Source organism: Streptomyces longwoodensis (assembly GCF_001514125.1).
GTDB lineage: Bacteria > Actinomycetota > Actinomycetes > Streptomycetales > Streptomycetaceae > Streptomyces > Streptomyces longwoodensis.
In genome coordinates this window covers 223,882-280,392 of sequence record NZ_KQ948552.1, presented here as the reverse complement: position 1 = coordinate 280,392, position 56,511 = coordinate 223,882, and the positions used below count along the sequence as shown (strand labels likewise).

51 protein-coding genes and 1 pseudogene (1 of these 52 only partly in view) are annotated in these 56,511 nt (G+C 74.3%); 29 read left to right on the top strand and 23 right to left on the bottom strand.

The genetic code is table 11. The annotated features are described in order from the left end of the window. Positions 1-71: 71 nt before the first annotated feature. From panD to AQJ30_RS13755, 3 genes are all read left to right on the top strand, one after another. Positions 72-491, top strand: a complete 420-nt coding sequence (panD, locus tag AQJ30_RS13765; RefSeq protein ID WP_067233189.1) for an aspartate 1-decarboxylase — start codon at positions 72-74, stop codon at positions 489-491. A 21-nt stretch (positions 492-512) separates the two neighbouring features. Beyond that, positions 513-851 (top strand): GNAT family N-acetyltransferase, encoded by a 339-nt coding sequence (locus tag AQJ30_RS13760; protein WP_067233187.1) that lies wholly within the window; start codon positions 513-515, stop codon positions 849-851. Between the two features lie 186 nt (positions 852-1,037). Then, positions 1,038-1,511 (top strand): Hsp20/alpha crystallin family protein, encoded by a 474-nt coding sequence (locus AQJ30_RS13755; RefSeq protein WP_067233186.1) that lies wholly within the window; start codon positions 1,038-1,040, stop codon positions 1,509-1,511. A gap of 442 nt (positions 1,512-1,953) precedes the next feature. Here AQJ30_RS13755 and gndA read toward each other — a convergent pair whose 3' ends face one another. Continuing rightward, entirely contained in the window at positions 1,954-3,393 is a 1,440-nt protein-coding gene (gene gndA / locus AQJ30_RS13745; RefSeq protein ID WP_067233183.1) for an NADP-dependent phosphogluconate dehydrogenase, read from the bottom strand. Positions 3,394-3,728: 335 nt separating this feature from the next. Between gndA and AQJ30_RS13740 the strand changes: the two genes are divergently transcribed. Further along, positions 3,729-4,946 (top strand): transglycosylase family protein, encoded by a 1,218-nt coding sequence (locus AQJ30_RS13740; protein ID WP_067233181.1) that lies wholly within the window; start codon positions 3,729-3,731, stop codon positions 4,944-4,946. Here the strand turns inward: AQJ30_RS13740 and AQJ30_RS13735 are convergent. Further along, complete coding sequence (locus AQJ30_RS13735; protein ID WP_067233179.1) at positions 4,936-6,093, bottom strand: DMT family transporter; 1,158 nt, start codon at positions 6,091-6,093, stop codon at positions 4,936-4,938. The genes AQJ30_RS13740 and AQJ30_RS13735 overlap by 11 nt on opposite strands. A 251-nt stretch (positions 6,094-6,344) precedes the next feature. Here AQJ30_RS13735 and AQJ30_RS13730 point away from each other — a divergent pair, with 251 nt between their 5' ends. From AQJ30_RS13730 to AQJ30_RS13710, 5 genes are all read left to right on the top strand, one after another. Then, positions 6,345-7,133 (top strand): (2Fe-2S)-binding protein, encoded by a 789-nt coding sequence (locus AQJ30_RS13730; protein ID WP_079084015.1) that lies wholly within the window; start codon positions 6,345-6,347, stop codon positions 7,131-7,133. A 46-nt stretch (positions 7,134-7,179) separates the two neighbouring features. Further along, positions 7,180-8,352: a glycogen synthase gene (glgA, locus tag AQJ30_RS13725; protein WP_067233178.1), complete on the top strand. Its 1,173-nt coding sequence runs from the start codon at positions 7,180-7,182 to the stop codon at positions 8,350-8,352. A 90-nt stretch (positions 8,353-8,442) separates the two neighbouring features. Next, complete coding sequence (gene glgC / locus AQJ30_RS13720; RefSeq protein ID WP_079084014.1) at positions 8,443-9,663, top strand: glucose-1-phosphate adenylyltransferase; 1,221 nt, start codon at positions 8,443-8,445, stop codon at positions 9,661-9,663. 81 nt (positions 9,664-9,744) lie between these two features. Further along, positions 9,745-11,103 (top strand): wax ester/triacylglycerol synthase family O-acyltransferase, encoded by a 1,359-nt coding sequence (locus AQJ30_RS13715; RefSeq protein WP_067233174.1) that lies wholly within the window; start codon positions 9,745-9,747, stop codon positions 11,101-11,103. Positions 11,104-11,220: 117 nt separating this feature from the next. Further along, entirely contained in the window at positions 11,221-12,789 is a 1,569-nt protein-coding gene (locus AQJ30_RS13710; RefSeq protein WP_245726914.1) for an SDR family NAD(P)-dependent oxidoreductase, read from the top strand. A 73-nt stretch (positions 12,790-12,862) separates the two neighbouring features. Here the strand turns inward: AQJ30_RS13710 and AQJ30_RS13705 are convergent, their stop codons facing one another. Further along, on the bottom strand, positions 12,863-13,306 hold the full coding sequence (locus AQJ30_RS13705; RefSeq protein ID WP_067233172.1) for a hypothetical protein: 444 nt from the start codon (positions 13,304-13,306) through the stop codon (positions 12,863-12,865). A gap of 459 nt (positions 13,307-13,765) precedes the next feature. Here AQJ30_RS13705 and AQJ30_RS37860 point away from each other — a divergent pair, with 459 nt between their 5' ends. Beyond that, a complete protein-coding gene (locus tag AQJ30_RS37860; protein ID WP_107119577.1) occupies positions 13,766-13,939 on the top strand; it encodes a hypothetical protein in 174 nt (57 codons plus the stop codon). A 193-nt stretch (positions 13,940-14,132) separates the two neighbouring features. On the opposite strand, the gene AQJ30_RS13700 is transcribed toward AQJ30_RS37860, so the two are convergent. Beyond that, entirely contained in the window at positions 14,133-14,768 is a 636-nt protein-coding gene (locus AQJ30_RS13700) for a helix-turn-helix domain-containing protein (RefSeq protein WP_079084013.1), read from the bottom strand. 96 nt (positions 14,769-14,864) lie between these two features. Here AQJ30_RS13700 and AQJ30_RS13695 point away from each other — a divergent pair, with 96 nt between their 5' ends. Further along, complete coding sequence (locus AQJ30_RS13695; protein WP_067233169.1) at positions 14,865-16,292, top strand: MFS transporter; 1,428 nt, start codon at positions 14,865-14,867, stop codon at positions 16,290-16,292. A gap of 84 nt (positions 16,293-16,376) precedes the next feature. Here the strand turns inward: AQJ30_RS13695 and AQJ30_RS13690 are convergent, their stop codons facing one another. Continuing rightward, a complete protein-coding gene (locus AQJ30_RS13690; protein WP_067233167.1) occupies positions 16,377-17,720 on the bottom strand; it encodes an amidase in 1,344 nt (447 codons plus the stop codon). 215 nt (positions 17,721-17,935) lie between these two features. Between AQJ30_RS13690 and AQJ30_RS13685 the strand changes: the two genes are divergently transcribed. Next, the gene (locus tag AQJ30_RS13685; protein ID WP_067233165.1) at positions 17,936-18,925 is read left to right on the top strand and encodes an aldo/keto reductase; all 990 of its coding nucleotides are present in this window, start codon (positions 17,936-17,938) and stop codon (positions 18,923-18,925) included. 2 nt (positions 18,926-18,927) lie between these two features. Here AQJ30_RS13685 and AQJ30_RS13680 read toward each other — a convergent pair whose 3' ends face one another. Continuing rightward, positions 18,928-20,349, bottom strand: coding sequence for a lipase maturation factor family protein (locus AQJ30_RS13680; RefSeq protein WP_067233164.1), 1,422 nt, complete (start codon positions 20,347-20,349; stop codon positions 18,928-18,930). Between the two features lie 159 nt (positions 20,350-20,508). Here AQJ30_RS13680 and AQJ30_RS13675 point away from each other — a divergent pair, with 159 nt between their 5' ends. The 3 genes from AQJ30_RS13675 to AQJ30_RS13665 are packed head-to-tail and all read left to right on the top strand — an operon-like array spanning position 20,509 to position 24,680. After that, a complete protein-coding gene (locus AQJ30_RS13675; RefSeq protein WP_067233162.1) occupies positions 20,509-21,603 on the top strand; it encodes a DUF6777 domain-containing protein in 1,095 nt (364 codons plus the stop codon). A 60-nt stretch (positions 21,604-21,663) separates the two neighbouring features. Then, entirely contained in the window at positions 21,664-23,763 is a 2,100-nt protein-coding gene (locus AQJ30_RS13670) for a SpoIIE family protein phosphatase (protein ID WP_067233161.1), read from the top strand. Between the two features lie 53 nt (positions 23,764-23,816). Then, complete coding sequence (locus AQJ30_RS13665; protein WP_067233159.1) at positions 23,817-24,680, top strand: Fpg/Nei family DNA glycosylase; 864 nt, start codon at positions 23,817-23,819, stop codon at positions 24,678-24,680. A gap of 15 nt (positions 24,681-24,695) precedes the next feature. Here AQJ30_RS13665 and AQJ30_RS13660 read toward each other — a convergent pair whose 3' ends face one another. The 6 genes and pseudogenes from AQJ30_RS13660 to AQJ30_RS13635 form a co-directional block, all read right to left on the bottom strand. Further along, complete coding sequence (locus tag AQJ30_RS13660; RefSeq protein WP_067233158.1) at positions 24,696-26,249, bottom strand: hypothetical protein; 1,554 nt, start codon at positions 26,247-26,249, stop codon at positions 24,696-24,698. A gap of 22 nt (positions 26,250-26,271) precedes the next feature. Continuing rightward, positions 26,272-26,676: pseudogene (locus AQJ30_RS40105) on the bottom strand (caspase family protein); the annotation flags it as partial. Next, entirely contained in the window at positions 26,673-27,065 is a 393-nt protein-coding gene (locus AQJ30_RS13650) for a hypothetical protein (RefSeq protein ID WP_079084012.1), read from the bottom strand. The gene AQJ30_RS13650 and the pseudogene AQJ30_RS40105, both read right to left, overlap by 4 nt. A gap of 92 nt (positions 27,066-27,157) precedes the next feature. After that, the gene (locus AQJ30_RS13645; protein WP_067233155.1) at positions 27,158-27,808 is read right to left on the bottom strand and encodes a zf-HC2 domain-containing protein; all 651 of its coding nucleotides are present in this window, start codon (positions 27,806-27,808) and stop codon (positions 27,158-27,160) included. A gap of 149 nt (positions 27,809-27,957) precedes the next feature. Continuing rightward, complete coding sequence (locus tag AQJ30_RS13640) at positions 27,958-28,473, bottom strand: hypothetical protein (protein ID WP_067233153.1); 516 nt, start codon at positions 28,471-28,473, stop codon at positions 27,958-27,960. 136 nt (positions 28,474-28,609) lie between these two features. Further along, entirely contained in the window at positions 28,610-29,161 is a 552-nt protein-coding gene (locus AQJ30_RS13635; protein ID WP_067233152.1) for a sigma-70 family RNA polymerase sigma factor, read from the bottom strand. Between the two features lie 269 nt (positions 29,162-29,430). Here AQJ30_RS13635 and AQJ30_RS13630 point away from each other — a divergent pair, with 269 nt between their 5' ends. Then, positions 29,431-30,567: a CapA family protein gene (locus AQJ30_RS13630; protein WP_067233579.1), complete on the top strand. Its 1,137-nt coding sequence runs from the start codon at positions 29,431-29,433 to the stop codon at positions 30,565-30,567. Positions 30,568-30,763: 196 nt separating this feature from the next. Here the strand turns inward: AQJ30_RS13630 and AQJ30_RS13625 are convergent, their stop codons facing one another. Further along, complete coding sequence (locus tag AQJ30_RS13625; RefSeq protein ID WP_067233150.1) at positions 30,764-31,237, bottom strand: universal stress protein; 474 nt, start codon at positions 31,235-31,237, stop codon at positions 30,764-30,766. 63 nt (positions 31,238-31,300) lie between these two features. On the opposite strand from AQJ30_RS13625, the gene lysX reads away from it, so the two are divergent. Both lysX and AQJ30_RS13615 read left to right on the top strand, forming a co-directional pair. Next, positions 31,301-34,597: a bifunctional lysylphosphatidylglycerol synthetase/lysine--tRNA ligase LysX gene (lysX, locus tag AQJ30_RS13620; RefSeq protein ID WP_079084011.1), complete on the top strand. Its 3,297-nt coding sequence runs from the start codon at positions 31,301-31,303 to the stop codon at positions 34,595-34,597. Between the two features lie 144 nt (positions 34,598-34,741). After that, complete coding sequence (locus AQJ30_RS13615) at positions 34,742-35,584, top strand: polysaccharide deacetylase family protein (RefSeq protein ID WP_211278976.1); 843 nt, start codon at positions 34,742-34,744, stop codon at positions 35,582-35,584. A 29-nt stretch (positions 35,585-35,613) separates the two neighbouring features. Here the strand turns inward: AQJ30_RS13615 and AQJ30_RS13610 are convergent, their stop codons facing one another. Then, the gene (locus AQJ30_RS13610; protein ID WP_067233148.1) at positions 35,614-36,288 is read right to left on the bottom strand and encodes a class F sortase; all 675 of its coding nucleotides are present in this window, start codon (positions 36,286-36,288) and stop codon (positions 35,614-35,616) included. A 333-nt stretch (positions 36,289-36,621) separates the two neighbouring features. Here AQJ30_RS13610 and AQJ30_RS37855 point away from each other — a divergent pair, with 333 nt between their 5' ends. Then, positions 36,622-37,254, top strand: a complete 633-nt coding sequence (locus AQJ30_RS37855) for a hypothetical protein (RefSeq protein WP_169808474.1) — start codon at positions 36,622-36,624, stop codon at positions 37,252-37,254. A gap of 138 nt (positions 37,255-37,392) precedes the next feature. Here the strand turns inward: AQJ30_RS37855 and AQJ30_RS13600 are convergent, their stop codons facing one another. Then, entirely contained in the window at positions 37,393-38,157 is a 765-nt protein-coding gene (locus AQJ30_RS13600; protein ID WP_079084010.1) for a bestrophin-like domain, read from the bottom strand. Between the two features lie 20 nt (positions 38,158-38,177). Beyond that, a complete protein-coding gene (locus AQJ30_RS39785; protein WP_277754752.1) occupies positions 38,178-38,306 on the bottom strand; it encodes a hypothetical protein in 129 nt (42 codons plus the stop codon). 818 nt (positions 38,307-39,124) lie between these two features. Here AQJ30_RS39785 and AQJ30_RS13590 point away from each other — a divergent pair. The 3 genes from AQJ30_RS13590 (at position 39,125) to AQJ30_RS13580 (ending at position 43,384) form a co-directional block, all read left to right on the top strand. Then, positions 39,125-40,087, top strand: coding sequence for an SCO0930 family lipoprotein (locus AQJ30_RS13590; protein ID WP_067233142.1), 963 nt, complete (start codon positions 39,125-39,127; stop codon positions 40,085-40,087). Positions 40,088-40,439: 352 nt separating this feature from the next. Then, positions 40,440-41,252 carry an SAM-dependent methyltransferase gene (locus AQJ30_RS13585; RefSeq protein WP_067233140.1) on the top strand — a complete coding sequence of 271 codons (813 nt, stop codon included), beginning with the start codon at positions 40,440-40,442 and terminating at the stop codon, positions 41,250-41,252. Next, positions 41,249-43,384 carry a putative bifunctional diguanylate cyclase/phosphodiesterase gene (locus AQJ30_RS13580; RefSeq protein WP_067233139.1) on the top strand — a complete coding sequence of 712 codons (2,136 nt, stop codon included), beginning with the start codon at positions 41,249-41,251 and terminating at the stop codon, positions 43,382-43,384. Before AQJ30_RS13585 ends, AQJ30_RS13580 begins: the two co-directional genes overlap by 4 nt. Before the next feature lie 102 nt (positions 43,385-43,486). Here AQJ30_RS13580 and AQJ30_RS13575 read toward each other — a convergent pair whose 3' ends face one another. Further along, positions 43,487-44,371, bottom strand: coding sequence for a LysR family transcriptional regulator (locus AQJ30_RS13575; protein ID WP_067233137.1), 885 nt, complete (start codon positions 44,369-44,371; stop codon positions 43,487-43,489). Positions 44,372-44,502: 131 nt separating this feature from the next. Here AQJ30_RS13575 and AQJ30_RS13570 point away from each other — a divergent pair, with 131 nt between their 5' ends. The 5 genes from AQJ30_RS13570 to AQJ30_RS13550 all read left to right on the top strand — a co-directional run bounded on the left by AQJ30_RS13570 (position 44,503) and on the right by AQJ30_RS13550 (position 49,735). Next, positions 44,503-45,174 carry a succinate dehydrogenase gene (locus AQJ30_RS13570; protein WP_067233574.1) on the top strand — a complete coding sequence of 224 codons (672 nt, stop codon included), beginning with the start codon at positions 44,503-44,505 and terminating at the stop codon, positions 45,172-45,174. Position 45,175: 1 nt separating this feature from the next. Continuing rightward, the gene (locus AQJ30_RS13565; RefSeq protein WP_067233136.1) at positions 45,176-47,125 is read left to right on the top strand and encodes a fumarate reductase/succinate dehydrogenase flavoprotein subunit; all 1,950 of its coding nucleotides are present in this window, start codon (positions 45,176-45,178) and stop codon (positions 47,123-47,125) included. Then, positions 47,122-47,871: a succinate dehydrogenase/fumarate reductase iron-sulfur subunit gene (locus AQJ30_RS13560; RefSeq protein WP_067233134.1), complete on the top strand. Its 750-nt coding sequence runs from the start codon at positions 47,122-47,124 to the stop codon at positions 47,869-47,871. The genes AQJ30_RS13565 and AQJ30_RS13560 overlap by 4 nt, the downstream gene beginning before the upstream one ends. A 218-nt stretch (positions 47,872-48,089) precedes the next feature. Further along, positions 48,090-48,869, top strand: a complete 780-nt coding sequence (locus tag AQJ30_RS13555) for a GNAT family N-acetyltransferase (protein ID WP_067233133.1) — start codon at positions 48,090-48,092, stop codon at positions 48,867-48,869. Beyond that, the gene (locus tag AQJ30_RS13550) at positions 48,869-49,735 is read left to right on the top strand and encodes a lysophospholipid acyltransferase family protein (protein ID WP_067233131.1); all 867 of its coding nucleotides are present in this window, start codon (positions 48,869-48,871) and stop codon (positions 49,733-49,735) included. The genes AQJ30_RS13555 and AQJ30_RS13550 overlap by 1 nt, the downstream gene beginning before the upstream one ends. On the opposite strand, the gene AQJ30_RS13545 is transcribed toward AQJ30_RS13550, so the two are convergent. After that, positions 49,705-50,691 (bottom strand): LLM class flavin-dependent oxidoreductase, encoded by a 987-nt coding sequence (locus AQJ30_RS13545; protein ID WP_107119588.1) that lies wholly within the window; start codon positions 50,689-50,691, stop codon positions 49,705-49,707. The two genes, AQJ30_RS13550 and AQJ30_RS13545, sit on opposite strands and share 31 nt — an antisense overlap. Positions 50,692-50,809: 118 nt before the next feature. Here AQJ30_RS13545 and AQJ30_RS13540 point away from each other — a divergent pair, with 118 nt between their 5' ends. Next, positions 50,810-51,301 (top strand): phosphatase domain-containing protein, encoded by a 492-nt coding sequence (locus AQJ30_RS13540; protein WP_067233128.1) that lies wholly within the window; start codon positions 50,810-50,812, stop codon positions 51,299-51,301. Between the two features lie 95 nt (positions 51,302-51,396). Here AQJ30_RS13540 and AQJ30_RS13535 read toward each other — a convergent pair whose 3' ends face one another. Then, on the bottom strand, positions 51,397-51,624 hold the full coding sequence (locus AQJ30_RS13535) for a dodecin (protein ID WP_067233127.1): 228 nt from the start codon (positions 51,622-51,624) through the stop codon (positions 51,397-51,399). 287 nt (positions 51,625-51,911) lie between these two features. Here AQJ30_RS13535 and AQJ30_RS13530 point away from each other — a divergent pair, with 287 nt between their 5' ends. Further along, positions 51,912-53,129, top strand: coding sequence for an extracellular solute-binding protein (locus AQJ30_RS13530; RefSeq protein WP_079084009.1), 1,218 nt, complete (start codon positions 51,912-51,914; stop codon positions 53,127-53,129). 57 nt (positions 53,130-53,186) lie between these two features. Here AQJ30_RS13530 and egtD read toward each other — a convergent pair whose 3' ends face one another. The 4 genes in view from egtD to egtA are tightly spaced (each overlapping or abutting the next) and all read right to left on the bottom strand, a layout consistent with a single transcriptional unit that may run on beyond the window. Further along, the gene (egtD, locus tag AQJ30_RS13525) at positions 53,187-54,149 is read right to left on the bottom strand and encodes an L-histidine N(alpha)-methyltransferase (protein ID WP_067233123.1); all 963 of its coding nucleotides are present in this window, start codon (positions 54,147-54,149) and stop codon (positions 53,187-53,189) included. After that, positions 54,146-54,970 carry an ergothioneine biosynthesis protein EgtC gene (gene egtC, locus AQJ30_RS13520; protein ID WP_067233121.1) on the bottom strand — a complete coding sequence of 275 codons (825 nt, stop codon included), beginning with the start codon at positions 54,968-54,970 and terminating at the stop codon, positions 54,146-54,148. The genes egtD and egtC overlap by 4 nt, the downstream gene beginning before the upstream one ends. Continuing rightward, positions 54,970-56,286: an ergothioneine biosynthesis protein EgtB gene (egtB, locus tag AQJ30_RS13515; protein WP_067233120.1), complete on the bottom strand. Its 1,317-nt coding sequence runs from the start codon at positions 56,284-56,286 to the stop codon at positions 54,970-54,972. Before egtB ends, egtC begins: the two co-directional genes overlap by 1 nt. Continuing rightward, positions 56,283-56,511, bottom strand: partial view of an ergothioneine biosynthesis glutamate--cysteine ligase EgtA gene (gene egtA, locus AQJ30_RS13510; protein ID WP_067233118.1) — the 3' end only. The gene runs 1,094 nt beyond the window's last position; 229 of the gene's 1,323 nt are visible here — the last part of the coding sequence; its start codon lies beyond the right edge, outside the window — the gene reads right to left on this strand; it ends in the stop codon at positions 56,283-56,285. Before egtA ends, egtB begins: the two co-directional genes overlap by 4 nt.

Genomic DNA, 56,511 nt, shown 5'->3' with positions numbered 1-56,511 from the left:
GCCCCGGTGTACATTGATGGCCGCCCTTGACCCGCAGAAGCAGGCAGGGAGCCGTCCTCCAGGAGACCAACATGCTGCGCACCATGTTCAAGTCCAAGATCCACCGCGCCACCGTCACCCAGGCCGACCTGCACTACGTGGGATCGGTGACGATCGACGCCGATCTCCTCGACGCCGCCGACCTGTTGCCCGGCGAGCTCGTGCACATCGTCGACATCACCAACGGCGCCCGCCTCGAGACGTACGTCATCGAGGGGGAGCGCGGTTCCGGTGTGATCGGGATCAACGGGGCCGCCGCCCACCTCGTCCACCCCGGCGACCTGGTGATCATCATCAGTTACGCTCAGGTCACCGACGCCGAGGCGCGGGCGCTGACGCCCCGGGTGGTGCACGTGGACCGGGACAACCGGATCGTCGCGCTCGGCGCCGACCCCTCCGAGCCGGTGCCCGGCACCGACCAGGAGCGCAGCCCGCAGGCCGTGCCGGCCTGACCGACGCACGAGGAGCGTGCCATGAGCGACATCGAGATCCGCGACGACCGGGCCGGCGGCCGCCTCGAGGCCCTGGGCGAGGGCGGTGAAGTCGTCGGTCACATCGAGTACTTCGTGCTCGACGCGCCGCGCACGGCCCTCGTCCCGGTGCACACCATCGTCGAGCCCGCCCACGAGGGCAAGGGCATCGCCGGCTCCCTCGCCCGCGAGCTCTACGCGATCGCGGCCCGCGAGGGCGTCGCCGTCGCGCCCCTGTGCCCGTACGTCGTCAAGTGGGCCGCCCGGCACCCCGACGAGGCCCCCGCGGCCGACCCCGAGCTGCTGCGCGCCGCCAAGGACTCGCCGCTGCTCTCCCGCTGACACGGCACGGGCCCCGCGGCCGGTCGGCACACGCCGACCGGCCGTACCGGTTCCCGTAGTTGAGCCGGGTGTCGTCAACTTCATCCAGTCTCCCCTTGTCAAGATGCCGCCGCCTCCGTTATACGAAGAGGCGAAGGACTGGCAGACGACCCGTACGTGACCCGTACGTGAAGGGAGACCCGGGCCATGCTCGCGCGCAACGGCGCACCAGGCGACCTCGATCGGCTCACCCAGGACCTCGCGCAGGTCACCGACGCGGCCGGCACCGTCATCCCGGCGGACGCCTGGCGCGACGACGAGGCGCTGTACCTCCAGTTCGACCTGCCCGGCATGGACCGCGCCGGCATCGAGCTGATCACCGAGCGGGACACCCTCACCCTGACCGCCGAGCGGCCGTCCCCGATCCCGGCCGGCGCCCGGCCCGTGCTCACCGAGCGGCCCACCGGCCGCTTCACCCGCCGGCTGACCCTCTTCGACGCCCTGGACACCGCCTCCGCCGAAGCCGCCTACGACAACGGCGTCCTCACCCTGCGCATCCCGCTGGCCGCCCAGGCCAAGCCCCGCAGGATCGCCATCTCGGGCGGCACCCCCGGGATCCCCGGCGGCCCGGCCAGGCAGCTGCCTGCGCCAAGCGGACCACGCTCGGCCCCCGCAGGGTGACTGCCCGCACGTGCGCCGGGTAGGCGGGGGAGTGATCCAGAGTCACCGTCCGCCGACCGGCTGGAGGACACCATGACCGACCCGTACCCCGACCCGGTGCAGCCGCCCCCGACGCCCGGACCCGGCCCCGCGGAGCCGTTCCCGGACCCGGTGCCCACGCCGCAGCCGCCCGGCCCCGGCCCCGAGCCGACGCCGCAGCCCCCGGGTCCCGGCCCGCAGCCCACGCCGCAGCCACCGGGCCCGGGCCCGGTGCCGGATCCGGCCCCGTCGCCGATCCCGCCGGGCCCCGAACCGGTCCCCAGCCCGGAGCCGGGCCCGCCGCTCTCCTGACCCGCGGCGGACCGGCACCGGTCACACAGCACAGCCCATACAGCACAGCGGTGGGCGTCGACCGGCGACGCCCACCGCACAACTGCCAGGGCAGCAGCCCCCGTTCAGGCCGTCAGGCCGACACCTCCGAGCGGTCCCCGCCCCACAGCGTGTGGAACGCCCCGTCCTGGTCCACCCTCCGGTACGTGTGCGCCCCGAAGAAGTCCCGCTGCCCCTGGGTGAGCGCGGCGGGCAACCGCTCCGCGCGCAGCGCGTCGTAGTACGCCAGCGCCGCCGAGAAGCCCGGCGTCGGCACGCCCTGCCGGGTCGCGGCGACGATCACCTCGCGCCAGTCGTCCTGCGCCCCGGCGATCTCCTGCGCGAACGTCTCGTCCGACAACAGGCTCGGCAGGTCGGCCCGCGCGTCGTAGGCCGCGCGGATCCGGTCCAGGAACGCCGCCCGGATGATGCAGCCGCCGCGCCAGATCGAGGAGACCGCCCCGAGGGCGATGTCCCAGCCGTACTCCTCGCTCCCGGCGGCGATCTCGTGGAAGCCCTGGGTGTACGACACGATCTTCGAGGCGTACAGCGCCTGCTCCACCCGGTCGGCGAACACGGCCGCCTCCGACTCGGGCAACGGGGACGCCTTCGGCCCGGTGAGACCCCGCGAGGCCTCCCGCAGCGCCGCGTGCCCGGACAACGACCGCGCGAACACCGCCTCCGCGATGCCCGACACCGGCACCCCGAGGTCGAGGGCGATCTGGACGGTCCAGCGGCCGGTGCCCTTCTGCTCGGCCTGGTCCACGACCACGTCCACGAACGGCCCGTCCGTCGCCGCGTCCACGTGCGACAGCACCTCGGCGGTGATCTCGATCAGGTAGGAGTCCAGCCGCCCGGTGTTCCAGGTGCGGAAGATGTCCGCGATCTGCGCGGGGGAGTACCCGGCCACGTCGCGCAGCAGCTGGTACGCCTCGCCGATCAGCTGCATGTCGGCGTACTCGATGCCGTTGTGGACCATCTTCACGAAGTGCCCGGCGCCGTCCGGCCCGACGTGCGTGACGCAGGGCGCGCCGTCCGACGCCTTCGCGGAGATCTTCTCCAGCATCGGGCCCAGCGACTCGTACGACTCCGCCGAGCCGCCCGGCATGATGCTGGGTCCGTTCAGCGCGCCCTCCTCGCCGCCGGAGATGCCGGTGCCGACGAAGTGGATGCCCTGCTCGCGCAGCTCGCGCTCGCGCCGGCGGGTGTCCGCGAAGTGGGCGTTGCCCCCGTCGATGATCATGTCGCCGGGCTCCAGGAGCGGGGCGAACTCCTGGATCACCGCGTCCGTCGGCTCGCCCGCCTTGACCATGATCACCAGGCGGCGGGGGCGCTCCAGCGCCGCCACGAACTCCTTGGCGGTCTCGGCCGCGACGAAGTCGCCCTCGTGTCCGAACTCCTCCACCAGCGCGTGGGTGCGCGCCGCCGTCCGGTTGTGCAGCGCCACCGTGTAGCCGTTGCGCGCGAAGTTACGGGCGAGGTTGCGGCCCATGACCGCGAGGCCCGTGACGCCGATCTGCGCTGATGTGCTCATACCGCCTGCTCCTCGAACAATCGTCAATCGTGCGGGGGTGGTGCCGGTCGTGCTCGCCAGTATGGTCCTCCGACCATGCTGACGTGCCGGTACGCCGCCCGCACATCCGGTCCGACGCGGGTGAGTACGTACGAACGGGCGTCCCCGCCTCACCTGACCGGCCGCCGGTTCGCGCCCCCGTTCGCTACCCGGGGACCGCCCTGTCACCACCGTTCCGGCCAACCAGCGACGCTTTACGGCCACTTGGCACGTGACGCGGCCGATTGACGCCTTGTCCCCGCCTGTTCGCAGCGCTTACTTTTGCCGCTCCTGACGCCTGCCAAGGGGGCACGGACATGGCCGTACGCGGCCGGCACCGCCGGTACCAGCCGAACCGGATCAACAGAGCTTCGCTCACCGTCACCGCGGGCGGCGCCGGCATGGCGCTCCCGCTCATCGGATCCGGCGTGGCACACGCGGCCGACGTGAACACCTGGAACAAGGTGGCGGCCTGCGAGTCGAGCAACAACTGGCACACCAACACCGGCAACGGCTACTACGGCGGGCTGCAGTTCACCCAGTCGACCTGGGAGGCCTACGGCGGCCTGACGTACGCCCACCGCGCCGACCTGGCCACCAAGGACCAGCAGATCGCGATCGCGGAGAAGGTGCTGGACGGACAGGGCCCCGGCGCCTGGCCGGCGTGCTCCCCGCGGGCCGGACTCACCCGGGGCGGCGCGTCGCCCGACGTCCACCCGGCGGGCCGGACCACCACCGGCGCCCACCCGGCGAGCCGGGCCACCACCGACGTACGGGACGTCCAGCCGCAGGCCACGCCCCAGTCCCGGGCCGGCAAGACCGCCATGTACACGGTGGTCCGGGGCGACACGCTCTCCGGGATCGCCGGCGAACAGCGGGTCGACGGCGGCTGGCAGCGGCTCTACGCGGCCAACCGGACCACCATCGGCGCCGATCCGGACCTGATCCTGCCCGGGCAGCGGCTTTCCCTCTCCGGCCGGGCCGCCACCACGGCGCCCCACCGGACCGAGCGGACCCAGCCGAGGACCGCGCCGAGGAAGACCGAGCCCCACAAGAGCGCGCCGAGGAAGACCGAGCAGCGGACGGCGCCGAAGAAGTCCGAGCACCGCACCGCCGCCCGCACCTCCGGTGCCACGCTGGTCGCCCCCGTCGACGCCGCGACCGGCACCCCGTACCACGCCAGTGGCTCCTCCTGGTCGAAGGGCTACCACACCGGGGTCGACTTCCCCGTGCCCACCGGCACCTCCGTCAAGGCGGTGCGCGCGGGCCTGGTGGTGAGCGCCGGCTGGGGCGGTTCGTTCGGCTACCAGGTGGTGATCCGGCACGTCGACGGCCACTACTCGCAGTACGCGCACCTGTCCGCGATCTCGGTGCGCTCGGGCCAGTCGGTCGACACCGGCCAGCGCATAGGCCGGTCGGGCTCCACCGGCAACAGCACGGGCCCGCACCTGCACTTCGAGGTGCGGACCGGGCCCGGCTTCGGTTCGGACGTCGACCCGGTGGGCTACCTCCGGGCCGGCGGCGTCAGGATCTGACCCGCGTGCGGTGCCGGTCCACGACCGGCATCGGCACGTACGGGCCGCCGTAGAACGGCCCGAACAGCGGTGTCGGCACGTCGCGGTCCTCCTGCGGGGCGGACCGCGGGGCCGGCACCCGCACCTCCGCCGCCGCCGGCTGCTCCGGCAGCACGTCCAGCAGCTCGGCGGCGGGGATCACCGCGGCGACCGGCTCGGCGACGCCCGAGGGGTGCACCGCCCCGGCGACCGCGACCGCGCCCGTCGGCTCGCCCTCCGGGGACGGGGACGGCTCCGGCCGGACGGCCGTCGTCGCTCGCGTGCCCGCTTCCGTCTCCGTGTGGCCGATGCGCTCCGTCGTCAGCAGGATCAGACCGCCCCCCGCCACCACCGCGCAGCTCAGCGCCAGCGCCGTGCCGGTGGTGCCGTAGCGGAACGTCTCGCCGAACATCGTGATGCCCACGACCGCCGCGACCACCGGGTTGACCACGGTGAGCGTGGCCAGCGGGGCGGCCAGCCCGGCGTCCTTGTACGAGGCCTGCGACAGCAGCACGCCCGCGGTCGCGAACACGCCGATCACGGCGAGGCTCGGCAGGTCGGACGGCGTCACGCCGCCGCTCCAGTCCACGGCGACCGTCTTGGTGAACACGGACGACATGCCGAAGGCGATGCCGGAGCCGGTCGCCAGCAGCACGCTGCGCACCGCGGGGTGCCGGTGCGCGGCCCGCCCGGCCACCATCAGCGCGACGACCGCGCCACCGGTGACGAGCGCGACGAACACCCGCTGGGCGCCGCTCAGCGACTGCGCGTCGGAGGCGCCGACCAGGGACAGCAGCCCGGCCAGGCCCACGGTCGCCATGATCGCGCCCCGCCAGGCGGTCGCGCCCGCCCTGCGGCGCACGAACAGCGCCGCCATGGGCAGCGCGAACACGATGGTCAGGGCGCCCAGCGGCTGGACGAGGCTGAGGGGGCCGTAGGCGAGCGCCACCACGTGCAGCAGTCCGCCGAGACCGTTCAGCGCGAGGGCCGCCCACCAGCCCGGCCGGCGCAGCGGCGCGTACTGGCCGTCGGGCGACGACACCGCGACCTGCTCCTGGACGATCGCTCCGGCGGCGTAGGCGACCGCGGAGACGAGCGACAGGAGCACGGACAACGCGAGGGCGCTCATGAGCTGCTCCTCTGCGTGAGGCCGGGGCCCGGGGCCCGGCGCGGCGAACGGTCGTCATCCATGACCAACACGATGCCCTGCCGATCCTGTTCCCGTCGTCGTCCCTGAGCACTCAATGGGTCCTACTGCCGATGGAGTACGGCGCACCGCCCCTCATCCCCAGGGCGGGTGCCGACGTCACCCGCCCACTGATCCACACCCGGGGACCCCCTAGGTAATCGCCCCGACACCCCTTGGTAGGACTGCACGTCGTGGACCTCGACCCCGCTCCCGACCGCGACCCCGCGCCCGCCCTTGACGGCGACCCCGCGCCCGCCCTCGACGCCGACCTCGCCGCGCTCCGTCCGCTCGGCGGCTTCTTCGTGCTGCGGGTCGCCGCGCGGCCACCCCGGCCGCTCCCCACGCTCGCCGACGCCTACGCGGACCGCGCCCCGGACGGTCCCGACCCCCTGGCCGCCCGTGTCCGCAAGGTCGCGGCCGGGACCGGGGCGCCCGAGGAGCGCGTCGCGGCCTCCGTGGCCCACCTGGGACTCGCCGCCCGGCTCGCGGCGGTCGCCCTCGGCTGCGCCGCGCTGCACGGCGCCGTACCGGATCTCGCGCCCGGCCTGCTGCGGTGGGACCCCGAGGCGACGGCCCCCGACGACCTGTGGCTGACGGACGTACGCCCCCGGCCCGCCGACCTCATCGGCGAGGTGCTGCTAGAGGGACACCTCCTGCCGCTGGCGCGGGTCCTGGCGGCCCGTCACCGCTTGGCCCCGGGCCTGCTGCGGGGCAACGCGGCCTCGGCGGTCGCGGGCGCGGCCGGCCAGCTCGACCGCTGGGCGCGCGACCGCGGGCGCCCGGACGTGGCCCGGCGCACCGCCACCGCCGCCGAACGCCTGTTCGCTCACCCGTACCTCTCCGGTACCGGCACCTTCACCGGGCCGGCCTTCCGCCGGCGCAGCTGCTGCCTCTACTACCGTGTGCCCGCGGGCGGCGTCTGCGGTGACTGTTGCTTCACACGACCGCCGCGCTCTTCCCCACGGGCCCCGTCTGGGTGACCATGGAGATCCGGCCACGACGATCACGAGAAACAGGGGGTTCCGGGTGCGAGTGGGACTGCTGACCCGGGAGTACCCCCCGGACGTGTACGGCGGCGCGGGCGTCCACGTGGAGTTCCTGGCCCGCGAGTTGCGTCCCCTGGTCGACCTGGACGTGCACTGCTGGGGCGAGCTCACCGCGCGCGAGAAGGCCGAGGGCGTGCTGCGCCACCGCCCGTGGTCCGCGCTCGACGGCGCCAACGACGCCCTGCGCACCTTCTCCGTGGACCTGTCGATGGCCGCCGCCCTGGAGGGCCGCGACCTGGTGCACTCCCACACCTGGTACGCCAACCTCGGCGGCCACCTCGCCAAGATGCTGCACGGCATCCCGCACGTGATGACCGCCCACTCGCTGGAGCCGCTGCGCCCCTGGAAGGCCGAGCAGCTCGGCGGCGGCTACACGCTCTCCAGCTGGGCCGAGCGCACCGCCGTCGAGTCCGCGGACGCGGTGGTCGCCGTCTCCGGCGCGATGCGCGCCGACATCCTCGACTGCTACCCCGACCTGGACCCGGCCCGGGTCCACGTCGTGCACAACGGCATCGACACCGCCCTGTACCGGCCCGACCACGGCACCGACGCGCTCGCCCGGATCGGCGTCGACCCGAACCGGCCGTACGTGCTGTTCGTCGGGCGCATCACCCGCCAGAAGGGCGTGCCCCACCTGCTGCGGGCCGTCCGGCACCTCGACCCCGCCACCCAGGTCGTGCTGTGCGCCGGCGCACCCGACACGCCCGAGATCGACCGCGAGTTCCGTGAGCTGTTCGAGGAGCTGGGCCGGGCCCGCGACGGCGTGCACTGGATCCCCCGGATGCTGCCGCGCCCCGAGGTGATCCAGCTGCTCACGCACGCGACGGTCTTCGTGTGCCCGTCGGTGTACGAGCCCCTCGGCATCGTGAACCTGGAGGCCATGGCCTGCGGCACCCCCGTGGTGGCCTCCCGGGTCGGCGGCATCCCCGAGGTCGTCGAGGACGGCGGCACGGGACTGCTCGTCGACCTCGACGACGCGGGGGAGGCCTTCGAGGCGGCCCTCGCCCGCGCGCTGGACGAGGTGACCGGCGACCCGGAGCGCGCCCGGCGGATGGGCGAGGCGGGGCGCGAGCGCGCGGTGGACGAGTTCGGCTGGGACGCCGTGGCACGGCGCACCGTCGGGCTGTACGAGGAGGTCCTGAAGGCGTCGTAGGCGCCCTCGGACCACGTGGTCCGCGTTTCGCAGGCTTAGTTCGCCCCGCCCGGGGCAACCATGCATCAACCAGGGTGAGGAGAGCGGGCCATGCGTCGTGGTGGACCTTCCGTGCTGGGCATCGTCCTGGCGGGCGGCGAGGGCAAGCGGCTGATGCCGTTGACGGCGGACCGGGCGAAGCCGGCGGTCACGTTCGGCGGCACCTACCGCCTCGTGGACTTCGTGCTGTCCAACCTCGTCAACGCCGACATCCTGCGCATCTGCGTCCTGACGCAGTACAAGTCGCACTCGCTGGACCGGCACATCACCACCACGTGGCGCATGTCGAGCCTGCTCGGCAACTACGTCACCCCGGTCCCCGCCCAGCAGCGCCTCGGCCCGCGCTGGTACCTGGGCAGCGCCGACGCGATCCTGCAGTCGCTGAACCTGATCTACGACGAGCAGCCCGAGTACGTCGCGGTGTTCGGCGCCGACCACGTGTACCGCATGGACCCGCGCCAGATGCTCGCCCAGCACATCGACAGCGGCGCCGGCGTCACGGTGGCCGGTATCCGCGTGCCGCGCACCGAGTCGTCGTCGTTCGGGGTGATCAAGCCCGGCTCGGACGGCCAGACGGTGGAGGGCTTCCTGGAGAAGCCCGCCGACCCGCCCGGACTGCCCGACGACCCGCAGTGCGTCTTCGCCTCCATGGGCAACTACATCTTCACCACCAAGGCCCTCATCGAGGCGCTCCAGCGCGACGCCGAGGACGAGGAGTCCGTGCACGACATGGGCGGCTCGATCCTGCCCCAGCTGACCGCGCGCGGAGAGGCCCACCTGTACGACTTCAGCGAGAACCACGTGCCCGGCGAGACCAGCCGCGACCAGGGCTACTGGCGGGACGTGGGCACGCTCGACGCGTACTACGAGTCGCACATGGACCTGATCGCCGAGCGCCCCAAGTTCAACCTGTACAACCGCTCCTGGCCGATCTACACCCACTCCGGCCAGCTGTCCCCGGCCCGCTTCAACGCGGGCGGCATGGCCAGTGAGTCGATCATCAGCGCGGGCTGCCTGATCCGCGGGCAGGTCACCCGCTCGGTGCTCTCGCCGGGCGTGGTGGTGGACCCGGGCGCGGTGGTGCAGGGGTCGGTGCTCCACGACAACGTCCACATCGGGCGCGGCGCGGTGGTGCGCGGGGCGGTCCTGGACAAGAACGTCCAGGTGCCGCCGGGTGCGACCATCGGGGTGAACCCGGAGCGCGACGCCGAGCTGTACACCGTCTCCCAGGGCGGGGTCATCGCCCTCGGGAAGGGTCAGATCGTGTCGTAGCGGGCGCCGTCACCGCGTGATGGCGGATGCTGGGGGTGGACCCTTCCCCCGGCTCAACCCGCTGTCGACGCGAGGCACCCCTTGACTGCTGCTGATCTGCTCGCACCGCTGGACCTGGCGTTCTGGAACATCGAGTCGCCCGAGCACCCCATGCACCTCGGCGCGCTCGGGGTGTTCGAGGCCCATTCGCCGACCGCCGGCGCCCACGCCGCCGACCTGCTCGCCGCGCGCGCCGCCGGGGTGCCCGGACTGCGCATGCGGATCCGGGACGTGTGGCGGCCCTTCGACCGCGACCGCCCTCTCGACCTGCGCCGCCCGCTCGCCTTCGGCGGCGCGGCCCGTGAGCCCGACCCCGACTTCGACCCGCTGCGCCACGTCCGGCTGCACGCCCCGACCGCCGACTTCCAGGCCCAGGCCGGCCGCCTCATGGAACGCCCGCTGCAGCGCGGCCGGCCGCCGTGGGAGGCGCACGTGCTGCCGGGCCGGGACGGGGCGTCCTTCGCGGTGCTGTTCAAGTTCCACCACGCCCTCGCCGACGGGCTTCGCGCGCTGACCCTGGCCGCCGCCGTCCTCGACCCCATGGACCTGCCCGCGTCCCGCCCGCGCCCCGAGGAGCCGCGCCGCGGCCTGCTGCCGGACGTGCGCCGACTGCCCGACCTGGTGCGCGGCACCCTGTCCGACGTGGGCCGCGCCCTCGACATCGGCGCCTCCGTGGCCGTGTCCACCCTGGGCACCCGGTCCAGCGGGGCGCTCACCGCCGGACCCACCGGCACCCGCCGCACCGCCGGGGTGGTCATCGACCTCGACGACGTGCACCGCGTCCGCAAGACCGTCGGCGGCACCGTCAACGACGTCCTGATCGCCGTCGTCGCGGGCGCCCTGCGCCGCTGGCTGGACGAGCGCGGCGACGGCAGCGACGGCGTGGCCCCCCGCGCCCTCATCCCCGTGTCCCGGCGCCGCCCGCGCACCGCCCACCCCCAGGGCAACCGGCTCTCCGGCTACCTGATGCGGCTCCCGGTGCACGACCCCGACCCGCTGCGCCGCCTGGCCGCGGTCCGCTCGGCCATGGACCGCAACAAGGACGCCGGCCCCCACCGGGGCGCGGGCGCCGTCGCCCTGCTCGCCGACCACGTGCCCGCCCTCGGGCACCGCATCGGCGGGCCCCTGGTGAGCCAGGCCGCACGGCTCTGGTTCGACATCCTGGTCACCAGCGTGCCCCTGCCGAGCCTCGGCCTGAAGCTCGGCGGGAACCCGGTCACCGCCGTCTTCCCGTACGCCCCGCTCGCCCGCGGCCAGTCCCTGGCGGTCGCCGTCTCGACCTACCGCGGCCACGTCCACTACGGGCTCGTCGCGGACGCGGCGGCCGTACCCGACCTCGACCGGCTGGCCGACGCGCTCACCGCGGAGGTGGCGACGCTCATCGAGGCCTGCGGGGCGTGATCGTGCGGGCATGATCGTCGCCGGTTCGGAGGCGGAGCCGCCGCTGAAGTAAAATTCCGCCTTCGGAGGCGGGCGCGGTCGGAGCGCTGCGCGGGTGATCAGGGAAGCGGCAGCGCGATGACGGTGACAGAAGACGGCCTGGCGGCGGCGGACGGGGCGTTCCCGGCGTCCCCCGAAGCGGAGTCGCGCGTCCCGCAGGCGCGGGAGCCGCAGGAGGCGGCCGACGCCCCCGAGGCGTACGGCCCGGGCATCGACCCCGAGCGGCTCGCCGTGTGCCTGAGCGTGCTGGAGGAGCTGGACACGATCGACGTCGACCACCCCGACGCGATCCGGGTCCGCCGGGCCACCTCGCACATCTACCGCTCGGTCAAGCAGCGCCGCCGCCAGGAGCGCCGGGCCGCCAAGACCGCCCACGACCGCGCGGTCACCGAGGCCACCGCGACCGGCTCCGCCGAGCGCATCGACGACGAGACGGAGGGCATCCTGCCGTCCTCCAAGGTCGAGGCCGGCCGCATCGCGGGCATACTCCAGCGCCCGCGCTCCTGCTACACCTGCAAGCAGCGCTACGTCGAGGTCGACTACTTCTACCACCAGCTCTGCCAGGACTGCGCCGCGCTGAACCGCGCCAAGCGCGACGCCCGCGCCGACCTCACCGGCAAGCGCGCCCTGCTCACCGGCGGCCGCGCCAAGATCGGCATGTACATCGCCCTGCGGCTGCTGCGCGACGGCGCCCACACCACGGTCACCACGCGGTTCCCGAAGGACGCCATCCGCCGCTTCAAGGCGATGGAGGACTCGGGGGAGTGGCTGCACCGCCTGGAGGTCGTCGGCATCGACCTGCGCGACCCGGCCCAGGCCGTGGCGCTCGCCGAGCAGGTCTCCGCGGCGGGACCGCTCGACATCCTGATCAACAACGCGACGCAGACCGTACGCCGCCTGCCCTCCGCCTACGCGGCCCTGGTCGAGGGCGAGGGTGCCCCGCTGCCCGCCGGTGAGCTCCCCGCCCACCACGTCATCGGCGCCTTCAACTCCGGTGCCGTCGACGGCATCACCGCCCTGCCCGTCGGTGTGAGCGGCCTGGACGCGCAGCGGGTCGCCGACCTCGCGCTCGTCGCGGGAAACGCCAGCGTCGCCCGCCACCTGGACGGCACCGCCATCGACGCCGGCGGCCTCGTCCCGGACGTCGTCGACACCAACACCTGGGTGCAGACCATCGACCAGATCTCCCCGGTCGAGCTCCTCGAGACCCAGCTGTGCAACTACACCTCCCCGTTCATCCTCATCAGCGCGCTGCGCCCGGCGATGGCGGACGCCGCGAAGAAGGCGACGAGCGGACGGGCGTACGTCGTCAACGTCTCCGCGATGGAGGGCGTCTTCAACCGCGGCTACAAGGGCGCCGGGCACCCGAACACCAACGCGGCCAAGGCGGCCATGAACATGGTCACCCGGACCAGCGCGCAGGAGATGTTCGACGCCGACGGCATCCTCATGACGTCCGTGGACACCGGCTGGATCACCGACGAGCGCCCGCACTACGACAAGCTGCGCCTCGCCGAGGCCGGTTTCCACGCCCCGCTCGACCTGGTCGACGGCGCGGCCCGGGTCTACGACCCCATCGTGCGCGGCGAGGCCGGCGACGACGTGTACGGCGTCTTCCTGAAGGACTACGCGCCCGGCAAGTGGTGACCCCCGGGCGTCCCCCGGCCCCCGGCCCGCACCCGCGTGCCGGGGCAGCCGGCGCCGCCTGACCCCGGCCCGGTCAGTCGACGGCGCCCAGGCGGGCGTTGCGCTCGGCGACGAGCTCCAGCACCGTCCGCCAGTCCTCCAGCACCCCCGCGTCGAAGCCGGCGGCCCGGGCCTCCTCGTCGGCGTCGCGCAGGCTCAGCGCGTCCTCGTCGGCCGAGTCGGACCACGGGTGGGCGGCCACCAGCCGGGCCACGCGGGGGCCGAGCAGGGGCCGTACGGCGTCGGCGGTGAGGCCGGCGCGGCCGGTGGTCCCGGAGGGGCACAGCAGGTGACCGACGGGCCGCACCAGACCCGCGAGCTGGAGTTCCTTGTCCGCGGGGCGACTTCGGCGCAGCAGCGCCGCCGTGCGCAGGGCGTGGTCGTGCAGGTCCGTCCCGGGGCCGTCGCCCGGCCGGTCCGCCACGCCCCGGCACGCGGACAGCAGGTCCATCAGCTCCTCGACGCTGCGCAGCTCCATGCGCCAGTCCTCCCGCGGGCAGCCGTTGCGGTCCCCCAGCAGATCATCGTCAGCTTGCGCCCGGACCAACGCCACCTGAACTGCGCCGCCGACTCGCTGTCCCGTACGTCGCCATAGGCCGTTCGAGTGACGCAGAAAAGGTGAATACGCTCCGGAAACGGCACACTTCACCCAGGGGGACATCCGGGTGACTTGCCATGGTTACCCCAAATTTTCACTGCTATCGAGCGGCCCTCTGCTCATTTGGTTAACCTGGAGCGGACGGACAGCACCAAGGGGTCCCACCCGCACCCATCGTCCGTCATGGGACACGCCGGTTCACATCGGTTCGTTCTCCCTGGAGTTGCCGGCGCCACCGCGACCGAACTGCCTTCACGCAAGTCCCGAGGGTGCGTCAGTCGCCGGACCGTTCAGAGGCCGGCACGTGCCCAGGGTGACCCGACACATAAGGAGTGCGCGGTGACACCGGAGACGATGGATCGCGAAGAACGCCCCAAGGAACGCACGGAGCGCGGCCGCCGCAGGCCCGGGGACATCGGGAGCCTCGACGTGTGGGCCCGCTCCGCCCCGATCCGCCTCGCGGGCTACGAGGAAGACCTCGCCGAGCCCCACATCCTGCCCAGCGTCGACTGACCTCCCGCCGGCAGCACGAGCCGCGGCCGACGACCGGCCGCGGCTCCGGCCGTGCCGGACGATGCATCGGGTGACCGCAGCCGTCGCGCGGCGAAGTCGCCCCGATACCCGCCCCGTTCAGCGAACCCGACGGCCCCTCGGTTCCCTGAGACGGGTCTGCCCACTGTGGTCGGCCCGCGCGCCGGGGTGCGGGTCATCCTGCCGTCGTCGGCGGATTCGGGGCGTCAGGCGGGGAGGGGTCCGCGGTGGCCGGTCTGGTGCGGACGGTGGGCTGGTCCCCGCGGGGACCGAACAGGTGCAGGATCTCCACGGTCTTCGAGTCCGCGGGCCCGAACCAGTGGGGCTCCGTGGTGTCGAACTCGGCCACTTCGCCGGGTCGCAGCGTGAACTCCCGCGCCCCGAGGACGAGGCGCAGCCGGCCGGCGAGGACGTAGAGCCACTCGTAGCCCTCGTGCGTGACGAGTTCCGGCTCGCGGTGCGCCAGCACCTGTTTGAAGACCTGCACCCGGCCCGGGTACTGCGTCAGGGGCACCAAGACGCTGCCGCGCCCCTTGGACACGGGCCGCAGGTGCACCCGGGGGTCACCGCTGGCCGGTGCCGCCACCAGCTGGTCGAGCGCGACGTGGTGCGCCCGCGCCAGCGGGATGAGCAGATCGAGCGTCGGACGGCGCCTGCCCGACTCCACCCGTGACAGCGTGCTGACGGAGATCCCGGTCGCGGCGGCGAGTGCCTCGAGCGTGAGTCCCCGGTCCCGGCGCAGCTTGCGCAGCCGCGGCCCGATGCCGTTGAGAGTCTGCTCCAGTTCCGCGTCCTCGACTTCGGTACCCATGTCCCTCATTTTTGCAGGGTCCGCAAAACTGCTGGGCCGTGGCCACGGCGCGGCCCGAGCCTTGCCGGACATGGTTCCCGGACAGCAGAGGCGGACATGACCGCGACGACCCACCCCGTAGCCTCCCCGCTCAGTACGCGCAGACGCTGGACGATCCTGGCCGTCTGCTGCCTGAGCATGTTCCTGGTCGGACTGGACACCACCATCGTCAACGTGGGCCTGCCGGCCATCGGACGCGGTGTGCGGGTCGGCACCCGCGGACTGGAATGGATCGTGGACGCCTACACCCTCGTCCTGGCCAGCTGTCTGATCTCCTCCGGCGCACTGGCGGACCGCTTCGGACGCCGCCGGGTGTTCCAGTGCGGACTGGCCGTCTTCGGCACCGCCTCACTGCTCTGCGCCCTCGCCCCGTCGGCCGGCCTGCTCATCACGGCGCGTGCCCTGCAGGGCATCGGCGCCTCGATGCTCAGCCCGGTGGCGCTCGCGATCGTGGTGAACGTGATGACCGACCCGAAGGAACGGGCGCAGGCGATCGGCACCTGGGCATCGGTGTTCGGGCTGAGCATGGCCGCCGGACCTGTCACGGGCGGAGCGCTGCTCCACGGGCTCGACTGGCGGGCGCTGTTCTGGATCAACGCCCCGGTCATCGCCGCCGCCCTGCTGCTCAGCGCGGTGTTCGTACCGGAGTCCCGGGCGCCGCGGAACAGGCGGCTCGACCTGCCCGGACAGATCCTGCTGACCGTGGTCCTCACCGCCGTGGTCGGCGTCCTCATCGAAGGACCGCGCATCGGCTGGACCTCGCCCGCGGCGCTGGCGGGGTGCGCCGGGGCCGCCGCGGCGGCAGCCGCATTCGTGCGGGTGGAGTCCCGCCGCGCTGAACCGCTCATGGACCTGCGTCTCTTCAAGCGCCCGGCCTTCAGCGGCGCCGTCGTCGGCGCGGTGGCCGTGTTCGTCGCCCTCAACATGACGCTGCTGCTGAACACCCTCTACCTGCAGCACACCCGGCAGTGGACGCCCCTGGCCGCCGGCCTGGCGACCTTGCCCCTGGCCGTCGGAGCGACCGTCTGCGCCCCCTGGTCCGGCCGGATGGTCGGCAGCACGGGACCGCGACGGCCGCTGCTCCTGGGCGGCGCCTCCATCGCGGCCGGCGCCCTGTGCCTGGTCGGGCTCACCCCGCACACGAGCGTGCTCCTGCTGCTGGCCGCCTACCTGTTCATCGGCATCGGGTTCGGCTTCGCCAACGCTCCGATCACCAACACCGCGGTCAACGGACTGCCGCCCGCCCGCGCCGGCGTGGCCGGGGCGATCACCTCCACCGCGAGGCAACTCGGCGCCGCCCTCGGCATCGCCCTCGCTGGCGGCCTGGTCACGGCCGCCACCCCGGCGGGGCTCGCCCACGCCTCCCGCCCCGGCTGGGCCCTGGTCGCGGCCTGCGGCGGACTGCTCCTGCTCCTGGCCCGCACAGCGCCACCGAAGGCACCCTCGCCGAGCCCCGCCTCCCCGCCGGCGCGGCAGCCCGCCTGACCCTCCGGGCCTCATGTCTCCCTGCTCGGAGGCCGCCAGGCAGCGGGCCATGCGGACAGCAGCACGAAGAGCGAGCCGGTCGTCTCAGCGCAGGGGCGCCGTACGGCGCCACGGCCGGAGTTCCTCCAGCTGCTCCGCCAGCCGCAGCAGCCGCGCCTCCGAGCCCGGGCGGCCCACCAGCTGCACCGCCGTCGGCGCACCGGACGGCAGCGCGTCGAAGGGGACCGCCATCGCGGGCCAGCCGGTCAGGTTCCACGGCGGGGTGAGCGGCGAATACGCCGTGTTCACCAGCACGTTGGGCAGCCAGCCCCGCTCGTGCCACGGCACCGAGCGCGGGGAGCGGCGGGCCAGCGCCGGGGTGAGCAGCACGTCGTACTCGGTGAAGAACGGCTCCAGCCGCTGCCGCAGCCGCTCGCGTGCCGTGCCCTCCCGGGCCGCGCCGACGAACCGGCGCCCCACGGCCGCGTGCACCCGGGTGCGCCGGGCCAGCAGCCGGGGGTCCAGTCCCCGCGCGTCCACGGCCGTGCCCGCCGTCCAGTGCCCGAGCGCCGTGACGCCCAGCGACAGCGGATACGGCGGCTCCGCCCGCGCCACCCGGTGCCCGGCCCGCTCCAGCAGCCCGGCCGCCTCCCGCGCCGCCGACGCGAACGGCGCGCTGATCGCGACCCCGGCCAGCGGACTGCGCAGCGACAGCGCGACGCGCAGCACACCGGGTTCCTCGGGGCGGGGGACCTCCGCGTCCGCGAGCACCGACAGCATCAGCCGCGCGTCCGCCACCGTCGTCGCCAGCGGACCGTTCTCCGACATGCCGAACCAGTCGCCCTCGCCGATCCCGGCCGGCACCAGGCCGTGGCCCGGTTTGATCGTGACCAGGCCGCAGTTGGCCGCGGGGATGCGCAGCGAGCCCATCCCGTCGTTGCCGAGCGCGAGCGGGACGAACCCGGCGGCGACCGCGGCCGCGCTGCCGCCGGAGGAGCCGCCCGCCGTGCGGGAGGTGTCCCAGGGGTTGCGGGCGGTGCCGTGGACGCCTTCGGTGGTCCCGAACACGCACAGCTCGGGCACGTTCGTCAGGCCCACGACCACCGCGCCCGCGGCCCGCAGCCGGGCCACCGTCACGTGGTCCTCGGTGGCCGGCGCGTCCGGGGTCGCGGACGAGCCGACGCGCATGCTCTCGCCGCGCACCGCGAGGTTGTCCTTGACCGCCACCGGCACGCCCGCGAGCGGCAGCTCGGCCAGGTCCGCGCGGGACGCCACCTCGTCGGCCTCGGTCAGGGCCGCCTCGGCCCGCACCGTGCGGAACGCCCCGATCCGGCCGTCCAGCCGCTCGAGCCGGGCGAGGTGGTCGGCGACGACCTCCCGCGGCGTCACCCGCTTCTCGCGGACGGCGGCGGCGATCTCGACGGCGGTACGGCCGGTCCAGCTGGTCACGGGGGCTCCTCGGGTGCGTGCTGGGGTCGTGCTGGTGAGGACGTAGGGAGAACTGTGCACCGGCCGGGCCGTCACGTCGAGGGGGCGGCGGGGGGCGGCGGGGGAAGACGGCTTCCGCCGTGGGCGCGGGGACCGGGGACGCCGAAGTCCCGTAGGCGAGGTGGTCTGATAAGTATGCGGAGCACGCCCCCGCTCCCGTAGGCGAAAGGACCTCCGTGTCCCCGACTCCCGCCCGCACGACGAGGACCCTCGGCCGGAGCGGCGTCCCGGTCAGCCCGCTGGCCTTCGGCGCCGCGGCGATCGGCAACCTCTACACCCCGCTCGGCGAGGAGCAGGCCCACGAGGCGGTGGCCGCCGCCTGGCAGCACGGCATCCGCTACTTCGACACCGCCCCGCACTACGGGCTCGGCCTGTCCGAACGGCGCCTGGGCGCGGCCCTGCGCGCGCACCCGCGCGCCGACTACACGGTCTCCACCAAGGTCGGCCGCCGGCTGGAGCCCTCCGACGCGGGCGGCGACGACCTGGCCCACGGCTTCGCCGTCCCGGCGGCCTCCCGCCGGGTGTGGGACTTCAGCGCCGACGGCGTCCGCCGCACCCTGGAGGCGAGCCTGGAGCGCCTCGGCCTCGACCGGGTCGACGTGGTCTACCTGCACGACCCCGACGACCACGCCGAGGAGGCCTTCCGCGAGGGGTACCCGGCGCTGGAGCGCCTGCGCGCGGAGGGCGTCGTGGGCGCGATCGGCGCCGGGATGAACCAGGCGGAGATGCTGACCCGGTTCGTGCGCGACACGGACGTCGACGTGGTGCTGTGCGCCGGCCGCTACACCCTGCTGGACCAGCGGGCAGGCGCCGAGCTGCTGCCCGAGGCGGCGCGGCGGGGCGTGTCGGTCGTCATCGGCGGCCCCTTCAACTCGGGCCTGCTCGCCAACCCGAGGCCCGGAGCGACGTACAACTACGCGACGGCACCGCCGGAGATGCTGGACTGCGCCCTGCGGATCGAAGAGGTGGCCGAGCGGCACGGCACCGGTCTGCGCGGCGCCGCCCTGCGCTTCTGCTCCGCCCACCCCGCCGTCGCCGCCGTCCTGGTGGGCACCCGCTCGGCGGCCGAAGTCGCCGACTGCGCCGAGCAGTTCGCCACTCCGGTCCCGGAGGCCTTCTGGCAGGAGCTGCGCGAGAAAGGCCTGCTGCCCGCCGGGACACCGTGACGCTACGGCTCCCGCACGGGCGCGGTCAGCCGCGTCGGCGGCAGGTACTCGCGCACGTAGGTGCGCTCCCAGCACGCGCCCGTCTCCCGCAGCTCCCGCCAGGTCGTGTACCGGTAACGGAAGAGACGGGCGCGGACGTGGCGCGGCGGCCGGTCGGGCGGGAAGGGCGAGCGGCGCAGCAGCCGCAGCGTGGCGGGGTCGTTCTCCAGCAGCCGTTCCACCAGCGCCGCGAACCACGTCCCGGCGTAGCCGGGGGAGAGGGCGGCGAACCACATCATCCAGTCCAGCCGCAGGTGGTACGGCGCGAACTGGCGCGGCCAGCGCCGCGGGTCGCCCGGCTTGCCGCGGAACTCGTAGGCCCGCCAGTCCCCGTCCTCCCGGGGCACCTCGTCGAGCGTGCCCTCGACGACGATCTCGTGGCGCACCCGGCTGACGCTGCCGAACGCGCCGTAGGTGTTGACCAGGTGGAGCGGGTCGAAGGAGCGGTTCATCACCTGGCGGCGGGAGAGCATGTTGACGACCGGGCGGTAGCTGAGGAACAGCAGCAGTGCGGCCACCACGAGCACGACGACCTCGTACCAGAGCGGGGCACCCGGTACGGACGGGGTGTCGTAGGGGAGCCGCAGGGCGGGCACGGCGAGCACGATGGTGATCCAGTTCAGCCAGGCGAAGTTGCCGCTGAGCACCAGCCACAGCTGGGTGAGGACCATCAGCGCCGCGGCGGCCGTCGCCACCGGCTGGGGCGTGAACAACAGGAAGGGCACGACCAGTTGGGTCAGGTGGTTGGCGGCCACCTCCACTTTGTGCAGCGGTCCCGGCAGGTGGTGGAAGTACCAGCTCAGCGGGCCCGGCATCGGCTGGGTCTCGTGGTGGTGGTGCAGACACGTCAGGTTCCGCCAGCAGGCGTCCCCCCGCATCTTGATCAGTCCCGCCCCGAACTCCACCCGGAACAGCAGCCAGCGCAGCAGGAAGAGCACCACGACCGGCGGCGCCACCTCGTCGTTGCCCAGGAAGACCGCGAGGAACCCGGTCTCCAGCAGCAGCGACTCCCAGCCGAAGCCGTACCAGGTCTGCCCGACGTTCACGATCGACAGGTACAGCGCCCACGGCACCAGCCACAGCGCCATCGCCGCCCCCAGCGGCAGGTACCCGTCGACCCCCGCGAGCAGCGCCGCCGACACCGCGCACCCCGTCCAGGAGCAGGCCGCGAACAGCCGGTCGGAGTAGCGCCAGTGGAACAGGCTCGGCGCCCGCCGGAACGGCACCCGGGCCACGAACCGCGGGACGGGCAGCATGCCCCGCTCGCCCAGCAGTGCTCGGAACTGCAGGGCCGCCGTGAGGAAGGCGACCAGGTAGACCCCGGCGAGGGCCCGCTGGAAGACCAGCCGGCTCAGCCAGTAGCCGGGTGCGGTGAACCAGTCCACGGGGACCTCGCTCCTCTCCTGACGCCTGCGTCCGTCACGGGGCGTGTTCCATGACCTGCGCTTGCGCAACCGCGGCCATCACAGCAGACAATGATCCCGAACCGGTCGAAAGGTGTGGTCCGCGCCGTGGCGTGGCCCGGTACGAGGCAGGAGGGCGACGTGCGGCCACCCCGTGGAGTGTGCGTCCTCGCCTGCGCCCTCGCGGGCGCGCTCCTGCTCACCGGCTGCGGCGGTGACACCCCCTCCCGGCCGGAGCACGTCGTCCTCCAGCCCGTCGCGGCCCAGGGCCCCGACCCCTTCACCCGCTCCACGGTCACGGTCCCGTCCACGCCCCCGGCACCCGCCACCACGGCGGGCGGCCGACCGCGCTCGGTGTCCGGCGGCACGCCCGGCCTGTACGGCGGCGTCCAGGGCGTCGCCGGCTGCGACGTCGAACGCCAGATCGCCCTGCTCACCGCCGACCGCGCCAAGGCCGCCGCCTTCGCCCGCGCCGAGGGCGTCGCCGCGTCCGCGGTCCCCGGCCACCTGCGCGCCCTCACCCCGGTCGTGCTGCGCGCCGACACCCGCGTCACCGACCACGGCTACCGCGACGGCCGCGCCACCGCTCGCCAGGCCGTGCTCCAGGCGGGCACCGCCGTCCTCGTCGACGACCGGGGCGTGCCCCGGCTGCGCTGCGCCTGTGGCAACCCGCTGCGCCCGCCCACGGCCACGCCCGGGGCGACGAGCCCGCGCAGCCTGCCGTGGCCGGACTACCGGCCCGGCCAGGTGGTCGTCGTGACCCCCGCGCCCCGTGCGCTCACCCTCCTCACGCTCGTCGACGTCGTCACCCGCGCCTGGATCGAGCGCGGCCCCGGCCCGGACGCCTCCCGCGACCGCGCCCTGCCGGCACCGGCCTGGGCGGTGACCTCCCCGGCACCCGAACCGCGCGCGGGCGCGGTGCCCCCGCCCGCCCGCCGGCCGCTGAACCCCGCCGCCCCGGCCCGACGTCCCCAGGAGCAGCCGGTCGCGGCCGCCCCGGACCTGCCCGTGACCGCGCCGGACCCGGCCGGTGACGCCCCGTCGGGCCTCGTGGACGACGTGGACGACTTGGGCCCGGTGATGGTGCCCGAGGTCCCCGTCGTCCCTGACGGCGGCGGGCTCGTCCCGGACGACCTGGTGGACGGCTTCCCGGACACCGCCCTGGACGGGAGCCCCACCGGCGCGCCCGGCGGCAGCGACCCGGCGGACGCGTACGCCGGCGCCCTGCCCGGCTGACCACCGTGCCCGTCCGCCCCACCGGTCGAAGAATCGGACGAATGCTGGCAAGGTGGCTCCATGGCTGATCGGGGAGCGAGTGCCCTGTCACTCCCGGACGACTGGCCCGCCCACCCGGACCCGATCCTGGCGCTCAACCGCATGGGCAGTTTCGACTGGGACCTGGACAGCGGCCTGTTCCACATGGACGCCCGCGCCCGCGAGATCTTCGACCTGCGCCCCGAGGAATACGACGGCCACCCCGAGAACCTGGCCCCGCGCGTGCCGCCCGCCGAGGCCCAGCGCCTGGACGCGCTCGTCACCCAGGCCATCAAGGACGGCAGCGAGAACTACGGCGCCTACTTCCGCATGCGCCTGCGCGACGGCTCCCTGCGCTGGACCCACACCCAGGGCTACATCCGCCGCGACGACACCGGCCGCCCCCGCCGGATCGTCGGCATCGTCCGCGACGCCACCGAGGAGCTCAGCGACCTCGCCGACCGCCGCCAGGGGGCCGCCCTCGACGACGCCCGCAGCCAGCAGACCAACGTGGTCCAGCTCGCCACGGCCGCCCTCGCCCACGCCCGCACGGTCCAGGACGTCATCGACGTCCTCAAGGACACCCACGGCCTCACCCACCTCGGCGCGACCAGCCTGGTCATGGGCCTGGTCGAGGCCGGCCGGATCCGGCTCGTCGCCGAGGGACCGGCCGGCAGCTTCGTGCCCGGCACCCTGGTCACCCGCATCGACGAGCCGTACCCGATGAGCGAGGTGGTGCGCACCCTGCGCCCCCGGTTCATCGAGTCACCCGAGGAGTTCGCCGCCGGCTACCCCATCCTCTGGCCGCACCTCACCGACCTCGCCATCACCTCGGCGGCCTACCTGCCGCTCATCGTGCAGGCCCGCCCCATCGGCGCCATGGGCCTGCTCTACAGCGACCGCAGTGGCTTCACCCCCGAGGAGCGCAACATCCTCGTCGCCCTCGGCAGCAGCATCGCCCAGAGCCTGCAGCGCGCGATGTTCTACGAGGAGGAGCAGGACATCGCCCAGGGCCTCCAGCAGGCCATGCTGCCGCGCACCATCCCCAGCGTGCCCGGCGCCGACGTCGCCGTGCGCTACCGCGCCGCCACCATCGGCGGCTCAGCGGGCCGGGACATCGGCGGCGACTGGTACGACCTGATCCCGCTGCCCGGCGGGCGCGTCGGCGCCGTCATCGGCGACGTCCAGGGCCACGACACGCACGCCGCCGCCGTCATGGGCCAGCTGCGCATCGTGCTGCGCGCCTACGCCGCCGAGGGCCACACCCCGGCCACCGTGATGGCCCGCGCCTCGGTCTTCCTGCACGAACTGGACACCGACCGCTTCGCGACCTGCCTGTACGCCGAGGCCGACCTCGCCACCGGCGTCGTCCAGGTGGTGCGGGCCGGCCACATCGACCCGCTGGTGCGCGCCCCGGACGGCGGCTGCCGCCGCGTCCCCGTGCCCGGCGGGCTGCCGCTCGGCCTGTCGGTGGAGTTCGGCACCCTGGAGTACCCCGTCGGCACCCTCGAACTCGACCCCGGCCACACCCTGCTGCTGTGCACCGACGGCCTGGTGGAACAGCCCGGCGCCGACCTCGACGACGGCATGCGGGCCCTGGCCGCGCTCATCGCCACCGGCCCCGACGACGTGCGCGACCTCGCCGACCGCCTCATCGAGGTGGCCGACGAACGGGAAGGGGACGACGACGTGGCCCTGCTCCTGCTGCGCCGGCGCGGCCAGGACACCCCGCAGCCCGGCGGACGGCTCCAGCAGCACGTGGCGCCCGGCGACCCGGAAGCGCTGACCCACGCCCGGCACATGATCCGCGCCGCCACGCGCGCGTGGGGCGCCCGCGAGCGCGCCGACGAGATCGAACTGGTCGCCGACGAACTCGTCACCAACGCCCTCATGCACACCGAGGGCGCCGCGATCGTCACCCTGCGGGTGCTCAACGCCGCCGACCGCCGACTGCGCGTCGAGGTCGAGGACTCCTCCAGCGCCCTCCCGCGCCGCCGCGAGGCCGGCGAGTCGGGCGTGTCGGGACGGGGCCTGCTCCTGGTCGACCTGCTGGCCGACGTGTGGGGCGTGGAGGCGCGCGGCGGCGGCAAGTGCGTGTGGTGCGAGTTCGTCGTGCCCGAACGCGACCCCGGCGCCCGCTGACCCCCCCGCCCGGGCACCGGGCCGGACCCGCACGCGGGTGGCACCCTGGACCTATGCCGGAACTGCCCGAGGTCGAGGCGCTCAGGGACTTCCTCACCGAGCACCTCGTCGGCCACGAGATCGTACGGGTCCTGCCCGTCGCCATCAGCGTCCTGAAGACGTACGACCCGCCCGTCACCGCCCTGGAGGGCCACGAGGTCGTCGAGGTGCTCCGCCACGGCAAGTTCCTCGACCTGCGCACGCAGGACGGCCCGCGGCTCGTCACCCACCTGGCCCGCGGCGGCTGGCTGCACTGGAGGGACCGCCTCCCGGACGGCGTGCCCCGCCCGGGCAAGGGCCCGCTCGCCCTGCGGGTCGCCCTGGAGACCGGCGCGGGCTTCGAGCTCACCGAGGCCGGCACCCAAAAGCGGCTCGCCGTCTACGTCGTCCGCGACCCGGGCGAGGTCCCGGGCGTCGCCCGGCTCGGCCCCGACCCGCTGGCCGACGACTTCGACGAGGCACGCCTCGCCGCGCTGCTCTCGGGCGAGCGGCGTCAGCTCAAGGGCGCGCTGCGCGACCAGAGCCTCCTCGCGGGCGTCGGCAACGCCTACAGCGACGAGATCCTGCACGCCGCCCGGATGTCACCGTTCAAGCTGGCCGCCTCGCTCACCCCGGAGGAGACCCACGTCCTCTACGAGGCGCTGCGCACCACGCTCACCGGGGCCGTCGAGCGCTCCCGGGGCGTGGCGGCGGGCCGGCTGAAGGCGGAGAAGAAGAGCGGCCTGCGCGTGCACGGCCGCACCGGGGAGCCCTGCCCGGTGTGCGGCGACACCATCCGGGAGGTCTCCTTCGCGGACTCCTCCCTCCAGTACTGCCCGACGTGCCAGACGGGCGGGAAGCCGCTGGCGGACCGGCGGTTGTCGCGGTTGCTGAAATAGCGCGCGGGGGAGTCGTCAGATCCGGCTGCCCACGAGGTAGGCCAGCCCCGCCAGGGCGGCGAGCACCAGCACCGGGACCGCGAAGAGCCGCGCGGTCGACGTCAGCGTCCCGGTCGCGCTGCGTGCGCCGTCGGTGTACCGGTCGCGGTGCGCCTCGACGACGTAGCGGGCCAGGCCGGCGAGGAGGAGGGCGGCGGCCGCCGTCGACAGGCAGGCCACCAGGAAGCCGAAGGCACCGGTGCTGCGGACCCAGTCCTCGATGTCCCGCGCATTCCCGTCATCCCTGTCGCCCCGTACCGCCTGCTGTCCGGTCACCGCCACCAGCACGCACAGCACCACCGACGCCCCCGCGCACCCCAGCGCCGCGACCGCGGCCACGGGTCCGCCCCGGGCCCGTGTGGGCCGTACCGCGGGCGGCGGGAACCGGTGCGCCCCGCTCGGGTGCTCGGCGGTCCGCGGCGGCCGGTCGGCGAGGACCGTCGCCTGTTCCTGGCGCGGGACGAACGCAGGCGGGGACGGCGGCGGTCGCGGGACGGTCACCGGGGGCGCGTCCTGCTCGGCGTCGTGGGTGATCACCGGCGGCGGCTCACCGGGCGGCTCCTGCGGGCGGATCACCACACGGTCGGACGGGGGAGGCACGGGGGTCACGGCGGTGGGCGTGTCCGGCGTCCGCCCGTCCGGTACGGTCCCCGCCTCCGCACCGGCCGGGCCGGGCGGCGCGTCCACGGGCGGCCGGTCCGGCACGCGCACGTCGACCTCCACGGTGACCACCGCGTCGTCGGCGACCCCCTTGAGGACGACGTCCCCGCTCAGGTGGCCGACCGTGGCCGGGTCGACGCCGACGTCCAGGGCGTCGTCGTCCTGCGCGACCCGCAGCCAGGGGGCCGTGGCGTGGGCCAGGCAGCAGCGGGCCAGCGGGACGCCCTCCAGGGTGACCGTCCGGTGCGGCACGGTGGAGTCCCGCTCGACCCGGCCGAAGTCCAGCCGGGTCGCGGACGGCCGCAGCCGGACCGCAGTCAGGGCCTCCTCGGCGTCGCGGGCGACGTCCTCGACGTCGCCCCGCGCCATCTCCTCCAGCGCCCGCCGGGCACCCTCGGCGACCGGCAGGCGGTCGTCGGCCAGCTGGTCGCGCAGGGCGCGCACGGCGCCCAGCCGGGTGAAGGTGTTGCGGCTCTGCACGGCGGAGCGCATCTCGGGCCGGATGTCGGCCGGTTCGACCCTGATCCGGCGGTGCCGGCTGTGCGCCAGCTGGAGGCCGCCCTGCATCTCGACGGTCTTGCTCGGCGTCTGGTTCGGGTTCTGTTCGCGGACGTGCTCGTAGAGGTAGTCGTACAGGTCGTCGAGGGACACCTCGCCGTCCGCGTCCAGGTCGGCGTCGCCGGTCTGGAGGCCCTCGACCACCGCATGGGTGAACACCGACGGGGGCGGACCGGCGCCCTCGGTGAGCCGGCCGCCCTCCATGGCGTACTGCATGGCGGTGGACGCGGTGATGACGGCCCAGCCCCGGCCCCGGGGCGGCTTCTCGGCCGTGAAGTTGTCCAGGACGTTCGCGTCCCCGGCGGCGCGCACGGCCGCCGAGCCCTTGGAAGGCGCCGCCGTAGCAGCAGTCGAGGAAGAGCACGGTGCTGCCGGCCCGGGTGCGGGACATGCACCGGCGCACGAAGTACGAAGGGACGGCGGTGGCGTCCAGGTAGCGGGGCTCGGTGTCGCGGGCGGCGAGGTACAGCTCGCCCGACTCGCTCTTGAGGCCGTGGCAGGAGAAGTGCAGCACCAGCGTGTCGTCGCGGCGGCGGTCGGTGAAGAAGCCCTCGATGCGGCGCAGGATCACGTGGGACGGCTCGTCGGCGACGACCTCGACCTCGAAGTCGCCGATCTGGGGGTCCCCGAGCACCTGCGCGAGTGCCGAGGCGTCGGAGGCGGGGGAGGCGAGCTCCTTCAGGCCCGGGTCGTCGTAGTCGGCGTTCGCGACGATCAGCGCGTGCCGCGAGCCGCTCATGGCGGGGCCGCCGCAGCCGCGTGCCGCCGGACGAACAGGTCGAACGCCAGCGCCACCTGGTCGTCGGTCGCCTTCGAGATCTCCAGCTCGTCCTCGTCCAGGCGCAGCCGCAGCGAGGGCCGGGTGTCACGGCAGCGGCCGAGCCAGCGGCGCACCACCGTGACCACCTGGTCGAGGGCGCCGACCGAGGTGCCGAGGGTCACCAGCAGGGAGCCGACCGTCGCGGGGTCCACGACCCGGGCCCCGGCGGGCACGTCGTCGGCGGGCACGGACGTGACGTCGTCCACGTCGAGTTGCAGGAGTTCCTCGCGCAGGTGCCGGGTGAGTTCTTCGACCTGCTCGGCCCCGGCGTCGTCGTCGGACACGAGGATCATCAGTCGGTCGTCCACGGCTCTGCCCCTCCGGTGGTGCTCGCGGGGGCGGCGCGGAGCGGTCCTGGGCGGCTCCGCGTCCTCGACTCCAGTTTCCGCCCGGGGGAGGGCTACCGCGACTGGAGCGTGACCAGCCGGTCGCCCTGGGCGGTGCGCACCTCGTAGCGGGCGATGTCCCCGGGGTGCAGGGCGGCGGCGCCGTGCACGGTGTTGGGCCGGGCGTCGTGGTCGGGCACGGCCCAACTGGTGACGGTCTGCTCGGAGCCGTCGTGGCCGACGACGACCAGCCGGCAGTCGCGGGGACCCGCGCCGTCCTTGACCTTGAGCACCACGTCGGTGCCCCAGATCCGGTCCTCGGTCGTGACCTGCGCCCACACCCCCGACTTCTCGTCCGTCGCGGTGAGGCGTACGTCCTGCTCGCCGGCGTCCGCGAGGACCGCGACGGCGGGTCCGCCGAGGGCCACGGCGACGGAGGCGGCCAGCGCGAACACCAGGCGCCTGCGGCCGGCCCGCTGCCGGGCCGCGACCTCGCCGAGCACCCTGTCCAGCAGCCGGGGACCCGGCCCGGCGAACGGGTGCACGAACCGCGGCGTCGCCCGCCGGTAGAGCATCAACTGGCGTGTGGTGGGGCCGAACTCGGTGACCTGAGCCGCGCACCGAGGACACTCCATGAGGTGGTCCTCGAAGCGGAAGGCCGCCGCTTCGTCGAGCACGCCGAGCGCGTACGCGCCGACGTCCGCATGCCTTTCCAGGGACCTCATGCCGAATCCTCGTGCCGTTGGGTGCGGGTGGGGTTACTCCTTGCTCCCACCGGTACGGACCAGACAGCCGAATCACTCAAGACGCACGGAGAATCACCCGAGACGTTCGGAGCCGTCGGCCCCGCGGATTGGTGCGGATCCCCGAGGATCTAAAAAAGGTGGATCGCGAGGTGGCCGAGGGGCAGACCGAGTTGCCAGGCGGGCGTCCAGACCTTCGGTCCCTCGTCCTCGTCGGGCAGCGCGCCGCCGCCGGGCACCGCGTCCAGGTCGGGGGCGAGCAGCTCTGTCTCCTCCAGCCAGCGCCAGGCCGCCGCGGCCAGCTCCAGGTCCACCGACGGACGGCCGGACTCGGCTTCTGCGGCGGCGAGTTGGGCCATCCGCTCGCGCACCCAGCCCTGCCACGGCTGGTCGTAGGCGGTCAGCGACAGCCATGTCTCCAGCTGGGTCACCACCCGGATCCCGGACAGCTCGCCGTCCGCGTCGGACAGGAAGATGGTCAGCGCCAGCGCGTCGCGCCCGGCGCGGAACTCGAAGGACGTCGGCGGCATGAGATCGCCGGTCCGCAGCAGTTCGTCGGCGATGTACTCGGCGTACAACCAGGCCATGGGAACGGTGAGTTCGCCGCCGTCGGTGCCGTCCGTACTCTGATGACCTCTGTGCTGCATCCCTTCCTGCCTTCCTCCGGTGCGTGCGCGTCGCCCGGTGCCGGGGCCCCCATCCGGAACACGGATGAGGACAGCCGATTACTCAACCGGGGTCGTCGGCAAGGCGCTTTACGGAGGTTTGACTCGGCCGCTGGTTTCAGCGCAGGTCGGCCGCGTATCCCGGAAGCAGCCGGCGCAGGGCGCGCAGCGCGTAGTACGCGCGGGACTTCACGGTACCGGGCGGAATGCCCAGGGTTGCGGCGGCTTCCGCCACACTCGCCCCCTGGAAGTACACCAGCACCAGGACGTCACGGTGTTCGGGAGTGAGAGTCTTCACAGCCTCGCGCACGTCCAGGGCGGCGGCGGCCCGCTCGGCGTGGTCGGCGCACACGGGTGCGTTCTCCAGCACCGCGTCCCCGACCTCGGCCGGGCGCGCCTGACGGGCCCGCCGCGCGTCGATGGCGAGCCGCCGGGCGACGGTCATCAGCCAGGGGCGTACGGAGTCGAAGGCGTCGGCGCGCAGCGCCTCGGGGTGCTGCCAGGCCCGCACCAGGGTCTCCTGCACCAGGTCCTCGGCGCGCTGCCGGTCGCCGTCGCACAGCCTCAGCAGCAGCGCGAACAGCGGCCGGCCGTGCTCGCGCTGCAGCGCGGCGAGCTCGTGCTCGGCGGTCGCCGTCGGGCGGTGCGTCAGGGTCGTCGCGGCGCTCATGGGCGTATGGCACCGCAGGGCGCCCGCGGGTGACAGGCCGCACGCACGGCTCTGCGACGGACGGTCGAAAGCGTCGGCGAACGGCACGACGAACGGTCGCCTCCGGGGCGCACGACCGCCCGCGCACCCCGCCCGTGGACGCGCTGCCGCTACGCCGATCGCGCGCATCGTCGGGGCGCGCAGGGAGCGCCGGGGGCGTTCGGGGGCGGGCATGCGTTAGGAGAGAGGGGTGCGTAAATATGACAATCCATCCGTGATGGGGTGATGTGGTGATCGCGCGCAGACGACAGGTGGCCCTCGCCCTGACGGCCGTCCTCGCGGCGGGTGCCGCCTGCCGGGCCCAGGACCGGGCGCCCGTGGTCGAGCCCGGGCGTCCCGCCCCCGCCGCCGCCCGCGGCTTCACCCTCGTCGCCGCCGGCGACGTCCTCCCGCACAGCTCCGTCATCGACCGCGCCCGCTTCGACGCCGGCGGCACCGGCTACGACTTCCGCCCCCTGCTCGCCGGGACCGAGCCGGTCGTCTCCCGCGCCGACGTCGCCCTGTGCCAGACGGAGCCGGTCCGGGGCGCCGACGGTGACCCCGCCTTCACGTCCCCGCCCGAGATCGCCCGCGCCCTCGCCGCCACCGGCTACGACGGCTGCTCCACCGCCTCCGAGCACAGCCTCGACGAGGGCGCCGCGGGCGTGCGCCGCACCCTCGACGCGCTCGACGCCGCCGGCGTGCGCCACGCGGGCACCGCCCGCACCGAGGCAGAGGCCAACGCGATCACCCTGCTGCGGGCCGGCCGCGCGAAGGTCGCCCACCTGGCCTACACCGCCGGTACCGGCCGCCCGCAGCCGCCCGGGGCCCCCTGGACGGTCGCCCTGGCCGACGAGAACCGGATCGTCGCGGACGCGCGCGCCGCCCGGAAGGCCGGCGCCGACGTCGTCGTGGTCTCGGTGCACTGGGGCGCCGCCTGGCAGGACGCCCCCGACGGGCGGCAACTCGCCCTCGCCCGCGCCCTCACCGCGTCCCGCTCCGGCGGACGCCCCGACATCGACCTGGTCCTCGGCACCCACGGCCACGTCCCGCAGGCGTACGAGAAGGTCAACGGCACCTGGGTGGTCTACGGCACGGGCGACCAGGTCGCCGGTGAGACCACGAACGACCAGGGCGCCACCGACCCGCGCGGCCGCCAGTCCACCGTGGGCCGCTTCACCTTCGCCCCGCCCGTCCGGCCCGGCGCCCGCTGGGAGGTGGTGAAGGCCGAGTTCGTGCCCCAGCTGTTCGACGTCGACGCCGGCCGCGTGGTCGACCTCAACCGCGCGCTCGCCCAGGGCGCCGAACTGCGCGGCGTGCGCGACCGCATCCGCGACGTCGTGCTCAGCCGCGGGGCGGCCAAGGACGGGCTGGTGATGGGGGAGTAGCGGCACGGCACGGGGGCGCGGCGCGGCACCGCGGGCACGGCACGGCACCGTAGGCGCGGCACGGGAACGGCGTTGCGGTGCGGGAACGGCGTTGCGGCCCGCCACGACGGGGCTCACCCGCGGCGGGCTCGACGCGCCCGCCCCTGCCCGAGCGGAACCCGGACGGCGGGCCCGCCGCGTCGCGCCCGTCGGCGGGTCACGGCACCACGGTCACCGGCCAGCGCCCCGCCTTCACCAGCCGGACCGCCACCGAGCCGATCAGCCGGTGCCCGGCCTGCTCGGACGCGCCCACGACCACCGCGTCCGCCTTCAGTTCCTCCGCGGCCTTCACCAGGCCGTTGTACGGGTCGCCGCGGAACGTGTGGAACTCCCAGCGCACGTCGAATATCCCCCTGACCCGCCGGGCGGCGTCCCGGATCTCGGCCACCAGGTCCTCGGCGATCCCGTCGGTGGCGTCGGCGACCGGCGCCCCGAGCGCGGCCCCGGCGGCCATCACCGGCTGCACGTACACCACGGCGAGGAGCGCGTTCTGCCGGCGGGCCAGCCCCCCGGCGTAGGCCGCGGCCCGCATGGAGGTGTCCGACCCGTCGACCCCGACCAGGATGACCTTGGGCCCGTCCGTGCCCCGCTCGAACCCCTGCGCGGGCTGCCTGGAGTGCTGTTCCGTCACGGTCCGAGGCTATCCCGGACCTCTCGACGGGCGAACCGGCCCTCCCCTTCCTAGAGTCGGAACATGAGCGCCACCCCCGAGGCCACCCGGGCCGGGCGCGCGCCCCGCGACGTCCCGGGCGCCGGGCCGCAGGCCCCCGCACGCCGGCTGCTCGGCCACGTCCCGCAGGTCTTCGCCACCTTCTTCGGCGCCCTGGCCGCGCTCTGCGCCCTGCTGGCCGTGGTCCCGCCCCTGCGCGTCCTGCTGCGTCCCGTCGTCCGCTTCCTCGACCTGCTGACCGTTCCGGTCAGCGCCAACCTCGCCTACGCCGTCTTCCTCGTCCTGCTCGCCGGCGCCCTCGCCGCCCGCAAGAAGGTCGCCTGGTGGCTGGTGGTCGTCTACCTGGGCCTGCTGGTCCTGACCGACGTCCTCGGGGTGGTCGTGGGGCTGTACGCGGAGTCGGTCCCGTCGCTGGTGGTGTGCACGCTCGCCCTGGCCGCGCTGGTCGTGGCCCGCGCGGAGTTCTACGCCGCCTCCCGGCACGGCGCCGTCCGGCGCGCCCTCCTCGTGCTGCTGGCCGGGCTCGGCCTCGCGATCCTGGCCGGCTGGGGCCTGGTCGAGCTGTTCCCCGGCACCCTGCCGTCCGCCCAGCGGCTGCCGTGGGCCGCCAACCGCGTCCTCGGCGGCCTGGTCTCCGCGCGCTCCTTCGACGGGCACCCGCCCCGGCCCCTGTACTTCTTCCTCGGCCTGTTCGGCGCCCTGGCCCTGCTGAACGCCGCCGCCACCCTGTTCCGCTCCCAGCGCATGGAAGCCGCCCTGCACGGCGACGAGGAGACCCGTATCCGCGCCCTGCTGAAGGCCTACGGCACGCAGGACTCCCTCGGCTACTTCGCCACCCGGCGTGACAAGGCCGTCGTCTTCTCACCCAGCGCCAAGGCCGCCGTCACCTACCGCGTCGAGGTGGGCGTCTGCCTGGCCAGCGGCGACCCCGTCGGCGACCGCGAGGCCTGGCCGCACGCCATCGCCGCCTGGCTGGACGTCGCCCGCCGGCACGCCTGGGTCCCGGCGGTGATGGGCGCCTCCGAGGACGGCGCGCGGGCGTACGCGCGCGCCGGGCTCGGCGCCCTGGAACTGGGCGACGAGGCGATCCTGCCGGTCGCCTCCTTCGACCTGTCCGGACGCGAGATGCGCGTCACCCGCCAGGCCGTGCACCGCGTCCGCCGCACCGGCGCGACCTGCCGGGTGCGCCGGCACGCCACCCTCACCGACCAGGAGATGGAGGAGGTCGTCGAGCGTGCCGACGCCTGGCGCGACACCGAGACCGAACGCGGCTTCTCCATGGCCCTGGACCGGCTCGGCGACCCCGCCGACGGCGACTGCCTGCTCGTGGAGGCCCTCGACGCCGACGGCAGGCTCCTCGCCCTGCTCTCCTTCGTGCCCTGGGGCGGCGACGGCATCTCCCTGGACCTGATGCGCCGCGACCGCTCCGCGCCCAACGGCGTCATGGAGTTCATGGTCGCCGACCTGTGCGCCGCCGCGCCCAAGCTGGGCGTGCGCCGCGTCTCGCTCAACTTCGCCGTGTTCCGCTCCGTCTTCGAGGAGGGCGCGCGCATCGGCGCCGGACCGGTGCTGCGGCTGTGGCGCCGGCTGCTGCTGTTCCTGTCCCGGTGGTGGCAACTGGAGGCGCTGTACCGGTCCAACGCCAAGTACCGCCCCGAGTGGTTCCCGCGCTTCCTGTGCTACGGCGACGCCGCCGCCCTCGCCCGGGTCGGCCTCGCCTCGGGCATCGCCGAGGGCTTCGTCCGCGTACCGTCCCTGCGCACCCTCCGGGGCCGGCGGCACCCCGGGGCGCACCGGCCGGCGACCACCGGGGGACTGCCGTCCCCGGCGGCGCTCGACCTCGACCTCGACGGAGGGGACGGGGCCGGGACCCGGACGCCGGACGCGGGCCTGCCCGAACAGGTCCGCGTCCGGCACCGCACCCTGGAGCGGCTGCGCGCCGACGGCACCGACCCCTACCCGGTGGACGCCCCGCGCCCCACCCACGCCCTCGCCGCGGTCCCGCCCGGCGAGCGGGTCACCGTCGCCGGACGCGTCCTGCGCGTACGGGACTTCGGCGGCATCGTGTTCGTCACCCTGCGCGACTGGTCCGGCGACCACCAGCTCGCCCTGACCCGCGACGCCTCGCCCCGGGCGCTACGCCGGTTCACCGCCGACACCGACCTCGGCGACCACATCACCGCCACCGGCACGGCCGGGCTCAGCGACCGGGGCGAGCCGACCGTGTTCCTGGAGTCCTGGCAGCTGACCGGCAAGTGCCTGCGCCCGCTGCCCGACAAGCGCCGCGGCCTGACCGACCCCGAGGCCCGGGTCCGCCTGCGCCACCTCGACCTCGTCTCCAGCCCGGCCGCCCGCGACACGGTGCGCGCCCGCTCCACCGCCGTACAGGCCCTGCGCCAGGGGCTGCTGGACCGCGGCTACCTCGAGGTCGAGACGCCGATGCTCCAGCAGATCCACGGCGGCGCCAACGCCCGCCCCTTCACCACCCACATCAACGCCTACGACCTCGACCTCTACCTGCGCATCGCGCCCGAGCTGTACCTCAAGCGGCTGTGCGTGGGCGGCCTGGAGAAGGTCTTCGAGATGGGCCGCACCTTCCGCAACGAGGGCGTCTCCTACAAGCACAACCCCGAGTTCACGATGCTGGAGGCCTACCAGGCGCACGCCGACTACGACGTGATGCTCGACCTCGCCCGCGAACTGGTCCAGGGCGCCGCCACCGCCGCCCACGGCACGCCCCTGGTCCGCAAGGGCGGCCAGGAGTACGACATCTCCGGGACCTGGCCGGTCCGCACGGTCCACGAGGCCCTCTCCGAGGCGCTGGGCGAGGAGGTCGACGCCGACACCCCGCTCGCCCGGCTGCACCTGCTGTGCGACCGCGCGGGCGTGCCGTACACCGCCGACGACGGACGCGGCGACGTCGTCCTGGAGATGTACGAGCGGCTCGTCGAGGAACGCACCCAGCTGCCCACCTTCTACAAGGACTTCCCCACCGACGTCTCCCCGCTGACCCGGCAGCACCGCACCGATCCGCGGCTCGCCGAGCGCTGGGACCTCGTCGCCTTCGGCACCGAACTCGGCACCGCCTACTCGGAACTGACCGACCCGGTCGAGCAGCGCCGCCGGCTCACCGCGCAGTCGCTGCTCGCCGCCGGGGGAGACCCCGAGGCGATGGAACTCGACGAGGACTTCCTCGACGCGCTCGAGTACGCCATGCCCCCGACCGGCGGCCTGGGCATCGGCGTCGACCGACTGGTCATGTTCCTCACGGGCCTGACCATCCGTGAGACGCTGCCGTTCCCGCTCGTCCGCCGCCGCTGACCAACGCCCGCGCGCACCGGCCCGCGAGGAGCTTCGCCCCGCACGCGGGCCGCCGCGACCGGAGGTGCGCCGGGCGGGTGGAATCGTGCCGCTGCTGAGGTGTCGTGGGGGTGCGGCGGGGCGTCGGCGGGCGACTGATGACACATGAAGAAGGATCAGTTGTTCACCCGGCGCGGCCTGTTGTTCGTCGGAGCCGGCGCGCTGGGCGCGGCGGCCGGGACCGCCGGTCTGCTCGCCCGCCCCACCGGCGGGTCCTCCGCCGGCCCCGCCGCCCCGGCCGCGGGCGCCCCGGCCCACCGCCTCCCGATGAAGCCTTCCGCCTACCGCCTGCAGCCCCTCGCCGGGTACGGCCCGCCGCGCGCCGCGCCGCACCGCACGCCGCTGCGCCACGAGCCGCTGCTCCGCGTCGACGGCCACGGCCGCACCCTGGTGCTGACCTTCGACGACGGCCCCGACCCCCGCTGGACCCCGGGCATCCTGGACACGCTGGCCGAGTACGAGGTGCGCGCCATGTTCTTCGTGTGCGGCGAGATGGCGTCCTACAGCCCCCACCTGCTGGCGCGGATGGCCGACGAGGGCCACGTCGTCGGCAACCACACCTGGTCCCACCCCCTGCTGACCACGCTCGGCCGCAGCGCGATCCGTTCGGAGATGGAACGCACCTCCGACGTGATCGAGGACGCCTACGGCGAGCGGCCCGAGTGGTTCCGCGCGCCCTACGGCGCCTGGAACCGCACCGCCTTCCAACTCGGCGCCGACATGGGCATGGACCCGCTCGCCTGGACCGTCGACACCCTCGACTGGACCACCCCGGGCACCGGCGCCATCGTGAAACGGGTCGAACGCGGCGCCGCCCCCGGCGTCGTGGTGCTCTCCCACGACGCCGGGGGCGACCGCTCCCAGAGCGTCCAGGCGCTGCGCCGCTACCTGCCGCGCCTGCTGGACTCCGGCTACCACATCACCGTGCCGCGCCGGCAGTACGCCTAGCGCACACCGTCCCCCTGGTCGGGGTCCGCTCAGCGGACCTCGACCAGACGCGCGAAGACGACCACGTTCCCGTCGTACCCGTTCTGCTTGCTGAAGCCGCCGCCGCAGGTGATGACCCGCAACTCCGGGTCCCCCTTGGAGGCGTAGACGCGGTCGCCGGGGAAGTCGTCCTTCGCGAAGACCTCGACGCCGTAGATCTCGAAGACGGCCGTCGTGCCGTCCTGGCGGGCGACCTCGACGCGGTTCCCCTTCTTCAGGGCCCCGAGACCGTAGAACACGGCCGGGCCCTGCGTGTTGTCGACGTGGCCGACGACGACCGCCGTCCCCTTCTCGCCGGGCGAGACCGCGCCGGTGAACCAGCCCGCCAGGTTGGGGTCCTCGGGCGGCGGCGCGCCGACCCAGCCGTCGGCGTCCAGACCGACCGGCATGACGGGCGCGTCCACCTGGATCGCGGGGATCCGGATCCGGTCCACCAGCGCGAACGGCAGGGCGGCCGGGGCCTGCCCGAAGGCGGCGCCCGGGGCGGTGCGGCTGTCCGCGGCCGCCGCCGGGGCGGGCTGCGGAGGGCCGACGTCGAACTCCCCGGAACCGTTGCGGATGAGCGCGAGGCCGGTCAGCAGGACGAGCGCTATCACGCCCCAGGGGGCACGCCTCCTCGGGCGCTCCTCCTCTTCCGGCATTCCGGACAGCTCGTAACCGGGCATTCGCCATCCCCTTTCGACGCGGCCGTCGCCCCGTCCTTGCGCGCGTACCAGCACGCTAAGCGCCGTGCCCGCGCGCGGCGACGGCACGACGGCGAACGGGTGGCCCGCACGCGGAGCGGTGCGCCATCCGAGTTGCCGCGCGGAGAATATTTCTGACGGTCCGTGACCTGGGGCGATGTCCGACGGTGTGGTGATCGGTCGGCGTGTTGCCTCACCAGGACGGACCAGCGCCGACATGCGGGCCCGTGCACGGCGGCCGAGGGTCGGTCCGGGAGGTGCTTCCTCGCCGACAGACCGGGGACGGGCCCCGGGGCGCCTCCCGCGGAGGATCACATGCGCAACCCTCGCATCCTGGCCGCCTCGGCCGTCGCGGTCGCCGTCCTCGGGCTTGCCGCCCCCGTCGCCGTCGCCGACGGCATGGGCGGTGGTCCCGGCGGCGGCACGGCCGGAGGTCCTGGTGGTGGCATGGGCGGAGGCCCTGGTGGTGGCATGGGCGGTGGCCCTGGTGGTGGCATGGGTGGTGGCCCTGGTGGTGGCATGGGCGGCGGGCAGAGCAACCTCTCCCCGAGCAACATCGTCGCCCTGCCCAGCGTCATCGCCCGCGGCGGCCAGTTGACGGTCACCGTCGACAACTGCCCCCGGGGCGGCACCATGACGTCCGCCGCCTTCCCCACGACCACGCTGACCCCGATCAACGGCGCCAACCGCACCGCCAAGGGCACCGCCACGGTCAACAGCAACGCCCGTCCGGGCCCCTACGACATCACCGTCACCTGCACCGGCACGGGTTCGCTGACCCGCCCGGCCGCCTTCACCGTGATCGGCGGGGTGCGCGGCGGCCTCGGCGGCAGCAGCTCCAGCGGGGCCACGCCCACCGACATGGCCATCGGCGGCGGGCTCGTCGCGGCCGCCCTGGTCGGCGGCGCGGTGTTCTGGATGCGCCGCCGCGCCGAGCGCCGCGCCTGACCACGGGCCGTCCGCACGGCCCACGCGTCCCGTCATCTGTTCGCACGTCCAACGGACTTCGACCCGGGCACCCCGCGAGGGTGCCCGGGTCGAAGTCCGTCCGGGAGCCGGTCGAGCCCTCCCGGGGCGCCGTCCCGCTCAGCCCTTGGCGTGCGGGAACAGTTGCAGGAACGGCTCCGCCGACGCCGCGATGCCCCGGCTGTAGGGCGCGTCGAAGTCCCAGATGAGGAACAGCAGGAACGCGATCAGCGCGGAGAACAGCCCGGCGAGGATCAGCTCCCGGGGCGTCCGGCGGATCTGCAGGGCGAAGATCATGCCGATGGTGATGACCGCGCCGGTGATCAGCCCGAACCACACCACACCCGGCATGGTCGGGTCCGTGGAGTTCGCGCGGGCGGCGCGGGCCTGGTCGACCGTGGCCACCTGGTCGACGAGCGGCTGGTAGGCCTGCGCCTCGAAGTCGTTGCGGGGCTGGTAGTCGGTGACGTCGGCGCGCAGGCGCTCCAGCAGCCGGTCGCCGCGCGGGGTCAGTTCGCCGTGGTCGGCCATGCGCTTCCACTCGACGGTGACGACCTGTCCGACATAGGCGTTGACATCCTCCCGAATGCGGTCACGCACGTCGGCCGGGTACACCCGCGCCCGTTCCGAGACCTCGTGCAGGGCCTGGGCCTCGGCCTGGACGTGGTCCTCGGCGGCGCCGCGCGCCTCCCACACGCCCGCGATGGCCAGGCCCAGCACGATGGCGTAGACGACGCCGATCCACATCGTCATGTACTCGATGACGTCCGGGGTTTCGGTGGGGTCCTCGTCCACCCGCGCCGTGCGGTGGCGCAGGAGGGTGATGATGACGACCACCGCGCAGGCGGCGACCATCGCGAGGGTGAGAACAAGCCATTCCGGCAAGAGGTACCTCCAGGAGTGCGCTAGCGGGGCCGGAGTGCGGCGACGGCGACGATGGCGGGCGCGGTGATGAGCAGGACGTAGGTGACCGGCGACGGTCCGTGGTGCCGGATGTGCCGGGGCGGTGCCGCGTGGTACGCCGGGAAGTGCACGGGGGCCGCGGACGGGCTCGGCGGGGGCGCGGGCCTGGGCGGAGGGGTCGGCTTCGGCGCCGGCCTGGGCTTCGGTGCCGGGGCGGGCGGGGGCGGCGCCGGCCGGGCCGCGGGCGGCGCGGGGGCGGGCGGGGCCGGCTTCGGCGGCGGGGGCGCGGGGCGTGGGGGTTTGGGCGCCGGGGTCGGCGTGGGCTTCGGCGGGGGAGGCGTGGGGGTGGGCTTCGGCGGCGGGGGCGTCGGGCTGGGCTTCGGGGGCTCGGGCGGTTTCGACGGGGGCGGGGTCGGCTTCGGGCACGGCGGGTCCGGCCAGTGGTGGCCGCCCGCGACCGCCACCGCATCGATGCCGCCCGGGCCCGTCGACGCCCAGGCGCAGGCGTCGGCCGACGCCGTCCCGGCCGGCACGCCCGCGAGGAGCCAGGCGGCCGTCGCCACCGCGGCCGCCCGGGCGGCGAGCGCGCGGCGGGTCGCTGCGGGAGCGGATCGGGTCGTTTCGGGTCCATGCACGAGGCCGATCATCCGGCCCCGCGCCCGCGTGCGGGCCCGCACGCGGGCGCGGTTGGCCCGAACGGAGGATATTCGCGGGCGTCGGTTTGATCGGGCCGCAACCGTCCGGGCGATCTCCCGCACACCGGTACGAAAGGTGTTCGAAACCGCGTGGCGAGACGGTCGGCGGCCGCGCCGGAGTGCCCCCGGCGCACAGGCGGCGGAAAGTTTTTCGGGCCGCGGTTGAACACAACACCCCGCCCCGTGCGTACCCAGTGCCGTGCAGCGGCGCAGCAGGGCGCTGCAACACCCTTGTGAGGATCGGTGAGTTGACGATGAAGACCTCCTGGCGGAGCGCCTCCCTCGTGGCGAGCGCCGCGGCTGTGCTGGCGCTGACGACGGCGTGCGGTCAGGAAAGCGCCGGCAGCGCGGCGGGCAGCCAGAACGTGGGCGCCACCGCCCCGGCCGTCACCGGGGGCCTCGGCGCCGGCAGCGGCTACGGCGGCGTCGACGCGAGCGCCAGCCCCGGGGCCGAGGCGGCCGGCGCGGGCGCCAGTGCCCAGGGCGGCACCGCCGGTGAGCTGGCCGTCTCCGCCAACGCCGAGCTGGGCAAGATCCTGACCGACGGCAACGGCAAGACGCTGTACCGGTTCGACCAGGACACCGCCGAACCGCCGAAGTCCAACTGCGCCGGCGACTGCGCGACCGCCTGGCCGCCCGTGCCCGCCGACGGCGTGACCGCCGGCGACGGCATCGACAAGTCGCTGCTCGGCGAGGTCACCCGCGCCGACGGCAGCAAGCAGCTCACGGTCGGCGGCTGGCCGGCCTACTACTACGCCAAGGACACCACGGCCGGCGACACCAGCGGCCAGGGCGTCGGCAACAAGTGGTTCGCGCTCGCCCCCGACGGCAAGAAGGCCAAGGTCAGCGCCCTGCCCGGACTCTCGGTGCGCAAGGACCCCAACCTCGGCGAGATCGTCGTCGACCGCAACGGCATGACGGTCTACCGCTTCATGAAGGACGAGGCCTGGCCCAAGCCCGTGTCCGCCTGCACCGGCGCCTGCCTGGAGAAGTGGCCGGCCGTGGCGCCGGTCGGCGACGACGTCAAGGGCGTGCAGAAGAAGGGCCTGATGAGCTTCAGCCGGCCCGACGGGGTGAAGCAGCAGACCGTCAACTGCTGGCCCATCTACACCTTCTCCGGTGACAAGGCGCCCGGGGACATCAACGGCCAGGGAGTCGGCGGCACCTGGTACGCCGTCGCCCCCAACGGCAAGCCGGTCGGCGCGCCGAAGCAGTAGCGGTCACCTCCCCAGGGCTGACCCGCCCCTGCCCACGCGTCCGGCCCCGTCCGCCCCCTCCGCACCGCACGGAGGGGGCGGACCTCTGCGTTCCCCGGCCGACGCCCTCCGGGACGGAGCGTCGTCGTCGCTTCATCTCCTGCACGGGAACCGGACGCCGCCCCTTCGGGATCCGGAACGCTCCGCGACGCCTCCGGTACGTTTCGTGGAGACCGGTCGGCGCCCGCGGCGCGGCACGTGCCGCAGGCAGTGACCGGGAACGGACGGTCAATTTCCGGTTCCACTCGCTCCATTGGCGGGCGATCAGTAGCCTCTGCTCGAACACCGGATCGCCTACGCCTTGGAGAGATAGATGGAGCGTCCCGCCTGGGCCCCGCGGAGCATCGACATCTCGGTGCCCAGCGTCTCGCGCATCTACGACTTCTTCCTCGGCGGTTCCCACAACTTCGAGGTGGACCGCCAAGCGGCGCGCAGGGCCCTGGAGTTCATGCCGGGACTGCCCAAGATCATGCAGGCGAACCGGGCGTTCACCCGGCGTGCGGTGCGGTTTGCGGCGGCCGAGGGCATCACCCAGTTCCTCGACATCGGCTCCGGCATCCCCACGTACGGCAACGTCCACGAGGTCGCCCAGGAGGCCAGTCCCGGCGCCCGGGTCGTCTACGTCGACCACGACCCGGTGGCCGTCGCGCACAGCCAAGCGGTGCTGGAGGGCAACCAGCACGCCGACGTCGTCGCGGCCGACCTGCTCAAGCCGCGGGAGATCCTGGCGAGTCCCCAGGTGCAGCGGCTGATCGACCTCGAGCGTCCGGTCGCCCTGCTGCTCGTTGCCATACTGCACTTCGTGGAGGACGAGGACGACCCGTACGCGGCGGTGGCCGAGCTGCGCGACGCCTGTGCGCCGGGCAGCATGCTGATCCTCACGCACGCCTCGTACGAGGGGATCCCGCTGCCGCCGGAGCGGGCCGAGGGCGCGGTGGACGTGTACAAGGACATCCGCAACCCGCTGATCATGCGCTCGCGCGAGGACATCGCGCGGTTCTTCGAGGGGTACGACATGGTGGAACCGGGACTGGTGCCGATGCCGCGGTGGCGGCCGGAGACGTCACCGGAGGACGAGGACCCCTTCGCCTTCTCCGGGTTCGCCGGCGTGGGGACCACGGCGTGAGCGCGGAGCCGGACGGGCCGGAGGACAGACTGCGGCGGTTCGCGACGATCTGGAGCCGGGCGGTCTTCCCGGTCACCTCCACGTCGCTGACCCGGCCGGAGTTCGAGCAACTGCTGCTGCCGCTGGCCCGGCGCCTGCGCGTGGCGCTGCTGGCCCGGGCGTTCGACGCCGAGGAGGGCCGGGCCGTGGGTGCCGCGCTCGTCCGGGCGCACTGCACCGACCCCGAGGCGCTCAGCCGCGCGCTGGACTGCGTCGAGGCGTACCTGGTGCTGTACTGCGGCGAGGACGGCCCCCAGGAGGAGCTGCGGCTGCGCTCCTCCCGGCTCCAGCACGCCATGGCCGCCGGGTTCGCGCAGGCGCTGCGCGAGCGCACCCTCGCCGAGCAGGAGGCCATCGCCCGGGCGGCGTTGCAGGCCCAGGGCGTGGTCGCGCAGGCGCTGCACGCCAGTGAGGCCCGCTTCCGCGCGGTGTTCGAGGGCGCCGCCATAGGCATCGGCATCGCGGACCTCGACGGCAACGTCCTCCAGGTCAACGGCGCCCTGCAGCGCATGTTCGGCGGCGGCGAGGGCGCCTTCCGCGCCCGCAACGTCAAGGACTGGACGCACGCCGAGGACGCCCCCCAGGTCTGGAAGCTCTACGACGAGCTGGTGCGCGGCGAACGCGAGCACTACCACGTGGAGAAGGCCTTCTACCGGCCCGACGGCACGGTCCTGTGGACCAACCTCACGGTGTCCCTGCTGCGCGACGCCGACGGCCGGCCGCAGTACCAGCTGGCCCTGATGGAGGACACCACCGAGCGGCGGCTGCTGAACCTGCGGCTGCGCTACGAGGCCACCCACGACGCGCTCACCGGACTGCCCAACCGCACGCTGTTCTTCGAGCGGCTGGAAAAGGTCCTGGCGGCCGGCGAGGGCCAGCGCTTCGGCCTGTGCTACCTCGACCTGGACGGCTTCAAGACCATCAACGACAGCCTCGGCCACGCGGCCGGCGACCGGCTGCTCGTCGAGGTCGCCGACCGCCTGCAGTCCTGCGCCACCGCGCCCGGCGAGATGGTCGCGCGCCTGGGCGGCGACGAGTTCGTGGCGCTCACCACCGGCCCGAACGCCCGGCACGAGGTCGACGAGCTGGCCGCGCGCATCATGAACGCCCTGCTCGCCCCGGTCCGCATCGAGGGCCGGGAGCTGACCGTTCGCGGCAGCATCGGCATCGTCGAGGGCGCGGCGGGCGAGCGCAGCGCGGCGGAGGTGCTGCGCAGCGCCGACATCACGATGTACCGGGCCAAGTCGGCGGGCGGCAACCGCTTCGAGCTGGCCGACCCGGAGGCCGACGCCCGCGCGATCACCCGGCACGGCCTGACGACGGCGCTGCCGGCGGCCCTGGAGCGCGGCGAGTTCTTCATCGAGTACCAGCCGCTGGTCCACCTCGGCGACGGCAGCGTGCGCGGCGCGGAGGCGCTGGTGCGCTGGCTGCACCCGCAGCACGGCATCCTCGGCCCCGACCGGTTCATCCCGCTCGCCGAAGACACCGGGCTCATCGTGCCGTTGGGCCGCTGGGTGCTGGAGCAGTCGGTGCGCCAGGCCCGCGACTGGCGCGAACGGTACGGCGACGGCGGGCCGTTGCGGATCAACGTGAACCTCTCGCCCTGCCAGCTCACCCACCCCGGCCTGGTGCAGGACACGGTGGACATCCTGGAACGGGCCGGCGTCGCACCGCAGGCGTTGTGCCTGGAGGTGACCGAGTCGGCGCTGATCGGCGCGGACGACGACCTGCTCAAGCCGCTGCGCCGGCTGGCCGAGATGGGCGTCGACATCGCCCTGGACGACTTCGGCACCGGCTACTCGAACCTGGCGAACCTGCGCCGGCTGCCGGTGAGCGTGCTCAAGCTGGACCGCTCCTTCACCCAGAGCATGCAGCAGTTCCCGGCCGACCCCGTCGACCTGAAGATCGTCGAGGGCATCGTCTCCCTGGCCCACAGCCTGGACCTCGCGGTGACCGTGGAGGGCGTGGAGACCGGCGCGCAGGCCGAGCAGCTGCGGATACTGGGCTGCGACACGGCCCAGGGCTGGTACTACGCCCGTCCGGGCCCGCCCGAGCGCCTGCACCAGCTGGCCCTGGTGGACTCCACGGGCTGACCGGCGCGGCGCGGTTCCGCGCCGGGGCCGGGCCGGACACGTGCCGCAGGCCGGTCGGGGCGCGCGCCGATGGCCGGCCGGGGCCGCGCGCCGTCCCGGAGGTCAGCGTTCCAGCAGCATCCGCTGCAACTCGCGGGCGGCCCGTGGGGGAGCGACGTCGCTGCGGTGGGCCAGTGCGATCGTGCGGTGCAGTCCGGGCCGGGCCAGTGGCGTGACCCGCAGGCCCCGGCCCGAGCGGGCCGCGACCATGCGCGGGACCACGGCCACCCCGAGCCCCGCCCGGACGAAGCCCAGCACGGCGTCCATCTCGCCGCCCTCCACCGCGAAGGAGGGTTCGAACCCGGCGGAGCGGCACGCCGCGACGGTCAGTTCCCGCAGGTCGTAGCCGTGCCGGAACATCACCAGGCGTTCGCCGGCCAGATCGGCGACGTCCACGGCGCGCTTCCCGCCACCGGGCCGGGGCGCGTCGGGCGAGGACACCACCACCAGGTCCTCCCGCAGCAGCTCCACGGTCGTCAGGGCCGGGGCCGGCGTGGGCAGCGGCAGCACCACCAGCGCCAGGTCCAGCGCGCCCCGGGCGAGCTCCCGGATCAGGTCGTGCGAGCCGCTCTCCTCGATCAGCAGCCGGACGCCCGGGTAGCGGTCGTGGAAGGCCCGCAGCACGTCCGGCAGCAGGCCGGTGCACAGGCTCGGGGTCGCGCCCAGCCGCACCCGGCCCCCGCGCAGCTGCACCAGCTCCTGCACCTCGTAGCGGGCCGTCTCGGCGTCCGCGAGGATCCGCCGGGCCAGCGGCAGCAACGCCTCGCCCGCGTCGGTGAGCGCGATGTTGCCGCGGGCCCGCACGAACAGGTCGGCGCCCAAGTCCCGCTCCAGTGCCCTGATCTGCTGCGACAGCGACGGCTGGGCCACGTGCACCAGCTCGGCGGCCCGGGTGAAGTGCCGGGTCTCGGCGACGGCGACGAAGTACTGGAGCTGCTGGAACTGCATGGCGCCAGCATACGACCGTGATAGTCCGTTCCTATGGAATCAAGCCGGACCATGTCTTGGACCGATGAGGGGTCGGGCGCCTAGCGTCTGGTGCCATGGCACTGGCAACGCGGACGGACCGACGGCCCTCCCTGGCGCGCACCGTGTGGGACTCCTCCGTCGGCAAGAAGGCGGTGATGGCCGTCAGCGGCATCGTCATGCTGCTGTACCTGGTCGTCCACATGATCGGGAACCTGAAGATCTTCTTCGGCCCCGGCGAGTTCAACCACTACGCCCACTGGCTGCGCACGCTCGGCGAGCCGTTCATGCACTACGAGTGGACGCTCTGGATGATCCGCGTCGTGCTCGTCGCCGCGGTCGTCGCCCACGCCGTGTCCGCCTACCAGCTCAGCCGCCGCGACCTGCGCGCCCGCCCGAGCAAGTACGTCCACAGGAAGGCCCGGGCCAGCTATGCCACGCGCACCATGCGCTGGGGCGGCGTCATCCTCGGGCTGTTCATCGTCTGGCACCTCCTCGACCTGACCACCGGCACCGTCCACGCCGGCGGCTTCCAGGAGGGCCACCCGTACCAGAACGTCGTGGACACCTTCTCCACCTGGTACGGCAACGTCGTCTACATCGTCGCGGTGCTCGCCCTCGGCCTGCACGTCCGGCACGGCTTCTTCAGCGCCGCGCAGACCCTCGGCGCCGGCAGCCGCACCCGCAACCGGGCCCTCAGGGCCGTCGCCGACGTCCTCGCGCTGCTGCTCACGGCCGGCTTCGTCGCCGTTCCCGTGGGCGTCATGACCGGAGTGGTGAGCTGACATGACCGACTACGCGACCTACACGACCGGCGCCCCAATCGCCGACACCAAGGCGCCCTCCGGCCCGGTCCACGAACGCTGGGACAAGCGCCGCTTCGAGGCCAAGCTGGTCAACCCCGCCAACCGCCGCAAGCACACGGTGATCGTCGTCGGCACCGGTCTCGCGGGCGGCTCGGCCGGCGCCACCCTGGCCGAACAGGGCTACCACGTCGTCCAGTTCTGCTACCAGGACTCCCCGCGCCGCGCCCACTCCATCGCCGCGCAGGGTGGCATCAACGCGGCGAAGAACTACCGCAACGACGGCGACTCGGTCCACCGCCTGTTCTACGACACCGTCAAGGGCGGCGACTTCCGGGCCCGCGAGTCCAACGTGCACCGCCTGGCGCAGATCTCGGTCGAGATCATCGACCAGTGCGTGGCCCAGGGCGTGCCCTTCGCCCGCGAGTACGGCGGCCTGCTCGACACCCGTTCCTTCGGCGGCGTCCAGGTCTCCCGCACCTTCTACGCCCGCGGCCAGACGGGCCAGCAGCTGCTGCTCGGCGCCTACCAGGCCCTGTCGCGGCAGATCGCCGCCGGCGGCGTGGAGATGCACCCGCGCACCGAGATGCTGGACCTGATCGTCGTCGACGGGCGGGCCCGCGGCATCGTGGCCCGGGACCTGGTCACGGGGACGGTGTCGACGTACTTCGCGGACGCGGTGGTCCTCGCCAGCGGCGGCTACGGCAACGTCTTCTACCTGTCGACGAACGCCATGAACTCCAACGCCACCGCCGTCTGGCGGGCGCACCGGCGCGGCGCGTACTTCGCCAACCCCTGCTTCACCCAGATCCACCCCACCTGCATCCCGCGCACCGGCGACCACCAGTCCAAGCTGACGCTGATGAGCGAGTCGCTGCGCAACGACGGCCGGATCTGGGTGCCGAAGGCCAAGGGCGACACCCGGCCGCCGCACGAGATCCCCGAGGACGAGCGCGACTACTACCTGGAGCGCATCTACCCCTCCTTCGGCAACCTCGTCCCCCGGGACATCGCCTCCCGCGCCGCGAAGAACGTCTGCGACGAGGGCCGGGGCGTGGGCCCCGGCGGCCAGGGCGTCTACCTGGACTTCGCGGACGCGATCCGGCGCATGGGACGCGCGGCCGTCGAGGCCAAGTACGGCAACCTCTTCGACATGTACCAGCGGATCACCGACGAGGACCCGTACCAGGTGCCGATGCGGATCTACCCGGCCGTGCACTACACGATGGGCGGCCTGTGGGTCGACTACGACCTGCAGACCACGATCCCCGGCCTGTTCGCGATCGGCGAGGCCAACTTCTCCGACCACGGGGCCAACCGGCTCGGCGCCTCAGCGCTGATGCAGGGCCTGGCGGACGGCTACTTCGTCCTGCCGGCCACCATCAACGACTACCTCGCCCGCAACCCCGGCCTCGGCCCGGTGGATGACGAACACCCCGTCGTCCAGGAGGCGCTTGCCGAGACCCAGGACCGGCTGCACCTGCTGCTGTCCGTCGACGGCGACCGCACGCCGGACAGCTTCCACCGCGAGGTCGGCGAGCTGATGTGGGAGTTCTGCGGCATGGCCCGCACGGAGTCGGGGCTGCGCAAGGCCCTGGAGCGCATCCCGCAGATCCGCGACGAGTTCTGGCGGCGCATCAAGGTGCCCGGCACCGGCGAGGAGTTCAACCAGTCGCTGGAGAAGGCCAACCGGATCGTCGACTACCTGGAGCTCGCCGAGCTGATGTGCCTCGACGCGCTGCACCGCGCCGAGTCCTGCGGCGGCCACTTCCGCGAGGAGTCGCAGACGCCCGACGGCGAGGCCGCCCGCCGGGACGAGGAGTTCTCCTACGCGGCGGCCTGGGAGTTCACCGGCACCGGCGAGGCCCCCGTCCTGCACAAGGAAGACCTGGTCTTCGAGTACGTCCACCCCACCCAGCGGAGCTACGCATGAAGCTCACCCTGCGCGTCTGGCGCCAGCGGAACGCCGACGCCGACGGCGCCATGTCCACGTACGAGGTGGACGGCGTCTCGCCCGACATGTCCTTCCTGGAGATGCTCGACACGCTCAACGAGGAGCTCATCCTCAAGGGCGAGGATCCCGTGGCCTTCGACCACGACTGCCGCGAGGGCATCTGCGGCGCGTGCTCCCTGGTGATCAACGGCGAGGCGCACGGCCCCGAGCGCACCACCACCTGCCAGCTGCACATGCGGTCCTTCCGGGACGGCGACACCCTCGACATCGAGCCGTGGCGGGCGTCCGCCTTCCCGGTGATCAAGGACCTGGTGGTGGACCGGTCGGCGTTCGACCGGATCATCCAGGCCGGCGGGTACATCACCGCGCCGACCGGGTCCGCGCCGGAGGCGCACGCCACACCGGTGCCCAAGCCGGACGCCGACCTCGCCTTCGAGCACGCCGAGTGCATCGGCTGCGGGGCGTGCGTGGCGGCCTGCCCCAACGGGGCGGCGATGCTGTTCACCTCCGCGAAGGTCAACCACCTCAACGTGCTGCCGCAGGGCGCGCCCGAGCGCGAGACCCGGGTGCTCGACATGGTGGCGCAGATGGACGAGGAGGGCTTCGGCGGCTGCACCCTCGCCGGGGAGTGCGCCACCGCCTGCCCCAAGGGCATCCCGCTGACCTCCATCACCAGCATGAACAAGGAGTGGCTGCGCGCGACCCGCAAGGTCGCCAAGAGGTAGGGAAGACCCTTCAAGAGACGTTCGCCGCACAGGGCGGACGGGCGGGGCCGGGAGTGGTGCTCATCCCCGGCCCCGTCTGGGTTCCTCCGGGTTCCCCGGGCTGTTCAACAACCCCACACCCACGCTCCTGGCAACGGTCACGTACACGCCAACCGCCGTCGGAAGAACAGGACCGGCGGCACCGCTCGCCGCCGACGGCCCGTGACCAGGAGAGAGCCATGACCGGCGTTCCCACCCTCGACCGACCCCCGCAGAGCACGGCCCCCACCCGCTACACCGTCGGCCTGGCCCGCGACGAGGAGGACGTGCGGGCCGCGCAGCGCCTGCGGCACGACGTGTTCGCCGACGAGATGGGCGCCCTGCTGACCAGCCCGCAGCCCGGCCACGACGTCGACCCGTTCGACGCGTACTGCGACCACCTGCTGGTCCGCGACACACTGACCGGGCAGGTCGTCGGCACCTACCGGCTGCTCCCGCCGGAGCGCGCCGCGATCGCCGGACGGCTCTACTCGGAGAGCGAGTTCGACCTGTCCCCGCTGCACGCGATTCGCCCGGGCCTGGTCGAGGTCGGCCGCTCCTGCGTGCACCCCGACCACCGCGACGGCGCCGTCATCGGCCTGATCTGGGCCGGCATCGCCCGCTACATGGTCGACGGCGGCCACGAGTGGCTGGCCGGCTGCTGCTCGGTCCCGCTGGCCGACGGCGGCCGGCTCGCGGCCGCCACCTGGGACCGGGTGCGCGACAAGCACCTCGCGCCCGAGGAGTACCGGGTCCGCCCGCTGCTGCCCTGGACGCCGGGCCAGGGGTCCGCGCCGGCCGCCCGCACCGAGCTGCCCGCCCTGCTGCGCGGCTACCTCCGCCTCGGCGCCTGGGTGTGCGGCGAGCCCGCCCACGACCCGGACTTCGGAGTGGCCGACCTGTACGTGCTGCTGTCGATGCGCCGGGTCAACCCGCGCTACCTGCGGCACTTCCTCTCCCTCGTGCCCGCCGCGGCCTGATGAGCGTCTGGCTGCCCGGCGCGCCCTGCACCCCACGGGCGTGCATCGACGCGACCTCGCGGGCCACGGCCGCGCCCCGCGCCGTGGCCCGGCTCACCGCCGTGGTCCTGCTGCTGCTCGCCGGCATCGCCCTGACCCCGCTCGGCGGACGCCTGCCCGCCGCGTGGGTGCGGGGGTGGTGCCGTACGGTCGTGCGCGCCGCCGGCGTACGGGTGCGCATCACCGGGGCGGCCCCGCCCGACGGCGGGCTGCTGCTGGTCGCCAACCACATCTCCTGGCTGGACGTCCCGCTGCTCGCGGCCGTCCGGCCGGCCCGGATGGTCGCCAAGCAGGAGATCCGGACCTGGCCGGTGGCGGGCCGGATCGTCGCGCGCGGCGGCGTGCTGTTCATCGACCGGGACCGGCTGCGGGCGCTGCCCGGCACGGTCGCCCACCTCGCCGACGTGCTGCGCCGCGGACAGGCCGTGGCGGTGTTCCCCGAGGGCAGCACCTGGTGCGGACGCGCCCAGGGCCGCTTCCGCCGGGCCGCGTTCCAGGCGGCGCTGGACGCCGGGGTCCCGGTGCAGCCGGTGCGCATCCGCTACCGCACCGGGGGCGGGACGGCCAGCACCGCGCCCGCGTTCATCGGCGACGACTCGCTGCTCGCCTCGTTGTGGCGGGTGGTCACGGCCCGCGGCCTGGTGGCCGACGTGGACGTACAGCCGAGGCTGGCGCCGTACGGCTCCCGCCGGGACCTCGCGGCGGCGGCCGAGACGGCCGCGCGGGGCGCCGGCGCGCGGGCGGACGCGCACGCCCCGCACGTCCGTCCGGCCCGGGTGGTGCCCGGCGGGCCCGCTCAGCGCACCACGGCGGCCAGCAGCCGGTAGGAGTCCAGCAGCGCCTCGCGGTCGTGGGTGCTGGTCGTGACCAGCACCTCGTCGGCCTCCGTCTCCTCGAGCAGGGTCTCCAGCTCCCCGGCGACCTGCTCGGGCGTGCCCGCGATGTGCCCCGTGAGGCCGGACTCGTAGAGACCGCGCTCCTTGTCGGTCATCGTGCGCCGCTCGGCCTCCTCGGCCGGCGGCAGCGGCGGGAACGTGCCGTGCGTGCGGGAGTACGCCATCGACCACGCCTCCGGGACCAGCAGCCGCCGGGCCGCTTCCGGCGTGGGGGCGACCGCGACCGTGCCGGAGACGACCACGTACGGCTGCGGCGCCCAGGAGGAGGGGCGGAAGGCGTCACGGTAGCGGTCGATCCCGCGCCGCATCCGGTCCCGGCCGCGCAGGTCGCCGATGACCAGGGGCAGGCCCAGCCGGGCGGCGACGTCCGCACCCTCGCCCATCGCCAGCACGAACGGCGGCACGCCCAGCCCCTCCGCCGGCCGCGCGTGCACTCCGGTGGGGGAGGTGCCCCGGAACCAGCCGAGCAGCTCCTCGATCTGGGCGGCGAAGTCCTCGGCGTCCTCCTTGTCGCGCCCCAGGGCCCGGCGCACCCCGTCCGTGAAGCCGACGGAGCGGCCGAGTCCCATGTCGATCCGGCCCGGGAACAGCGACTCCAGCACGCCGAACTGCTCGGCGACCACCAGCGGGCGGTGGTTGGGCAGCATCACCCCGCCCGTGCCGACCCGGATGCGCGCGGTGGCGCCCGCCACGGCCGCCGCCAGCACCGTCGGCGCCGACCCGGCCACGCCCGGCACCCCGTGGTGCTCGGCCACCCAGAACCGGTGGTACCCGAGCGCCTCCACCTCCCGCGCCAGCCGCACGGTGTCGCGCAGCGCCTCCCCGGGCGGACGCCCCTCACGGATGCGGGAGCGGTCGAGGACGGAGAAGCGCGCACGAGCGGTCAACGGGTTCGACGGGTTCGACGAGTTCACACAGGGTTCAACGCCCTCCGCTCTCCGGCATTCCGACGGCGCGGGCGCGGGCGCGGGGGCGGGTGTCAGGGGTCCCGCCTAGGCTGGCCGCGTGACCGACAGTGCGCGGCGGCCGCTCGCCGTCTTCGACCTGGACAACACGCTCGCCGACACCGCGCACCGCCAGCGCTTCCTGGAGCGGCGGCCGCGGGACTGGGACGCCTTCTTCGCCGCCGCCCCGCAGGACCCGCCGCTGGCCGAGGGCATCGCGCTGGCCGTCGAGAGCGCCGCCGCCTGCGAGGTCGTGTACCTCACCGGGCGGCCCGAGCGCTGCCGCCGGGACACCCTGGAGTGGCTCGCCGCGCACGGGTGTCCCGAGGGGCGCGTGTACATGCGGCGCGACGGCGACCGCCGGCCCGCGCGCCGCACCAAGCTGGAGATCCTGGGCCGGCTGGCCCGCGCCCGCGAGGTCCGTGTCCTCGTGGACGACGACCCGCTGGTGTGCGACGACGCCGAGCACGCCGGCTTCACGGTCGTACGGGCCACTTGGGCGACCCCGTCGGGCGCGCTGCGCCAGGCCCAGGAGGGCGAAGGCCGCACCTGAGCCCGGGGTCGGACCCACCTGAGCCCGGGAGCGGGCCCGGGACCGGGGCCGGAGGAAGCCCCGGCGGTCCCCGGCCCCGTCACGCGCTCACTGGCTCACTCGCCCGCGCTCTCGCCCTCCTCCAGGCGGAAGCCCACCTTGAGGCCCACCTGCCAGTGCGCGACGTCGCCGTCCTCGAGCTGGCCGCGCACCTGGGTCACCTCGAACCAGTCCAGGTTGCGCAACGTCTGCGAGGCGCGGGTGATGCCGTTGCGGATGGCCTGGTCGACGCCGTCCGGGGACGTGCCGACGATCTCGGTGACCCGGTAGGTGTGGTTCGTCATGGCTGTTCCTCTCGGGAGACGGCCGCGTCCCGCGGTGTGGCACGCGTCACTCCACCGTGCCGCAAGCTGCGGCGCGGCGCGAGGCGTCGGCGCGGGACGCCGGGAAACCCTTGACCTCCGCATTGGTCCATACCAAAATCCAGGTCACCCGTACGAGCGCCGCGCTCGGTCCCCCACGTCGGGCCCCTCGCCCCTGTCCACCAGGCAGAACAAGGACCCTCGTGAGACGACGACGCCTCCTCGCCCTCCTGTGCGTGTCCGCATCCCTCCTGAGCGGCTGCGGCCTCATGCCCGGTGGGTCCGAACGGCACACGGTCACCGTGTGGTTGATGAAGGACAGCGCTTCCCAGGAGTTCCTGGAACGCTTCACGAAGGACTTCGAGCGCGAACACCCCGACCTGCGCCTGGACATCCGCATCCAGGAGTGGACCGGCATCGGCGACAAGGTGCAGAAGGTCCTGGCGGGCGACCAGCCGGGCGACGAGGAGGGCAACCACCCCGACGCGCCGGACGTCATCGAGGTGGGCAACACCCAGGTCCCGCAGTACGTCGACGGCGGCCGGCTGCTCGACCTGACGCTGGAGTCGGCCCGCGACTGGGGCGGCAAGGACTGGCTGCCCGGCCTCGCCGAGCCCGGCCAACTCCGCTACCACCAGTACGGGATCCCCTGGTACGCGGCCAACCGCGTGGTCATCTACCGCAAGGACCTCTTCGCCCGGGCCGGCGTCACCGCGCCGCCCCGCACCCGCGCCCAGTGGCTCGACGTCACCGAGCGCCTGGACGGCGACGGCACGCAGGGCATCTACCTCGCGGGGCAGGACTGGTACACCCTAGCCGGGTTCATCTGGGACGAGGGCGGCGAGCTCGCCGTCGAGGAGGGCGGCCGCTGGTCGGGCGCCCTGGACAGCCCCGCGGCGCTGCGCGGCATGGACTTCTACCGGCGGCTGCACGCCCTCGGTGAGGGACCGGCCGACGCCGACGAGGAACACCCGCCGCAGGCCGGTGTGTTCGCGTCCGGGAAGGCCGCCCAGATCGTCGCCGTGCCCGGTCTCGCGCGGGCGATCCTGGACAGCAACCCGGAGCTGAAGGGGAAGTTGGGGTTCTTCCCGGTGCCCGGTCACACCGCGGGCAAGCCGGGCGCCGTCTTCACCGGCGGCTCGGACCTGGTCGTCCCGCGCTCGACCGACCGGCGCGAGGACGCGATCGCCGTGGTCGCCGCGCTGACCGGCGCCCGCTGGGACACCGACCTGGCCCGCACCATGAACTACGTGCCCAACAAGGCGAAGCTGGCCTCCGCGGTGGCCGGTGAGGAGGGGGTCGCGGCCATGGCGGCCGGAGCCGCGCAGGGCCGGGCGACCCCCAGCACACCCGAGTGGGCCGCCGTCGAGGCGGACAACCCGATCAAGGCCTACATGACGAAGGTGCTCACCGGCTCCGACCCGGCGACCGAGGCCCGCCGCGCCTCCGCGCGGATCACGGAGGCGCTGACGGTCGACGCCGGCTGACCCGGGGCCCGGCTCCCGGCCGGCGCGAGGAGCTCGGACCAGGAGGCCGGCCCCCGGTCAGCGCACCGTGCTCAGCGACAGCGCGAAGCGGCCCTCCGTGTCCGTCCACCAGTGGGCCAACTCCAGGCCGGCCTCGGCCAGTTCCGCGCGCACGCCGTCCTGGCGGAACTTCGCCGAGACCTCGGTGCGCAGCTCCTCGCCCGCCGCGAAGTCCACGGCGAGGCCGAGGGCCGGCACCTTCACGGTCTGGGCGGTGCGGGACCGCAGCCGCATCTCGATCCACTCCTGCTCCGCGTCCCACAGGGCGACGTGGTCGAAGGCGTCGAGGTCGAAGTCGGCGCCCAGTTCCCGGTCGACGACGGCCAGGACGTTCTTGTTGAACGCGGCCGTCACCCCGGCGGCGTCGTCGTAGGCCCGGACCAGGACCTGTTCGTCCTTGACCAGGTCCGTGCCGAGCAGCAGGGCGTCGCCGGGCGCGAGCAGCGCGCGCACCGAGGCGAGGAACCGCGCCCGCTCGGCCGGCAGCAGGTTGCCGATCGTGCCGCCGAGGAACGCCACCAGCCGGGGACCCGGTGTGTCCGGCAGCTCCAGCGGCCGCGTGAAGTCGGCGATCAGGGCGTGCACCTCCAGCCGGGGCCGCTCGGCGGCCAGGGCCTGCCCGGCGCCGGTCAGCGCGCTCTCGCTGACGTCGACCGGGACGTACGCGCGCAGGCCGGTGAGGGCGTCCAGGAGCAGCCGGGTCTTCTCGGAGGACCCGGAGCCCAGTTCGACGAGGGTGCGGGCGCCGGACGCGGCGGCGATCTCGGTGGCCCGGGCGTCGAGGATCTCCCGCTCGGCGCGCGTCGGGTAGTACTCGGGCAGGTCGGTGATCAGCTCGAACAGGGCGCTGCCGTGCGCGTCGTAGAACCACTTCGGCGGCAGCGTCTTGGGTGTGGTGGTGAGCCCGTGCAGCACGTCGGCGCGCAGCGCCGCGTCCGTGGCGTCCTCGGGCAGGGTGCGGGTGATGCGGAACGGACTCACGTCCAGTGCTCCTCGGTCGGTGCGGGTGTCGCGTCGTCGGCCGGGCCGGGGGTGCCCCCGGGGACCCCGGTGCCGGGGTCCTTGAGGGGGGTGAGCTGCACCTCGGTCCGGCTCGCGGTGAGCAGGGTGCGGTCGGCGACCTCCCGCCAGGCGGGGTCGTCGTCGTACGGTTCGGAGGCCACGACCGTCCCGCGGCCGGGCCCGGCGAGGTACCACAGGGTGTCGCCCCAGGCGGTCGCCGTGATCGTGTCGCCGTCGGTCAGCAGCAGGTTCAGCCGGGCCGCCGGGGCGGCTCCGGCGACCTCGGCCACCGTGTCGGCGAGCGCCCGCCCGGCGTCGTCCCCGGCCCGCAGCCGGGCCAGGACCAGCGCCCACACGAACGCCGAGTCGTTGCGGGCCTCCAGGGACAGCACGTCGGCGGCCGTCAGCGTGCCCGCGAGGGGCGCCAGGGAGCCGGGCCAGCCGGGGACGGCGCCGTTGTGGCTGAACAGCCACCGGCCCGCGGCGAACGGCGCCGCCGCGGCCTCCGCGTCCGCCCCGGACAGCGTCGCGTCGCGCACGGCGGCCAGCAGCGCCCGGGTGCGCACCACCCGGGCCAGGTCGGCGAAGGACAGGTCGGCCCAGATCGGCCCGGCCCGCCGGTAGCGGGCCGGCACCGGGTCGCCCCCGGCGTACCAGCCCACGCCGAAGCCGTCGGCGTTGACCGTGCCGTGCCGCTGGTGGCGCGGCGCCCAGGACTGCCGGTACAGGCCGTGCGGGGGCTCGACGAGGAGCCGGCCGAGCGGCTCCTCGCCCCCCACGTACGCCACGTGACGGCACATCAGGCGGCTGCCGAGCGGGCCGTGCGGAACCCGGAGAAGATCTGGCGCCGGACCGGGTAGTCCCAGTTGCGGAAGGTGCCCCGGCAGGCCACCGGGTCCACGGCGAACGAACCGCCGCGCAGCACCTTGTACTCCGGGCCGAAGAACACCTCCGAGTACTCCTTGTACGGGAACGCCCGGAACCCCGGGTACGGCAGGAAGTCGCTCGCCGTCCACTCCCACACGTCGCCGATCAACTGCCGTACGCCCAGCGGCGACTCACCGGCCGGGTAGCTGCCGGCCGGGGCCGGGCGCAGGTGCCGCTGGCCGAGGTTGGCGTGCTCGGGCGACGGGTCGGCGTCGCCCCACGGGTAGCGCATCGAACCGCCGGTCGCGGGGTCGAAGCGGGCCGCCTTCTCCCACTCCGCCTCGGTGGGCAGCCGGCGTCCGGCCCAGCGGGCGTAGGCGTCGGCCTCGTACCAGCACACGTGCAGCACCGGCTCGTCCGGCGGCACCACCTCGGTGACGCCGAAGCGGCGGCGCAGCCACTGTCCGCCGTCGCGGTGCCAGAACAGCGGCGCGGTGAGGGAGGTGCGCCGCACGTGCGCCCAGCCCTCCGGCGTCCACCAGCGCTCGTCGTCGTAGCCGCCGTCCGCGATGAACGCCTGGTAGGCGCCGTTGGTGACCGGCGTGGTGTCGATGTGGAACGCCGGCACGTCGACCCGGTGCGCGGGCCGTTCGTTGTCCAGCGCCCACGGCTCGGCGGAGGTGCCCATGGTGAACGGGCCGCCGGGCACCAGGACTTCGGCCGGCCCGGTGAACAGCGGCGCCGGGTCGGGGTCGGGCGCGGTCAGGGCCTGCGGGCCGCGCCGCAGCTGATGGGTGATCAGCATGGTCTCGTCGTGCTGCTGTTCGTGCTGCGCGACCATCCCGAAGGCGAAGCCCGCCTCGGTGAGCCGGGCGCCGTGGAAGTCGGCCGACGTCAGCACGTCCAGGACCCGGCCGCGCACCTCGGCGGCGTAGGCCCGCGCCTCCTCCGGCGACAGCAGCGGCAGGGACGGGCGCTCGGAGCGCGGGTGCTCGAAGGCGTCGTACAGGCCGTCGATCTCCGGCCGCATCGCGTCCCGGCCGCCGACCGCGCGCAGCAGCCACAGCTCCTCCTGGTTGCCGATGTGGGCCAGGTCCCACACCAGCGGGGACATCAGCGGCGAGATCTGCGCGGTCAGGTCGGGTTCCTCGACACAGCTCGTGAGGAGCGTGGTGCGCTCACGGGCCGTGACGAGGGTGGTCAGAGCCCGCTCGCGCAGGGTCTCGGCGTCGAAGGCGGGTTCCGTCATGAGGGGATGTCCTTCCCGTGGGGGTGACCGTCGGGGTCGGGGTGACCGTCCGCGCCGCCCAGGCGGTCGAGGAGGTCGTCGGCGGGACAGCGGCCGGCCAGGACGTGGCGGTCCCGGAACCCCGCCACGGCGTCGACGAGCGCCCGGTCCGCGCCGAGCCGCGGCAGGGCCTCCAGGGCCGCCGCGAAGCACACCTCGGCCGCCTCGCGCAGCTCGGGGTCGGAG

Coding starts and splice junctions, on each gene's coding strand:
- AQJ30_RS13560 (WP_067233134.1), top strand. CDS start 47,122: ATGAAGCTCACCCTGCGCGTCTGGCGCCAGCGGAACGCCGACGCCGAC.
- AQJ30_RS13670 (WP_067233161.1), top strand. CDS start 21,664: ATGGCTGATCGGGGAGCGAGTGCCCTGTCACTCCCGGACGACTGGCCC.
- AQJ30_RS13740 (WP_067233181.1), top strand. CDS start 3,729: ATGGCCGTACGCGGCCGGCACCGCCGGTACCAGCCGAACCGGATCAAC.
- AQJ30_RS13695 (WP_067233169.1), top strand. CDS start 14,865: ATGACCGCGACGACCCACCCCGTAGCCTCCCCGCTCAGTACGCGCAGA.
- AQJ30_RS13565 (WP_067233136.1), top strand. CDS start 45,176: ATGACCGACTACGCGACCTACACGACCGGCGCCCCAATCGCCGACACC.
- AQJ30_RS13700 (WP_079084013.1), bottom strand. CDS start 14,768: ATGGGTACCGAAGTCGAGGACGCGGAACTGGAGCAGACTCTCAACGGC.
- AQJ30_RS13535 (WP_067233127.1), bottom strand. CDS start 51,624: ATGACGAACCACACCTACCGGGTCACCGAGATCGTCGGCACGTCCCCG.
- glgC (WP_079084014.1), top strand. CDS start 8,443: ATGCGTCGTGGTGGACCTTCCGTGCTGGGCATCGTCCTGGCGGGCGGC.
- AQJ30_RS13760 (WP_067233187.1), top strand. CDS start 513: ATGAGCGACATCGAGATCCGCGACGACCGGGCCGGCGGCCGCCTCGAG.
- AQJ30_RS13665 (WP_067233159.1), top strand. CDS start 23,817: ATGCCGGAACTGCCCGAGGTCGAGGCGCTCAGGGACTTCCTCACCGAG.
- AQJ30_RS13575 (WP_067233137.1), bottom strand. CDS start 44,371: ATGCAGTTCCAGCAGCTCCAGTACTTCGTCGCCGTCGCCGAGACCCGG.
- AQJ30_RS13530 (WP_079084009.1), top strand. CDS start 51,912: ATGCCCGGTGGGTCCGAACGGCACACGGTCACCGTGTGGTTGATGAAG.
- AQJ30_RS13705 (WP_067233172.1), bottom strand. CDS start 13,306: ATGGAGCTGCGCAGCGTCGAGGAGCTGATGGACCTGCTGTCCGCGTGC.
- AQJ30_RS13710 (WP_245726914.1), top strand. CDS start 11,221: ATGACGGTGACAGAAGACGGCCTGGCGGCGGCGGACGGGGCGTTCCCG.
- AQJ30_RS13555 (WP_067233133.1), top strand. CDS start 48,090: ATGACCGGCGTTCCCACCCTCGACCGACCCCCGCAGAGCACGGCCCCC.
- AQJ30_RS13645 (WP_067233155.1), bottom strand. CDS start 27,808: ATGAGGTCCCTGGAAAGGCATGCGGACGTCGGCGCGTACGCGCTCGGC.
- AQJ30_RS13585 (WP_067233140.1), top strand. CDS start 40,440: ATGGAGCGTCCCGCCTGGGCCCCGCGGAGCATCGACATCTCGGTGCCC.
- egtB (WP_067233120.1), bottom strand. CDS start 56,286: ATGACGGAACCCGCCTTCGACGCCGAGACCCTGCGCGAGCGGGCTCTG.
- lysX (WP_079084011.1), top strand. CDS start 31,301: ATGAGCGCCACCCCCGAGGCCACCCGGGCCGGGCGCGCGCCCCGCGAC.
- AQJ30_RS13735 (WP_067233179.1), bottom strand. CDS start 6,093: ATGAGCGCCCTCGCGTTGTCCGTGCTCCTGTCGCTCGTCTCCGCGGTC.
- AQJ30_RS13550 (WP_067233131.1), top strand. CDS start 48,869: ATGAGCGTCTGGCTGCCCGGCGCGCCCTGCACCCCACGGGCGTGCATC.
- AQJ30_RS13755 (WP_067233186.1), top strand. CDS start 1,038: ATGCTCGCGCGCAACGGCGCACCAGGCGACCTCGATCGGCTCACCCAG.
- AQJ30_RS13640 (WP_067233153.1), bottom strand. CDS start 28,473: ATGCAGCACAGAGGTCATCAGAGTACGGACGGCACCGACGGCGGCGAA.
- AQJ30_RS37855 (WP_169808474.1), top strand. CDS start 36,622: ATGCGCAACCCTCGCATCCTGGCCGCCTCGGCCGTCGCGGTCGCCGTC.
- egtC (WP_067233121.1), bottom strand. CDS start 54,970: ATGTGCCGTCACGTGGCGTACGTGGGGGGCGAGGAGCCGCTCGGCCGG.
- AQJ30_RS13635 (WP_067233152.1), bottom strand. CDS start 29,161: ATGAGCGCCGCGACGACCCTGACGCACCGCCCGACGGCGACCGCCGAG.
- panD (WP_067233189.1), top strand. CDS start 72: ATGCTGCGCACCATGTTCAAGTCCAAGATCCACCGCGCCACCGTCACC.
- gndA (WP_067233183.1), bottom strand. CDS start 3,393: ATGAGCACATCAGCGCAGATCGGCGTCACGGGCCTCGCGGTCATGGGC.
- AQJ30_RS13615 (WP_211278976.1), top strand. CDS start 34,742: ATGAAGAAGGATCAGTTGTTCACCCGGCGCGGCCTGTTGTTCGTCGGA.
- AQJ30_RS13610 (WP_067233148.1), bottom strand. CDS start 36,288: ATGCCCGGTTACGAGCTGTCCGGAATGCCGGAAGAGGAGGAGCGCCCG.
- AQJ30_RS13590 (WP_067233142.1), top strand. CDS start 39,125: ATGAAGACCTCCTGGCGGAGCGCCTCCCTCGTGGCGAGCGCCGCGGCT.